The 56925-nt window shown below is 75.7% G+C and carries 55 protein-coding genes and 2 tRNA genes (1 of these 57 only partly in view); 44 read left to right on the top strand and 13 right to left on the bottom strand.

The window, feature by feature from the left end; all coding sequences use genetic code 11:
• The 3 genes from gatA to H7K62_RS06520 all read left to right on the top strand — a co-directional run.
• A protein-coding gene (gene gatA / locus H7K62_RS06530) for an Asp-tRNA(Asn)/Glu-tRNA(Gln) amidotransferase subunit GatA (RefSeq protein WP_186717151.1) crosses the window boundary here: on the top strand, nucleotides 1–151 show its 3' end. 1469 nt of this gene lie to the left of the window's left edge; only the last 151 of its 1620 coding nucleotides appear in the window; the start codon falls outside the window, past its left edge; its stop codon occupies nucleotides 149–151.
• A complete protein-coding gene (gene gatB, locus H7K62_RS06525) occupies nucleotides 148–1677 on the top strand; it encodes an Asp-tRNA(Asn)/Glu-tRNA(Gln) amidotransferase subunit GatB (RefSeq protein ID WP_186717150.1) in 1530 nt (509 codons plus the stop codon). Before gatA ends, gatB begins: the two co-directional genes overlap by 4 nt.
• 128 nt (nucleotides 1678–1805) lie before the next feature.
• A complete protein-coding gene (locus tag H7K62_RS06520) occupies nucleotides 1806–3692 on the top strand; it encodes a putative bifunctional diguanylate cyclase/phosphodiesterase (RefSeq protein WP_186717149.1) in 1887 nt (628 codons plus the stop codon).
• 18 nt (nucleotides 3693–3710) lie between these two features.
• Here the strand turns inward: H7K62_RS06520 and H7K62_RS06515 are convergent, their stop codons facing one another.
• Entirely contained in the window at nucleotides 3711–4955 is a 1245-nt protein-coding gene (locus tag H7K62_RS06515) for a PQQ-dependent sugar dehydrogenase (protein WP_186717148.1), read from the bottom strand.
• A 60-nt stretch (nucleotides 4956–5015) separates the two neighbouring features.
• Between H7K62_RS06515 and H7K62_RS06510 the strand changes: the two genes are divergently transcribed.
• The 6 genes from H7K62_RS06510 to H7K62_RS06485 all read left to right on the top strand — a co-directional run bounded on the left by H7K62_RS06510 (nucleotide 5016) and on the right by H7K62_RS06485 (nucleotide 12071).
• Nucleotides 5016–5960, top strand: a complete 945-nt coding sequence (locus H7K62_RS06510) for a 2-hydroxyacid dehydrogenase (protein ID WP_186717147.1) — start codon at nucleotides 5016–5018, stop codon at nucleotides 5958–5960.
• 66 nt (nucleotides 5961–6026) lie between these two features.
• Nucleotides 6027–7721 (top strand): dihydroxy-acid dehydratase, encoded by a 1695-nt coding sequence (gene ilvD, locus H7K62_RS06505; protein WP_186717146.1) that lies wholly within the window; start codon nucleotides 6027–6029, stop codon nucleotides 7719–7721.
• Nucleotides 7722–8001: 280 nt separating this feature from the next.
• Complete coding sequence (locus tag H7K62_RS06500) at nucleotides 8002–9864, top strand: acetolactate synthase large subunit (protein ID WP_186717145.1); 1863 nt, start codon at nucleotides 8002–8004, stop codon at nucleotides 9862–9864.
• A complete protein-coding gene (gene ilvN, locus H7K62_RS06495; RefSeq protein ID WP_186717144.1) occupies nucleotides 9861–10403 on the top strand; it encodes an acetolactate synthase small subunit in 543 nt (180 codons plus the stop codon). Before H7K62_RS06500 ends, ilvN begins: the two co-directional genes overlap by 4 nt.
• A gap of 81 nt (nucleotides 10404–10484) precedes the next feature.
• Nucleotides 10485–11504, top strand: a complete 1020-nt coding sequence (ilvC, locus tag H7K62_RS06490) for a ketol-acid reductoisomerase (RefSeq protein WP_186717500.1) — start codon at nucleotides 10485–10487, stop codon at nucleotides 11502–11504.
• Between the two features lie 138 nt (nucleotides 11505–11642).
• Nucleotides 11643–12071, top strand: coding sequence for a DUF3253 domain-containing protein (locus tag H7K62_RS06485; RefSeq protein WP_370591643.1), 429 nt, complete (start codon nucleotides 11643–11645; stop codon nucleotides 12069–12071).
• 12 nt (nucleotides 12072–12083) lie between these two features.
• Here H7K62_RS06485 and H7K62_RS06480 read toward each other — a convergent pair whose 3' ends face one another.
• Nucleotides 12084–13571 (bottom strand): DUF2252 domain-containing protein, encoded by a 1488-nt coding sequence (locus H7K62_RS06480; protein WP_222437199.1) that lies wholly within the window; start codon nucleotides 13569–13571, stop codon nucleotides 12084–12086.
• Nucleotides 13572–13647: 76 nt separating this feature from the next.
• Between H7K62_RS06480 and H7K62_RS06475 the strand changes: the two genes are divergently transcribed.
• The 4 genes from H7K62_RS06475 to H7K62_RS06460 all read left to right on the top strand — a co-directional run bounded on the left by H7K62_RS06475 (nucleotide 13648) and on the right by H7K62_RS06460 (nucleotide 18057).
• The gene (locus H7K62_RS06475; protein ID WP_222437198.1) at nucleotides 13648–15474 is read left to right on the top strand and encodes an ABC transporter ATP-binding protein; all 1827 of its coding nucleotides are present in this window, start codon (nucleotides 13648–13650) and stop codon (nucleotides 15472–15474) included.
• 88 nt (nucleotides 15475–15562) lie between these two features.
• Nucleotides 15563–16180, top strand: a complete 618-nt coding sequence (locus H7K62_RS06470; protein ID WP_222437197.1) for an RNA polymerase sigma factor — start codon at nucleotides 15563–15565, stop codon at nucleotides 16178–16180.
• A 1-nt stretch (nucleotide 16181) separates the two neighbouring features.
• Complete coding sequence (locus tag H7K62_RS06465; RefSeq protein ID WP_186717143.1) at nucleotides 16182–16874, top strand: hypothetical protein; 693 nt, start codon at nucleotides 16182–16184, stop codon at nucleotides 16872–16874.
• A 103-nt stretch (nucleotides 16875–16977) separates the two neighbouring features.
• Nucleotides 16978–18057 (top strand): 3-isopropylmalate dehydrogenase, encoded by a 1080-nt coding sequence (locus H7K62_RS06460; RefSeq protein ID WP_186717142.1) that lies wholly within the window; start codon nucleotides 16978–16980, stop codon nucleotides 18055–18057.
• A gap of 4 nt (nucleotides 18058–18061) precedes the next feature.
• On the opposite strand, the gene H7K62_RS06455 is transcribed toward H7K62_RS06460, so the two are convergent.
• Nucleotides 18062–19510 (bottom strand): GGDEF domain-containing protein, encoded by a 1449-nt coding sequence (locus H7K62_RS06455; protein ID WP_186717141.1) that lies wholly within the window; start codon nucleotides 19508–19510, stop codon nucleotides 18062–18064.
• A 146-nt stretch (nucleotides 19511–19656) separates the two neighbouring features.
• Here H7K62_RS06455 and H7K62_RS06450 point away from each other — a divergent pair, with 146 nt between their 5' ends.
• The 9 genes from H7K62_RS06450 (at nucleotide 19657) to H7K62_RS06410 (ending at nucleotide 27819) form a co-directional block, all read left to right on the top strand.
• Entirely contained in the window at nucleotides 19657–20775 is a 1119-nt protein-coding gene (locus H7K62_RS06450) for a branched-chain amino acid aminotransferase (RefSeq protein ID WP_186717140.1), read from the top strand.
• Nucleotides 20776–20786: 11 nt separating this feature from the next.
• Nucleotides 20787–22436, top strand: a complete 1650-nt coding sequence (gene cimA, locus H7K62_RS06445; RefSeq protein ID WP_186717139.1) for a citramalate synthase — start codon at nucleotides 20787–20789, stop codon at nucleotides 22434–22436.
• Between the two features lie 23 nt (nucleotides 22437–22459).
• On the top strand, nucleotides 22460–22891 hold the full coding sequence (gene rnhA, locus H7K62_RS06440) for a ribonuclease HI (RefSeq protein ID WP_186717495.1): 432 nt from the start codon (nucleotides 22460–22462) through the stop codon (nucleotides 22889–22891).
• 269 nt (nucleotides 22892–23160) lie between these two features.
• A complete protein-coding gene (locus H7K62_RS23605; protein ID WP_186717138.1) occupies nucleotides 23161–24153 on the top strand; it encodes a DUF559 domain-containing protein in 993 nt (330 codons plus the stop codon).
• A 187-nt stretch (nucleotides 24154–24340) separates the two neighbouring features.
• On the top strand, nucleotides 24341–25126 hold the full coding sequence (locus H7K62_RS06430) for a fumarylacetoacetate hydrolase family protein (protein ID WP_186717137.1): 786 nt from the start codon (nucleotides 24341–24343) through the stop codon (nucleotides 25124–25126).
• Nucleotides 25123–26640, top strand: a complete 1518-nt coding sequence (gene gltX / locus H7K62_RS06425; protein ID WP_186717136.1) for a glutamate--tRNA ligase — start codon at nucleotides 25123–25125, stop codon at nucleotides 26638–26640. The genes H7K62_RS06430 and gltX overlap by 4 nt, the downstream gene beginning before the upstream one ends.
• Complete coding sequence (locus tag H7K62_RS23600) at nucleotides 26637–27668, top strand: CPBP family glutamic-type intramembrane protease (protein ID WP_186717135.1); 1032 nt, start codon at nucleotides 26637–26639, stop codon at nucleotides 27666–27668. Before gltX ends, H7K62_RS23600 begins: the two co-directional genes overlap by 4 nt.
• A gap of 5 nt (nucleotides 27669–27673) precedes the next feature.
• Nucleotides 27674–27745: transfer RNA gene (locus H7K62_RS06415), tRNA-Gln, on the top strand.
• A 1-nt stretch (nucleotide 27746) separates the two neighbouring features.
• A tRNA-Glu gene (locus H7K62_RS06410) sits at nucleotides 27747–27819 on the top strand.
• Between the two features lie 93 nt (nucleotides 27820–27912).
• Here H7K62_RS06410 and H7K62_RS06405 read toward each other — a convergent pair.
• Nucleotides 27913–28632: an IclR family transcriptional regulator gene (locus H7K62_RS06405; protein WP_186717134.1), complete on the bottom strand. Its 720-nt coding sequence runs from the start codon at nucleotides 28630–28632 to the stop codon at nucleotides 27913–27915.
• A gap of 86 nt (nucleotides 28633–28718) precedes the next feature.
• On the opposite strand from H7K62_RS06405, the gene leuC reads away from it, so the two are divergent.
• From leuC to murA, 3 genes are all read left to right on the top strand, one after another.
• Nucleotides 28719–30146 carry a 3-isopropylmalate dehydratase large subunit gene (gene leuC, locus H7K62_RS06400; RefSeq protein WP_186717133.1) on the top strand — a complete coding sequence of 476 codons (1428 nt, stop codon included), beginning with the start codon at nucleotides 28719–28721 and terminating at the stop codon, nucleotides 30144–30146.
• Between the two features lie 39 nt (nucleotides 30147–30185).
• Nucleotides 30186–30785: a 3-isopropylmalate dehydratase small subunit gene (leuD, locus tag H7K62_RS06395; RefSeq protein WP_186717494.1), complete on the top strand. Its 600-nt coding sequence runs from the start codon at nucleotides 30186–30188 to the stop codon at nucleotides 30783–30785.
• Nucleotides 30786–30964: 179 nt separating this feature from the next.
• Nucleotides 30965–32299, top strand: a complete 1335-nt coding sequence (gene murA, locus H7K62_RS06390) for a UDP-N-acetylglucosamine 1-carboxyvinyltransferase (protein WP_186717132.1) — start codon at nucleotides 30965–30967, stop codon at nucleotides 32297–32299.
• A gap of 28 nt (nucleotides 32300–32327) precedes the next feature.
• Here the strand turns inward: murA and H7K62_RS06385 are convergent, their stop codons facing one another.
• Entirely contained in the window at nucleotides 32328–33071 is a 744-nt protein-coding gene (locus H7K62_RS06385) for a CofC family guanylyltransferase (RefSeq protein WP_222437193.1), read from the bottom strand.
• A 75-nt stretch (nucleotides 33072–33146) separates the two neighbouring features.
• On the opposite strand from H7K62_RS06385, the gene H7K62_RS06380 reads away from it, so the two are divergent.
• Both H7K62_RS06380 and H7K62_RS06375 read left to right on the top strand, forming a co-directional pair.
• Complete coding sequence (locus H7K62_RS06380) at nucleotides 33147–33917, top strand: lysophospholipid acyltransferase family protein (RefSeq protein ID WP_222437192.1); 771 nt, start codon at nucleotides 33147–33149, stop codon at nucleotides 33915–33917.
• Entirely contained in the window at nucleotides 33914–34954 is a 1041-nt protein-coding gene (locus H7K62_RS06375) for an NAD(P)H-dependent glycerol-3-phosphate dehydrogenase (RefSeq protein WP_186717131.1), read from the top strand. The genes H7K62_RS06380 and H7K62_RS06375 overlap by 4 nt, the downstream gene beginning before the upstream one ends.
• Before the next feature lie 27 nt (nucleotides 34955–34981).
• Here H7K62_RS06375 and H7K62_RS06370 read toward each other — a convergent pair whose 3' ends face one another.
• Nucleotides 34982–36415, bottom strand: a complete 1434-nt coding sequence (locus H7K62_RS06370; RefSeq protein WP_186717130.1) for a sensor histidine kinase — start codon at nucleotides 36413–36415, stop codon at nucleotides 34982–34984.
• A gap of 164 nt (nucleotides 36416–36579) precedes the next feature.
• On the opposite strand from H7K62_RS06370, the gene H7K62_RS06365 reads away from it, so the two are divergent.
• From H7K62_RS06365 to H7K62_RS06345, 5 genes are read left to right on the top strand one after another with little or no spacing between them, the layout of a single operon-like run.
• The gene (locus H7K62_RS06365; protein ID WP_186717129.1) at nucleotides 36580–37311 is read left to right on the top strand and encodes a response regulator transcription factor; all 732 of its coding nucleotides are present in this window, start codon (nucleotides 36580–36582) and stop codon (nucleotides 37309–37311) included.
• Nucleotides 37308–38117: a polysaccharide deacetylase family protein gene (locus H7K62_RS06360; RefSeq protein WP_222437191.1), complete on the top strand. Its 810-nt coding sequence runs from the start codon at nucleotides 37308–37310 to the stop codon at nucleotides 38115–38117. Before H7K62_RS06365 ends, H7K62_RS06360 begins: the two co-directional genes overlap by 4 nt.
• Entirely contained in the window at nucleotides 38114–39007 is an 894-nt protein-coding gene (locus tag H7K62_RS06355; RefSeq protein WP_186717128.1) for a DMT family transporter, read from the top strand. Before H7K62_RS06360 ends, H7K62_RS06355 begins: the two co-directional genes overlap by 4 nt.
• The gene (locus tag H7K62_RS06350) at nucleotides 39008–39916 is read left to right on the top strand and encodes a DMT family transporter (RefSeq protein WP_186717127.1); all 909 of its coding nucleotides are present in this window, start codon (nucleotides 39008–39010) and stop codon (nucleotides 39914–39916) included.
• On the top strand, nucleotides 39910–41181 hold the full coding sequence (locus H7K62_RS06345; RefSeq protein WP_186717126.1) for an MGDG synthase family glycosyltransferase: 1272 nt from the start codon (nucleotides 39910–39912) through the stop codon (nucleotides 41179–41181). The genes H7K62_RS06350 and H7K62_RS06345 overlap by 7 nt, the downstream gene beginning before the upstream one ends.
• On the opposite strand, the gene H7K62_RS06340 is transcribed toward H7K62_RS06345, so the two are convergent.
• On the bottom strand, nucleotides 41140–42342 hold the full coding sequence (locus tag H7K62_RS06340) for a trans-sulfuration enzyme family protein (RefSeq protein WP_186717125.1): 1203 nt from the start codon (nucleotides 42340–42342) through the stop codon (nucleotides 41140–41142). The genes H7K62_RS06345 and H7K62_RS06340 overlap by 42 nt on opposite strands.
• 60 nt (nucleotides 42343–42402) lie before the next feature.
• Here H7K62_RS06340 and H7K62_RS06335 point away from each other — a divergent pair, with 60 nt between their 5' ends.
• A complete protein-coding gene (locus H7K62_RS06335) occupies nucleotides 42403–43566 on the top strand; it encodes a D-alanine--D-alanine ligase family protein (RefSeq protein WP_186717124.1) in 1164 nt (387 codons plus the stop codon).
• A 28-nt stretch (nucleotides 43567–43594) separates the two neighbouring features.
• On the opposite strand, the gene H7K62_RS06330 is transcribed toward H7K62_RS06335, so the two are convergent.
• Together H7K62_RS06330 and H7K62_RS06325 are read right to left on the bottom strand one after the other, a co-directional pair.
• Complete coding sequence (locus tag H7K62_RS06330) at nucleotides 43595–44107, bottom strand: DUF3515 domain-containing protein (RefSeq protein WP_186717123.1); 513 nt, start codon at nucleotides 44105–44107, stop codon at nucleotides 43595–43597.
• Between the two features lie 4 nt (nucleotides 44108–44111).
• A complete protein-coding gene (locus H7K62_RS06325; RefSeq protein ID WP_186717490.1) occupies nucleotides 44112–44345 on the bottom strand; it encodes an Lrp/AsnC family transcriptional regulator in 234 nt (77 codons plus the stop codon).
• A 79-nt stretch (nucleotides 44346–44424) separates the two neighbouring features.
• On the opposite strand from H7K62_RS06325, the gene H7K62_RS06320 reads away from it, so the two are divergent.
• Complete coding sequence (locus H7K62_RS06320; RefSeq protein WP_370591642.1) at nucleotides 44425–45462, top strand: thiamine-phosphate kinase; 1038 nt, start codon at nucleotides 44425–44427, stop codon at nucleotides 45460–45462.
• 13 nt (nucleotides 45463–45475) lie between these two features.
• On the opposite strand, the gene H7K62_RS06315 is transcribed toward H7K62_RS06320, so the two are convergent.
• Together H7K62_RS06315 and rpmB are read right to left on the bottom strand one after the other, a co-directional pair.
• Nucleotides 45476–46168, bottom strand: a complete 693-nt coding sequence (locus tag H7K62_RS06315) for a nucleotidyltransferase domain-containing protein (RefSeq protein WP_186717122.1) — start codon at nucleotides 46166–46168, stop codon at nucleotides 45476–45478.
• Nucleotides 46169–46451: 283 nt separating this feature from the next.
• The gene (gene rpmB, locus H7K62_RS06310) at nucleotides 46452–46640 is read right to left on the bottom strand and encodes a 50S ribosomal protein L28 (protein ID WP_109772534.1); all 189 of its coding nucleotides are present in this window, start codon (nucleotides 46638–46640) and stop codon (nucleotides 46452–46454) included.
• Between the two features lie 202 nt (nucleotides 46641–46842).
• Between rpmB and H7K62_RS06305 the strand changes: the two genes are divergently transcribed.
• From H7K62_RS06305 to H7K62_RS06265, 9 genes are all read left to right on the top strand, one after another.
• Nucleotides 46843–49161: an ATP-dependent DNA helicase RecG gene (locus tag H7K62_RS06305; protein WP_222437190.1), complete on the top strand. Its 2319-nt coding sequence runs from the start codon at nucleotides 46843–46845 to the stop codon at nucleotides 49159–49161.
• A 107-nt stretch (nucleotides 49162–49268) separates the two neighbouring features.
• Nucleotides 49269–50537, top strand: a complete 1269-nt coding sequence (locus tag H7K62_RS23595; protein WP_186717120.1) for an MFS transporter — start codon at nucleotides 49269–49271, stop codon at nucleotides 50535–50537.
• Nucleotides 50534–51118 carry a 16S rRNA (guanine(966)-N(2))-methyltransferase RsmD gene (rsmD, locus tag H7K62_RS06295; protein WP_186717119.1) on the top strand — a complete coding sequence of 195 codons (585 nt, stop codon included), beginning with the start codon at nucleotides 50534–50536 and terminating at the stop codon, nucleotides 51116–51118. The genes H7K62_RS23595 and rsmD overlap by 4 nt, the downstream gene beginning before the upstream one ends.
• Nucleotides 51119–51127: 9 nt before the next feature.
• Nucleotides 51128–51625, top strand: coding sequence for a pantetheine-phosphate adenylyltransferase (coaD, locus tag H7K62_RS06290; RefSeq protein ID WP_186717118.1), 498 nt, complete (start codon nucleotides 51128–51130; stop codon nucleotides 51623–51625).
• Nucleotides 51626–51766: 141 nt separating this feature from the next.
• Nucleotides 51767–52357 (top strand): YceD family protein, encoded by a 591-nt coding sequence (locus tag H7K62_RS06285; protein ID WP_186717117.1) that lies wholly within the window; start codon nucleotides 51767–51769, stop codon nucleotides 52355–52357.
• Nucleotides 52358–52359: 2 nt separating this feature from the next.
• Complete coding sequence (rpmF, locus tag H7K62_RS06280; protein WP_186717116.1) at nucleotides 52360–52563, top strand: 50S ribosomal protein L32; 204 nt, start codon at nucleotides 52360–52362, stop codon at nucleotides 52561–52563.
• Nucleotides 52560–53345, top strand: coding sequence for a ribonuclease III (gene rnc / locus H7K62_RS06275; RefSeq protein ID WP_186717488.1), 786 nt, complete (start codon nucleotides 52560–52562; stop codon nucleotides 53343–53345). Before rpmF ends, rnc begins: the two co-directional genes overlap by 4 nt.
• Before the next feature lie 7 nt (nucleotides 53346–53352).
• Nucleotides 53353–54357, top strand: a complete 1005-nt coding sequence (locus H7K62_RS06270; RefSeq protein WP_186717115.1) for an Fpg/Nei family DNA glycosylase — start codon at nucleotides 53353–53355, stop codon at nucleotides 54355–54357.
• A complete protein-coding gene (locus H7K62_RS06265; protein WP_186717114.1) occupies nucleotides 54350–54589 on the top strand; it encodes an acylphosphatase in 240 nt (79 codons plus the stop codon). Before H7K62_RS06270 ends, H7K62_RS06265 begins: the two co-directional genes overlap by 8 nt.
• Nucleotides 54590–54627: 38 nt before the next feature.
• Here H7K62_RS06265 and H7K62_RS06260 read toward each other — a convergent pair whose 3' ends face one another.
• Nucleotides 54628–55149, bottom strand: coding sequence for a hypothetical protein (locus tag H7K62_RS06260; protein WP_186717113.1), 522 nt, complete (start codon nucleotides 55147–55149; stop codon nucleotides 54628–54630).
• A gap of 103 nt (nucleotides 55150–55252) precedes the next feature.
• Complete coding sequence (locus tag H7K62_RS06255; protein WP_186717112.1) at nucleotides 55253–55702, bottom strand: hypothetical protein; 450 nt, start codon at nucleotides 55700–55702, stop codon at nucleotides 55253–55255.
• A gap of 231 nt (nucleotides 55703–55933) precedes the next feature.
• Between H7K62_RS06255 and H7K62_RS06250 the strand changes: the two genes are divergently transcribed.
• Nucleotides 55934–56925: AAA family ATPase (locus H7K62_RS06250; protein ID WP_186717111.1), on the top strand; the 992-nt coding region annotated here is incomplete at its 3' end.

Here is a 56925-nt window from a genome sequence, read left to right as displayed (position 1 = left end):
GGCCCCCGTGCGCGAGGACGCCCGGCTGTACCGCGTGGGCGCCGCCCTGGAGGCGCGCCTGCACGCCGCGTGGGGCGGGAAGCTGCTCGACCGCATCCCCGCCTGGACGCCCGCCACCCCTGCTGCGACGACCGCCGGAGCCTCCGCATGAGCACCAGCGCCGACCTGGTCCCCTACGACGACGCCGTCGCCCGCTTCGACCCCGTGGTGGGCCTCGAGGTGCACGTCGAGCTGAACACCGCCACGAAGATGTTCAGCGGGGCGCCCACGGAGTTCGGCGCGGAGCCGAACACCCAGGTCGACCCGACGTCCCTGGGCCTGCCGGGCTCGATGCCGGTGCTCAACGCCAAGGCGGTGGAGTCCGCCGTCCGCATCGGCCTGGCGCTCAACTGCTCCATCGCCAGCGAGTGCCGGTTCGCGCGGAAGAACTACTTCTACCCGGACATGCCCAAGAACTTCCAGACCAGCCAGTACGACGAGCCGATCGCGTTCGACGGCTGGCTCGACGTCGAGGTGCCCGCCTCCGAGGACGGCTCGCTGCCGGCGTTCACGCACCGGGTGGAGATCGAGCGCGCCCACATGGAGGAGGACACGGGCAAGTCCTCCCACGTCGGCGGGGCCACCGGGCGCATCCACGGCGCCGAGTACTCGCTGGTGGACTACAACCGCGCCGGCATCCCGCTCATCGAGATCGTCACGCGCCCCATCACCGGCGCCGGCGCGCGCGTGGGGGAGGTCGCCCGCGCGTACGTCGCCACCCTGCGCGACCTGCTGCGCGGCCTGGACGTCTCCGACGTGAAGATGGAGCAGGGCTCCATGCGCTGCGACGTCAACCTCTCGCTGCGCGACTCGGCCGAGGCCCGCCTGGGCACCCGCACCGAGACGAAGAACGTCAACTCGCTGCGGTCGGTGGAGCGCGCGGTGCGCTACGAGGTGGGCCGCCAGGCGGCGGTGCTCCTCGCGGGCGGCGCGGTGCTGCAGGAGACCCGCCACTGGCACGAGGACACCGGCCTCACCACCTCCGGGCGCGTGAAGTCCGACGCCGAGGACTACCGGTACTTCCCCGAGCCCGACCTGGTGCCGGTGGCCCCGGACCCGGCCTGGGTGGAGGAGCTGCGCGCGTCGCTGCCCGAGCCGCCCGCCGCGCGCCGCCGCCGCCTGCAGACCGACTGGGGCCTGACCGACCTCGACATGCGCGACCTGCTCAACGCGGGGGCCCTCGACCTCGTCGAGGCCACGGTGGCGCACGGCGCGCCCGCCGCAGCGGCCCGCAAGTGGTGGACGGGCGAGCTCAGCCGCGCCGCCAACACCCGCGGCACCGCCCTGGAGGAGCTTCCCGTCACCCCGGCCCAGGTGGCGCAGCTGCAGGCGCTCGTGGACGGCGGCAAGCTCAACGACACGCTGGCCCGCCGGGTGCTCGAGCACGTGCTCGACGGCGAGGGCGACCCGCAGCAGGTGGTCGAGGCGCGCGGCCTGGCCGTGGTCTCCGACGACGGCGCTCTGCTCGCGGCGGTCGACGAGGCGCTGGCCGCCAACCCGGACGTCGCGGGCAAGATCCGCGACGGGAAGGTGCAGGCGGCGGGAGCGATCGTCGGTGCGGTCATGAAGGCGACCCGCGGGTCGGCCGACGCCGCCCGCGTGCGCGAGCTGGTGCTGGAGCGCGTCGCCGCGGGCTGAGCACGGTGCTGGAGCCGCGCCACCAGGGTCCCGAGCCGTCCGCTCGGGCTCGCCCGGACGCCCGTCGCGCGCTCAAGTCCCCCCGTCGGCGGACCGACCACACGAGGGTGCGAGCGGCTGGTGACCCGGTGAGCTGGCGGCGCCTGCCGCGGCTGTCCGGGCTGCTGCTCGCGGTCGCCGTCGTCGTCGTCCTCCTGGTCCGCTGGTGGGTCGTGCCGCCCGGTGCGCAGCCGTCCGTGGACGCCGTCGTCGTGCTCGCCGCGCCGCTCGCCGGCGCCTGCGTCCTGCGCGCGCTCGCGGCCGGCGAGCGCCGCACCGCCGCGCTGGACGCCCTCGTGACCGGTGCCTCGCTGGCCGCTGTCGCCTGGCTCGTCCACTACCAGGTCCGCGCGAGCACCACCAGCACCGCGGTCGCCGCGCTCGGCGCGCTCGCCCTCCTCGCGCTGTGCGCCCTCGCGTGCCTGGGCGTGCTCACCGCCCTGGCTCGCCCCCACCGGGGAACGGGTGGCTGCCCCGCCGAGGAGCGCGCCGCGCGCTCCGGCGCCCTCACCAGCGGCGTGCTCGTGGGCGGTGTCATCACCGTGGTGGCCCTGAGCGCCGGTCCGGGCGGCGCCTACCTGGACCTCGAGAGCGGCGTGCTGGTGTGCCTCGTGGTCGCGCTCGGTGCCCTCCGCGAGGCCCAGCTGCGCCGCCAGCGCGCGGGACTCGTGGGCGACCTGCGCCGGCAGGTGCTCACCGACGACCTCACCGGGCTGCCCAACCGCCGCGACCTCGTCGAGGTGCTCCAGCGCGACGGCGCCGCCGAGCGCACCGTGGTGGTCAAGCTGGGCCTGGACTCCTTCTACGAGTACAACGCCCAGTTCGGCTCCTCCTGCGGCGACGCGGCGCTGCGCTCGGTGGCCCGCGTCCTGCTGGAGACCACCCCTGCGGACTGGACCGTCCACCGCACCGGGGGCGACCAGTTCCTCCTGCGGGGCCCGGGCACCGCCGCCGACGGCCGCGCGCGGGCGGAGGTGGCCCTCGCCGCCGTCCGCCGGGCCTCGCTGTCCGACGACCGGCCCCTCAGCGCCAGCGCCGGCGTCGCCGAGGCCGTCCCCGGCGTCCTGGACCCCGCCGCCGTCCTGTCCGACGCCGCGGCCGCCCTGCGCGCCACCAAGGCCCGCTGCGACGGTGGCATCGGCGTCCACGACGCCGCCCTGGTCGAGCGCACCCGGCGCCAGCACCAGGTCACCGCTGCCCTGCGCGAGGCGCTCGCGGCCGACAGGCTCTCCGTGGGCCTGCAGCCGGTCGTCGACGTCGCCACCGGCACCACCACCGGCTTCGAGCTGCTCTCCCGCTGGGACGACCCGGTGCTCGGGGTGGTCTCGCCCGAGGAGTACGTGCCCGTGGCCGAGGCGGCCGGGCTGGTGCACCAGCTGGGCGAGAGCGTCCTGCGCCAGGGCCTGGCCGCCCACGTGGCGGCGGGCGGTGTCGAGCGCCACCTGCGGGTGGCCGTCAACGCCTCCGTGCACGAGCTGCGCCGGTACGGCTACGCCGACGGCGTGCGCGCCGCCGCGGCCCAGGCGGGGGTGCCGCTCGACCTGCTCACCGTGGAGGTCACCGAGTCGGTGTTCCTGGCCCGCGAGGACCCGGCCGCCCCCACGCTGCGCGAGCTGCGGGAGGCCGGTGTCCGCCTCGCCATCGACGACTTCGGCACCGGCTACTCCTCGTTGGGCTACCTCGACCGCCTGCCGGTCACGTACGTCAAGGTGGACCGGTCCCTGGTGGTGGCCGCGGCCGCGAGCGAGCGCTCACGAGCGCTGCTCGCCGCGGTGGTGGCCGTCTCCCGCTCGCTGGACCTGGAGGTGGTGGCGGAGGGCATCGAGGACGAGGCGCAGGCGCGGATGGTGCTCGACCTCGGCGTCCGCCTGGGCCAGGGGTGGCTGTGGTCGCGCGCCCTCGAGCCGTCGCAGCTGGCCGCGCACCTGGCGGCGCCCCCGCGCGCCCTGACCGCCGACCGAGAGCCCCTCGCCTGAGACGGCCCGGGGCGCAGGTCAGGCCAGCGGCACGCGCAGCAGCCTGTCGTCCCCGTCGCGGGGCGTCCCGCGGGAGGTGTTGTCGGTGAGCACCCACAGCGCCCCGTCCGGACCGGCCACCACGTCGCGCACCCGCCCGTGCTCGCCGTCGAAGACGCGCTCGGGCTGGCCGAGGCGGCCGTCGGCCAGCGGCACGCGCCACAGCTCCTGCCCCCGCAGCGCGGCCACGTACACGGCGTCCCCGGTGACCAGCAGCCCGCTGGGAGAGGCGTCCGACGTCCGCCAGGTGACCAGGGGGGCCGTGAAGGCCGGGTCGTCGACGCCGCTCGCCGAGCCCGACGGCCCGGCCACCGCCCCCTCCACCAGCGGCCACCCGTAGTCGCGCCCCGGCTCGAGCAGGTTGAGCTCGTCCTGGGCGTCCTGCCCGAACTCGGCCTGGAACATCCGCCCTGCGGAGTCCCAGCCGATGCCCTGCGGGTTGCGGTGGCCCCACGTCCACACCGGCGAGCCCTCCACGGGGTTGCCGGGGGCCGGGCGGCCCTCGGGGGTGAGGCGCAGCACCTTGCCGGTGAGCGCGTCCCGGTCCTGCGCGGTGGACGGCGCGCTGGCGTCCCCGGTGGTCACGTAGAGCATGCCGTCGGGGCCGAAGGCCAGCCGGCCGCCGTGGTGGACGGTGGCCGAGGTGATGCCCGTGAGCACGGGCTCCGGCGCTGACAGCGAGCCGGCGCCGTCCCCGCTGCCGGGGGTGTAGCGCATCCGCACCACGCGGTCGTCGGTGGCGGTGGTCGTGTAGGCGTAGAGCCACCCGTCCTCGGCGAAGGCGGGGGAGAGGGCCAGGCCCAGCAGCCCACCCTCCCCGCGCGGCTCGACGCCGGGCACGGAGCCGCCAGGTCCCGGGGCCGTGACCTGCTGGGCGGACCAGCCGCCGCCGTCGGAGGAGACCCGCTGGACGCGCGCGGTGTCGCGCTCGCTGACCAGGGCGCTGCCGTCGGGCAGCACGACCGTGCTCCACGGGACGTCGAGGCCGGTGACCACGTCCTGCGCGGGCTGCGGGGTCCCGCGCAGGGCCAGCCCCGCGGCCCAGACCCCTGTCGACGCGGACGACGACGCCGCCGACGAGGGGGACGACGACGGCGCGGGCAGCTGCTCGGTGGACACCGCGGCGGGGGCCGCGGCCTGCTGGCCCGAGCAGGCGGTCAGCGCGAGCGCGGCGGCGAGCAGGCAGGCGGGTGCGGCGCGTCCGGCGGTGGAGGGTCGGCCCATCCCCCAGCCTGACCCGCCGCAGGTCGCACGGCCAGTCGGGGCCTGACAGGGTGGTCGTCCGTGAGCGACGTGCTGACCATCACCCTGCCCGACGCCGATTGGCAGGAGGCCCTCGCGCCGCACCTGCCCCCGGGCGTGCGGAGCCTGGTCTGGGACGTCGACTCCGACCCGCGGGAGGCGCTCGGCGCGGACGCCGAGCAGGTCGGGTACGTCGTGCTGCCGTACATGCACCCCGCTGGCGCGCTGGAGTCCCTCGGGTCCCTGCCGGCGCTGCGGCTGGTCCAGACGACGTCGGCCGGGTACGACGACCTCCTCGAGCGCCTGCCCGGTGGCGTGCGCCTGGCGAACGGCGCGGGCATCCACGACGCCTCCACCTCCGAGCTGGCGCTGGCGCTGGCGCTGGCCAAGCTGCGCGGCCTCGACGACGCCGTCCGCGACGCCGAGGAGGGGGCCTGGCGCCCGGTGCAGCGCCGCGCGCTGGCCGACCGCCGCGTCCTCGTGCTCGGCACCGGTGGCATCGGCGGAGCCATCGCCGACCGCCTGGAGCCCTTCGAGGTCGACCTCGTGCGCGTGGCCACCACGGCCCGCACCGACGGGCGCGGGCAGGTCCACGGGATCGACGAGCTGCCGGAGCTGCTGCCGACCGCCGAGGTGGTCTTCATCGGCCTGCCGCTCACGGACAGCACGCGCGGACTGGTCGACGCGGCGTTCCTGGCCGCCCTGCCCGACCAGGCGCTCGTGGTCAACGTGGGCCGCGGCCCCATCGTCGACACCGGCGCGCTGCTGGCCGAGCTGCGCGCCGAGCGCCTGCACGCCGCCCTCGACGTGACCGACCCGGAGCCGCTCCCCGAGGACCACCCGCTGTGGGGCGCTCCGAACGTGCTCATCGCCCCGCACGTCGGCGGCAACACCACGGCCATGCGCCCGCGGGCCCTGCGGCTGCTCCGCGCCCAGGTCGAGCGCCTCGCGGCCGGGCAGGACCCGCTCAACGTCGTCGTCGGCTGAGGGCCGCGCCGAGAGCGGTCCCGGGGCTGGTGGGGGCGCAACCTACGCGGCCGTAGGATCGCGGGCATGACCCAGGCCGACATGAAGCCCCGCTCCCGCCAGGTCACCGACGGGCTCGAGGCCACCGCCAGCCGCGGCATGCTCCGTGCCGTCGGCCTCGGCGACGACGACTTCGCCAAGCCGCAGATCGGCGTGGCCTCGTCGTGGAACGAGATCACCCCCTGCAACCTGTCGCTCGACCGGCTGGCCAAGTCCGTGAAGGACGGCGTGCACGCCGCCCAGGGCTACCCGCTGGAGTTCGGCACCATCTCCGTCTCCGACGGCATCTCCATGGGCCACGAGGGCATGCACTTCTCCCTCGTGAGCCGCGAGGTCATCGCCGACTCCGTGGAGACCGTCATGCAGGCCGAGCGCCTGGACGGCTCGGTGCTGCTGGCCGGGTGCGACAAGTCGCTGCCGGGCATGCTCATGGCCGCCGCCCGCCTCGACCTCGCCAGCGTGTTCCTCTACGCCGGCTCGATCCTGCCCGGCTTCGCCAAGCTCTCCGACGGCACCGAGAAGCAGGTGACGATCATCGACGCCTTCGAGGCCGTCGGCGCCTGCGCGCGCGGGCTCATGAGCCGCGAGGACGTCACGGCCATTGAGAAGGCGATCTGCCCGGGCGAGGGCGCGTGCGGCGGCATGTACACGGCCAACACCATGGCCAGCGCCGCCGAGGCCCTCGGCATGAGCCTGCCCGGTTCAGCCGCCCCGCCGGCCACGGACCGCCGCCGCGACGGGTTCGCCCGGGCCTCGGGCGCCGCCGTCGTCAACCTGCTCTCCCGCGGCATCACCGCGCGCGACATCATGACCAAGGAGGCGTTCGAGAACGCCATCTCCGTGGTCATGGCCTTCGGCGGCTCCACCAACGCCGTGCTGCACCTGCTCGCGATCGCCCACGAGGCCGAGGTGGAGCTGACGCTGGCCGACTTCGACCGGGTGGGCTCCCGCGTCCCGCACCTGGCCGACGTCAAGCCGTTCGGCCAGCACGTCATGACCGACGTCGACAAGATCGGCGGCGTGCCGGTGGTGATGCGGGCCCTTCTCGACGCGGGCCTGCTGCACGGCGACGTCATGACCGTGACCGGGAAGACGATGGCCGAGAACCTCGCCGACATCGCCCCGCCGGACCCGGACGGCAAGGTGCTGCGGGCCCTGGCGGACCCGATCCACCCCACCGGCGGCATCACGATCCTGCACGGCTCGCTCGCCCCGGGCGGCGCCGTGGTGAAGTCGGCGGGCTTCGAGTCCGACGTCTTCGAGGGCACCGCCCGGGTCTTCGACCGCGAGCGCGCCGCGATGGACGCCCTGGAGGACGGCACCATCACCGCGGGCGACGTGGTGGTCATCCGCTACGAGGGGCCCAAGGGCGGACCCGGCATGCGCGAGATGCTCGCCATCACCGGCGCCATCAAGGGCGCCGGCCTCGGCAAGGACGTGCTGCTGCTCACCGACGGGCGCTTCTCCGGGGGGACCACGGGCCTGTGCGTGGGCCACGTGGCGCCGGAGGCCGTCGACGGCGGGCCGGTCGCGTTCGTGCGCGACGGTGACCGCATCCGCCTGGACGTGAAGAACAAGACCCTCGACGTGCTCGTGGAGGAGTCCGAGCTGGCGGCGCGCCGGGAGGGCTGGGAGCCGTTGCCCCCGCGCTACACCCGCGGCGTGCTCGCGAAGTACACCCGGCTCGTGGGGTCGGCCAGCGGCGGAGCCGTCTGCTCCTGACGTCCGGCCACCGGGACGGACCGTCTCACCAGGTGAGACGGTCCGTCCCGGTGGCTGACAGGGCGCTCCGGAGGGGGCTACTCTCCCGGCATGGGCATCCTCGTCGTCGTACTCGCGCAGCGCGCGAGCTGACGCCGTCGTCGACGTCCCGCCGCGCGCGACCCTCCGCAGACTCCGCTGACACCGGAGCCGGGGGGTCTTTCCATGCCCGGCGGAACGAGGGGCCGGGCTGCTCGCACAGCACGACCCCGCGACCAGCAGCACAGCAGCAGGAGGACCGATGAGCACCGCCAGCACCGAGGGCGCCGCCGCCCAGCCGGCCAGCGGCACACCGGAGCGCATGACGGGAGCGCAGAGCATCGTGCGCTCCCTCGAGAGCGCCGGGGTCGAGGTCGTCTTCGGCCTCCCGGGCGGAGCGATCCTGCCCACCTACGACCCGCTGCTCGACTCGACGAAGCTCCGCCACGTGCTCGTGCGCCACGAGCAGGGCGCCGGCCACGCCGCGCAGGGCTACGCCGCCGCCACCGGCCGCGTCGGGGTCTGCATGGCGACGTCGGGGCCGGGCGCCACCAACCTCGTCACCGCCATCGCCGACGCCCACATGGACTCGGTGCCCCTGGTCGCGGTCACCGGGCAGGTCTCCTCCACGGCGATCGGCACCGACGCCTTCCAGGAGGCGGACATCGTCGGCATCACCCAGCCGATCACCAAGCACAACTACCTCGTGACCGATCCCGCGGACATCCCGCGCGTCATCGCCGAGGCCTTCCACCTGGCCTCGACCGGCCGCCCCGGCCCGGTGCTCGTGGACGTCACGAAGGACGCCCAGCAGGCGATGACCACGTTCCAGTGGCCGACCTCGCTGGCCGAGCTGGACCTGCCCGGCTACCACCCGACCACGCGCCCGCACGCCAAGCAGGTCCGCGAGGCGGCCCGCATGATCGCCGAGGCGAAGCGCCCGGTGCTGTACGTGGGCGGCGGCGTCATCCGCTCCGGCGCCTCCGCGGAGCTGCGGCGCCTGGTCGACACCTCAGGCGCGCCCGTGGTCACCACGCTCATGGCCCGCGGCGCCCTGCCCGACTCCCACCCGGCCAACCTCGGCATGCCCGGCATGCACGGCACCGTGGCCGCGGTGACGGCGCTGCAGCGGGCCGACCTCATCGTCAGCCTGGGCGCGCGCTTCGACGACCGGGTCACCGGCCTGCTCTCGAGCTTCGCCCCCGGTGCCGCGATCGTCCATGCCGACATCGACCCCGCGGAGATCGGCAAGAACCGCCGCGCGGACGTCCCGATCGTCGGTGACGCCAAGGAGGTCATCGCCGACCTGGTCCCGGCCCTGGAGGCCGAGCACGCCGCCGGGCGGCGCGCCGACCTGGGCGGCTGGTGGCGCCAGCTGGACGACCTGCGCACCACCTACCCGCTCGGCTACGACGAGCCGCAGGACGGGTCCCTGAGCCCGCAGAAGGTCATCCAGCGCCTGGGGCAGATCAGCGGCCCGGACACGGTCTTCACCTCCGGCGTGGGCCAGCACCAGATGTGGGCCGCGCAGTTCATCTCCTACGAGAAGCCGAACACCTGGCTCAACTCCGGCGGCCTGGGCACCATGGGCTACTCGGTGCCCGCCGCCATGGGCGCCAAGGTCGGCCGCCCGGACACCACCGTGTGGGCCATCGACGGCGACGGCTGCTTCCAGATGACCAACCAGGAGCTCGCCACCTGCGCGATCGAGGGCATCCCGATCAAGGTGGCCGTCATCAACAACTCCAGCCTCGGCATGGTCCGCCAGTGGCAGACGCTGTTCTACGACGGCCGGTACTCCAACACCGACCTGCACACCGGGGTCGGCCGGGCCAAGGGCCAGCGCATCCCCGACTTCGTCACGCTGGCCGAGGCCTACGCGTGCGTGGGCCTGCGCTGCGAGGACCCGGCGGACCTGGACGCCGTCATCGAAAAGGCCATGAGCATCAACGACCGGCCCGTCGTCGTCGACTTCGTGGTGCACCGCGACGCGATGGTCTGGCCGATGGTCGCCGCCGGCGTCTCCAACGACGCCATCCAGTACGCCCGCGGCCTCTCGCCCGTGTGGGACCGCGAGGAGCAGGACCCGGAGACCGGCCTGGAGATGAACGGAACCGCCCGATGAGCGCGCTCACCCCCACCAGCAGCTCGAGCACCCGCCACACCCTGTCGGTGCTCGTCGAGGACAAGCCCGCCGTCCTGGCGCGCGTGGCCTCGCTGTTCGCGCGGCGCGCGTTCAACATCCACTCCCTCGCCGTCGGGCCCACCGAGCACCCGTCGCTGTCGCGCATCACCGTGGTGGTCGACGTCGAGGACTCCCCGCTGGAGCAGGTCGTCAAGCAGCTCAACAAGCTGGTGAACGTCCTCAAGGTGGTCGAGCTGGAGCCGGAGACCTCGGTCCAGCGCGAGGTGCTCCTGGTCAAGGTCCGCGCCGACGCCACCACCCGCGGCCAGGTGCTGGACGTGGTCAACGTCTTCCGGGCCGCCGTCGTCGACGTCGCCCCCGAGGCCATGACCATCGAGGCGATCGGCGCGCCGGAGAAGAACGCCGCGCTGCTCAAGGTGCTCGAGCCGTTCGGGGTGCGCGAGATCGTGCAGTCCGGGGTCGTGGCCGTGGGCCGCGGCTCGCGCTCCATCACCGACCGGGCGCTGCGCAGCGCCTAGGGCACCGGGCACCGCCTGACGCCCGTCCGCCAGACTTCCCGACACATCCCTACTGAAGGAGTGACAGCCACCGTGGCTGAGATGTTCTACGACGACGACGCCGACCTGTCGATCATCCAGGGCCGCAAGGTCGCGGTCATCGGCTACGGCAGCCAGGGCCACGCCCACTCGCTGTCGCTGCGCGACTCCGGCGTCGAGGTGAAGGTCGGTCTGGCCGAGGGCTCCAAGAGCCGCGCCAAGGCCGAGGCCGAGGGCCTGACCGTCACCACCGCCGCCGAGGCGGCCGAGTGGGCCGACGTCATCATGCTGCTGGTGCCCGACCACGTGGCCCGCCACGTCTACGCCGAGTCCGTCGAGCCGCACCTGACCGCCGGCAAGGCCCTCTTCTTCGGCCACGGCTTCAACATCCGCTTCGGCTACATCAAGCCCCCGGCCGACGTCGACGTCGCCATGGTCGCCCCCAAGGGCCCGGGCCACCTCGTGCGCCGCGAGTACGCCGAGGGCCGCGGCGTCCCGGTGATCGTGGCCGTGGAGCAGGACGCGACCGGGAAGGCCTGGCCGCTCGCGCTGTCCTACGCCAAGGGCATCGGCGGCCTGCGCGCCGGCGGCATCAAGACCACCTTCACCGAGGAGACCGAGACCGACCTGTTCGGCGAGCAGGCCGTGCTGTGCGGCGGCGCGTCCGCGCTGGTGCAGGCCGGCTTCGAGACCCTCGTCGAGGCGGGCTACCAGCCCGAGGTCGCCTACTTCGAGTGCCTCCACGAGCTGAAGCTCATCGTCGACCTCATGTACGAGGGCGGCCTGGCCAAGCAGCGCTGGTCGGTGTCCGACACCGCCGAGTACGGCGACTACGTCTCCGGCCCGCGCGTCATCGACGCCTCGGTGAAGGCCCGCATGAAGGACGTCCTCACCGACGTCCAGAACGGCACCTTCGCCAAGCGGTTCATCGAGGACCAGGACGCCGGCGCGCCCGAGTTCAAGAAGTTCCGCTCCGAGCAGCAGGGCTCGCAGCTGGAGAAGACCGGCGCCGAGCTGCGCAAGCTCATGAGCTGGGTCGAGACCAAGGACGACGACTACGTCGAGGGCTCTGCCGCCCGCTGACGCCCCCGCGTCCCGCACCAGGGCCACCCCGCGCCGCTCCCCGAGTGGCTCAGGGTGGCCCTGGTCCGTTCCTGCTGGACCGGGGCCACCCTGAGCCAGAGCGGGAGTGGTGCGCAGCCCCCCAGCGTTGCAGCACGTGTGAGCAGAGGGTCCCGCACCAGCGCGAAGAGCGAGCTGCCCACCAAGCCGTGCGCGGTGTGCGGCCGCACCATCACGTGGCGCAAGAAGTGGGAGCGTGACTGGGAGGGCGTCCGCTACTGCTCCGACGCCTGCCGGCGCCGCGCCCGCTCCGGGGCCGCTCACGACGTCGACGCCGCGCTCGAGGCGTCGCTGGAGCGCCTCCTGGACGCCCGTGCGCCGTCGTCCTCGGTCTGCCCGTCGGAGGCCGCCCGCGCCGTCGCGGGCGAGCGGGGTCTGGAGGGGGAGGGCTGGCGAGACCTCATGGAGCCGGCCCGTGCGGCGGCGCGCCGGCTCGTGGTGGCGGGGCGGGCGCAGATCACGCAGGGCGGCGCCGTCGTCGACCCCGACACGGCCAAGGGCCCGATCCGGGTGCGCCGCCCCCGCTGAGGGGCCGCGCGCTCAGACGCCGCGCTCGACCGGCAGGACCCCGCGGGAGACCGCGTCGACCAGCTCCGCGTGGTCGGCCTCGGTCTGGTCGGCGTAGCGCCGGGCGAAGGTGGCCAGCGCGGTGTCGGCCTTGTCCGACGAACCCAGGTAGCCGGCGATCATCGAGGCGCCCGAGGTCCGCGCGTGCCCCTTGGCGAGCAGCTGGGCGCACACGCCCGCGTAGTCGCGCAGCGCGTTGGCGCCGATCCCGTCGAGCACCACCGAGCCCTTCATGTTCCGGAACTGGCGCACGTAGTACTGGCGCTCGCCGACCGTCGTCCACCCCAGCAGCGGGTCGGAGGTGGTCTGCAGCGCCTGCTGGTACTCCACCACCCGCTGGCCCTGGTGCTTGTGCCAGGCGTTGTCGCCGTGCACCCACGGGGCGACGACGGAGCGGCGGGCCTGCTTGAGCTGCAGGAAGACGACGTCGTCGCTGTCGGAGCCCTCCAGCAGCGCCACGTACGCCCGCAGCCCGACGCTGCCGACGCCCACCACCTTGTGCGCGATGTCCACCAGCGTGTAGCCGCCCAGCAGGCGCGCCCAGTGCGGTGCCAGCGTGCCGAGGTAGGCGTCCAGCGCCTCGGCCAGCAGCGGTGCGTCGTCCGGCTCGGGACGGGTGATCAGCGGCGGCTCCACCACGATCCGCCGCTCGAACACCGCCCCTCCGGACCCGTCGGCGCCTCCGGAGCGGTCCTCGCGGGCCACCACCTCGGTGAAGCGCGGCAGCGCGCGGTCGCTGGTGCGGTGGCGGGCCCGCTTGGCCGCGCGCTCCACCTCGTGACGCAGCCCGGGGTCCTTGGTGGCGCTGGCGAGGCGGTCCACCCCGAAGCTGGTCCAGCTGCGCTCCAGCAGCGGCTGCTCCGCCAGCTCGTGCAGGTGCTCCCGGTAGGCGCGCACGGCCGAGCGCACCGCCCGCTCGCAGGAGTCCTCCGCGAGGCCCGCCTGCCGCCCCGCCACCCACGCGCTGGCCACCAGGCGCCGCAGGTCCCACTCCCACGGGCCCGGGTGGGCCTCGTCGAAGTCGTTGAGGTCCAGCACCAGCTCCCGCGACGGCGAGCCGTACAGGCCGACGTTGCCGATGTGGGAGTCACCGCAGATCACCGGGGTGATGCCGGTGGCGGGCAGCGTGGCGAGGTCGGCGGCCATGAGACCGGCCGTGCCGCGCAGGAAGCCGTAGGGGCTCGCGGCCATGCGGCCCACCCGCACGGGCACCAGGCGCTCCAGCCGGCCCTCGTGGGCCTCCCGGATCTGGTCGACCACGCTGCGGCGGTCCGCGGCGGGCCGCCAGTCCGCCAGGGCCGAGCGCGGGACCTCCTGGCGCAGCGACCTGCCGAGCGCGTACCGCTCCGCGCGGGGCAGCGGGCGCGAGCGCAGCGAGCCGTACGGGGCGGAGTCCGCCTGCGCCAGCACCACGTGGCCCGGCCGGCCCGGCTCGCGGAGGTGTCCCGTCTCGATGCCCACGACCGCGCAGCGTGGCACCCCGGGGTCCCGCTCGCGGAGTTAGGTGATCCTTACCCGCCCCCTAGGCTGGGGCTTCGTGACCGCTGCCGCCACGGCGCCCCTGGGGGCGACCCCACCGCTGCGCGCCCTGTGGCGCCACCACCGCCGCCACCGCCCCCGATTCGCGCTCGCGGTGCTCATGACCACCCTCAACACGGCCGCCGACGTGGCGCCGGAGCTGCTGCTGGGTGTGGCCATCGACATCGTGGTCCGCGGCAGCGACTCGTTCGTGGGCACGGTCCTCGGCGTCGAGGGGCGCTTCGAGCAGCTCGTCGTCGTCGCAGTCGTCAACGCCCTCGTGTGGGTGGTGGAGTCGCTGACCGACTACGCCGCCTCCGTGTTGTGGCGCGGCCTCGCGCAGTCGGTGCAGGACGAGCTGCGCACCGAGGCGTACACGGCCGTGCAGGCCATGGACGTCGGGTGGCACGAGCGCACGCCGTCCGGGCAGGTGCTGTCGGTGCTCTCCGACGACGTCAACCAGCTGGAGCGCTTCCTCGACGTCGGCGCGCGCACGGTGCTCCACACCCTCCTCACCGTGGTGTTCGTGGGCATCGTCTTCGGGGTGACCTCGTGGCAGGTGGCGGTGCTGGCGTTCCTGCCGGTCCCGGTCATCGCCTGGGGCTCCATCCGGTTCCAGCGCCGCCTGGAGCCTCTGTACGCCGACGTGCGCTCGACCGCCGGGGAGGTGGCGGCGGTGGTGGCCGGCAACCTCGGCGGCGTCGCCACCATCCGCGCCTTCACGGCCGAGCAGCGCGAGAGCGCCCGGGTGGCCCGCGCGTCCCGCGACTACCGGCTGGCCAACGCCCGCGCCATCCGCTCCAGCTCGGCGTTCGTCCCGCTGATCAGGATGGCCATCCTCGCCGGGTTCTCGGCCACGCTGCTGCTGGGCGGCTGGTACACGCTCCAGGGCCGCCTCGAGGTGGGCCTGTTCACGGTGCTCGTCTTCATGACGCAGCGCCTGCTCTGGCCGCTCACCGACCTCGGCCAGACGCTCGACCTCTACCAGCGGGCCATGGCGTCCACCCGCCGCATCTTCGGGCTGCTCGAGCTGCGTCCGTCCGCCGTGGAGGGCGCCGTCGCGCTGTCGTCCCCGCCGCGCGGCGCACTGGAGCTGCGCGGTGTGCGGTTCGGGTACGACGACGGGCCCGACGTCCTGGGCGGGCCCGGCGGTGACCTCGACCTGGTGGTCCCCGCCGGGCAGACCCACGCCGTGGTGGGCACGACCGGCGCGGGCAAGTCCTCGCTGCTGCGCCTGGTGCTGCGCTTCGCGGACCCGCGCGCGGGCGCGGTGCTGCTGGACGGCCACGACGTGCGCGACCTCACGTGGGACTCCCTGCGCGGCGCGATCGGCTACGTGAGCCAGGACGCCTTCCTCTTCCACGGCACCGTGCGGGAGAACATCGCCTACGGCCGTCCCGACGCGACCGACGCCCAGGTCGAGGAGGCCGCGCGCGCCGCGGAGGCCCACGAGTTCGTGGCCGCGCTGCCCGACGGCTACGCCACCGTGGTGGGGGAGCGGGGCCAGACCCTGTCGGGCGGGCAGCGGCAGCGGCTCGCGCTGGCCCGGGCGCTCCTGCGCGACCCGGCGCTGCTCGTGCTCGACGAGGCGACCTCCGCCGTCGACACCGAGACCGAGGCCGCCATCCAGCGGTCCCTGGCGCGGGTCACGGCCACGCGGACGGCGCTCGTGGTCGCCCACCGCCTGTCGACGGTCCGCGACGCGGACCGCATCTGGGTGCTCGCCGCTGGGCGGGTCGCGGAGTCCGGCACCCACGACGAGCTGGTGGCCCTCGGCGGCGCCTACGCCGGCCTGTGGGCCGTGCAGACCGGCGAGCACGCTCCCGCCCCCGCCCCCCGTCCGTGATCATGGGCCTCCCGAGCACTTTCCCACCGTGATCATGGACTTCCCGAACATGCTGTAACGCTTCTGCGGTGCGGCAGCAAGGAGGGGTGTGAGCACGCCTCCAGCGACCAGCGTCCGCGCCGAGCTGGCGGATCGCTGCGCCCGCATGGGTGCCGACCCCGACGCGCTCGAGGCCGTGTACCGCGCGTGCGTGCGCGACGTCGAGCGGTTCGTGGCGCGCCGCGTGCGCGATCCCCACGACGTCGCCGACCTCACCGCTGACGTCTTCGTGCGCGCGATCGGATCGGCGGGCGGCTACGACGCTGCCCGCGCCAGCCCTGTCGCGTGGTTGCTGGGCATCGCCCGCCACGTGGTGGCCGGCCACCACGAGACCACCGCGCGCCGCCGGCGCGTCGAGCGCCGCGTCGACGCACGGGCCCTCGTCGACGACGACGCCTACGAGCGGCTCGCCGAGCAGGTCGACGCCGCCGCGAGCGCCCGGCGGCTGCACGGCGAGCTGGCCGCCCTGCCCGGTCCGCTGCGCGACGTGCTGGAGCTCGTCGTCGTCGACGACCTCCCGCTGGTCGACGTGGCCCAGGTGCTCGGCATCAGCGCTGGTGCCGCGCGCGTGCGCCTCCACCGCGCCCGGGGGCGACTGCGCCGCGCGGTCCCGCCCCTCGCCGACCCCGCCCAGCCCGCCCCCACCGACCGCTCCCAGGAGGCCTGACGTGGACCCCGAGACCGACCAGCGCGACCACCCCGAGCGCGACGAGCGCATGGACGCCTACGACGCACGTCTGCTCACCGCGCTGCGCGAGGTCGTCGAGGAGCGTCGGACCCCGGCCGCGGGCGCTGCGGAGGAGCGCGCCCGGCGGCGCTGGACGCGCAGGCCGCTCCTCGTGGCGGCAGCGGCCGTCGCCGTGGTGGCCGGCGGGCTCGTGGTCATCCCGACGCTCCAGGCAGAGCCGGCCTGGGCGGTGAGCCGCGACACCGCGGGCGACGTCGACGTGCAGGTCAACCGCCTCGACGACGCGCTCGGCCTCGAACGGGCGCTCGAGGCAGAAGGGATCAGCGCCGACGTGACGTTCCTGCCCGACGGCACCTGGTGCCAGCCCGGTCGCTCCACGAGCGCCGACGTGGACGTGTCGGGGCTGACCGTCTCGACGGGCGAGCGCAGCTTCGGTGCGCGCGTGCCCGCTGGGTCAGTCCCGCGGGGGACGACGCTCGTCATCATGGCGTCCGCGCGGACGCTCACCGAGACGGAGCTGAAGGCGGCTGACGAGGACCCCGACGACGACGTCCGCCCCGTCAGCGGCGTGACTGTGCGCGTGGCGTTCGACGTCGCGAGCGGCCCGGTCGCTGCGTGCACCCCGGTGCGGGTGCCCCCGCTCGGGACCGACTGGATGCCCTCAGGCGGGTGATGGTGTTCGGGAACTCCATGATCACGGCTGAAAGTGCACGGGAGGTCCATGATCACGGTTGGGGAGCGGGGAGGGCACCGCGGCGTCGGTAGCCTCTGCGGTCATGACCAGCACCGCAGCAGCGCCCTCCACCGCGTCGTCGACGCCGCCCTCGAGCATCCAGCTCGCCGTCATCGCCGGTGACGGCATCGGCCCGGAGGTCGTGGCCGAGGGCCTCAAGGTGCTGCGCGCCGCGGTGCCCGCCGGCACCGCCGTCGACACCACCGAGTACGACCTGGGCGCCAAGCGCTGGCACGCCACCGGCGAGACGCTGCCCGACAGCGTGCTCGAGGAGGTCCGCGGCGCGGACGCGATCCTGCTCGGCGCCGTCGGCGACCCCGGCGTCCCCTCCGGCGTGCTGGAGCGCGGTCTGCTCCTCAAGCTGCGCTTCGAGCTGGACCACTACGTCAACCTGCGCCCCGGCAAGCTCTTCCCGGGCGTGCGCGGCCCGCTGGCGGACCCGGGCGACGTCGACTTCGTCGTCGTCCGCGAGGGCACCGAGGGCCCGTACACCGGCAACGGCGGTGCGCTGCGCGTGGGCACCCCGGCCGAGATCGCCACCGAGGTCAGCGTCAACACCGCCTTCGGGGTGGAGCGCGTGGTCCGCGACGCCTTCGCCCGTGCGCAGGCCCGCCCGCGCAAGAAGCTGACGCTGCTGCACAAGCACAACGTGCTGACGTTCGCGGGGCACCTGTGGCGCCGCACCGTCGAGCGCGTGAACGCCGACTTCCCTGACGTCACCGCCGACTACGCCCACGTCGACGCCGCGATGATCTACCTCGTCCAGGACCCGAGCCGGTTCGACGTCATCGTCACCGACAACCTCTTCGGCGACATCGTCACCGACCTCGCCGCGGCCGTCTGCGGCGGCATCGGCCTGGCGGCCAGCGGCAACATCAACCCCGACCGCACGGCGCCGTCGATGTTCGAGCCCGTCCACGGCTCCGCGCCCGACATCGCCGGGCAGGGGATCGCCGACCCCACGGCCACGGCGCTGTCGGTCGGCATGCTGCTGGCGCACCTCGGCCACGCCGACGCGGCCGCCCGCGTGGAGGCCGCCGTCGCGGCGGACCTGCTCGAGCGCGGCACCGCGAAGCGCTCTACGTCGCAGGTTGGCGACGCCCTGGTGGCGCGCCTGTCCTGACCGCTCAGGACGACGACGCGGGCGTACCCGGCCGGGGTGCGCCCGCGTCGTCGTCGGCGGGGGCCGGGGCCGGGGCCGGGGACGCGTCGGTGCAGACGCGGTCGCGCCCACCCTCCTTGGCGAGGTAGAGCAGCGCGTCGGCCCGGGCGAGCAGCGAGGCGGCGTCCTCGCCGGGCCGGCGCGCCACCAGCCCGGCCGAGACGGTGTGAGGGGCCGGTGTGGCCAGCCGCAGGTCCTGGACCAGCACCTCGGCGCGCTCGGCCGCCGCCCCGCCGAGCAGCAGCACGAACTCCTCCCCGCCCCACCGGTGCAGGTCCGCGCCCGCCGGCAGCACGGCCGACCACGCGCGCGCCGCGGCGCGCAGCAGCGCGTCACCGCCCGCGTGGCCGAGGGAGTCGTTGACGGCCTTGAACCTGTCGAGGTCCAGCAGCGCCAGGGCCACGGGGGTCTCGTCCGCGCCGGCCAGGCGCTCAGCGGCGGCGCTGCAGGCGCGGCGGTTGGGCAGGCCCGTGAGGTCGTCGACGTGGGCCAGCCGCTCCAGCTCGCGCGCCTGGTCACCCGCCACGCGCAGCGCGCCGTGCAGCCGCAGGGTGCTCAGCACGGCCGCCAGCAGGGCGCCCGTGCCGAGCACCTGCCAGTCGACACCGGCCCCCACCACCCCCTGCAGCACGAGCACCGCCGCGGGCAGGCACGCCGAGGCCGGCAGCAGCGCCAGCACCAGCCGGGAGCCGCTGGGGGAGGTCCGCGGCGCAGGGCGGGTGGGAGCGGGCGCGCTCGCGGCGAGCGCCGCCAGCGAGAACGCCAGCCCGAACGGCGCGCCCAGCCAGGGCCGCAGCAGGCCGGGCGCGAGGTCGACCAGCACCAGGTAGCCGGCGTTGCCGACCAGCAGCAGCACGACGGCGGTCTGGAGCGCCGCGGCCTGCGGGCGGGTGAGCGCCCCCACCACCGAGGCGCGCACCACCAGGACCAGCAGCGCCAGGTCGAACAGCGGCGCGACCAGCGCCTGGGCGGTCTGCAGCGGCGTGCCGGTGACGGCGAGCGCCGCCAGCGGCCCGTGGACGGCCGCCGCGACCACCGCCGCGGGGCCGGCGACGACGATGAGGGCGTCGAGCGTCGCACCACTGCGCCCTGGGCCCGCGGCCAGGTGCGCGGCGCGCAGCAGCGCCAGGTACCCCAGCACGAAGGCGACGTCGGCGACCGAGGGTACGACCGGTGTGCCCTGCGCCCACCACAGGAGCCGGAAGACGACGTCGCCGGCCGCCATGAGGGCCGCGCCGGCCGCGGTCCAGACCAGGCGGCGCCGCAGGGCCACGACCAGGAGCAGGAGCACCGGTGCGAGGACGGCGGCGGCGCTGGCCAGCGGGTGGTGGGGGAGCAGCGGGACGGTGGTCGCGCCGGCGACGCACACCAGCGCGGCCACGACCTCCGCGCGCCGGGAGGGTCGAGGGCGCACCACGCCGTCTGCATCGGCACGCGGCGGTCCGCCCCTGAGGGCCCAGCGGGTCCGGAGGGTCCGGAGAGCCCGCCCCCGCACCTCGGCGCACCCGCCCGTGCGGAGGCGCTCCGACCAGCCCGGCGCGGAGGCTACGCTTCCGTAGCATGTCCGCTGACAGCCTGCAGGCCACCGCGCCGCTGTCCTTCGAGCGCCAGCCGCACCCCGCACCCGTCTCGGACGCCGACCGCGCGGCCGTGCTGGCCTCCCCGGGGTTCGGCAAGCACTTCACCGACCACATGGCGCACGCCGTCTGGACCGCCGAGGGCGGCTGGGGCCAGGCCCGCGTCGAGCCCTACGGGCCGCTCCTCATGGACCCCTCCGCCGCCGTCCTGCACTACGCGCAGGAGGTCTTCGAGGGCATGAAGGCCTACCGCTGGGCCGACGGCTCGGTGTGGACGTTCCGCCCGCGGGCCAACGCGGCGCGCTTCGCCCGCTCCGCCCGACGCCTGGCGCTGCCGGAGCTGCCCGAAGAGGACTTCCTCGCCTCGCTGGAGGCGCTGGTCTCCGCCGACGAGGCGTGGGTGCCCACCGGCGGCGAGACCAGCCTGTACCTGCGCCCGTTCATGTTCGCCTCCGAGGCGTTCCTCGGCGTGCGCCCCGCTGCGAAGGTCGACTACCTCGTCATCGCCTCCCCGGCCGGCTCGTACTTCACCAGCGGCCCCCGACCGGTGAAGCTGCTGGTCAGCCGCACCTACTCGCGCGCTGCCGCGGGCGGTACCGGTGCCGCCAAGTGCGGCGGCAACTACGCCGCGAGCCTGCTGGCCCAGCAGGAGGCGTACGCCGCCGGCTGCGACCAGGTGGTCTTCCTCGACGCCACCGAGCAGCGGTGGGTGGAGGAGCTGGGCGGCATGAACGTCTTCCTCGTCACCGCCGACGGACGCCTCCTCACCCCGGAGCTGACCGGCTCGATCCTCGAGGGCGTCACGCGCGACTCCATCCTCGACCTCGCCCGCGACATGGGCCTGGAGCCCGTCGAGCAGCGCATCGCCCTGGACGACTGGCTCTCCATGGCCGCCAGCGGCGAGGTCACCGAGGCCTTCGCGTGCGGCACCGCCGCCGTCGTCACCCCGATCGGCAGCTTCGTGGACGGCGCGGACACCAAGCCCGCCTCCGCTGACACGGAGGTGGCCGGGAAGGTCACCGAGGCCGTCCGCGCCTCCCTGCTCGACGTCCAGTACGGCCGCGCCGAAGACCGCCGCGGCTGGATGCACCGCCTGGTCTGAGGAGACCCACGATGAGCTCGACGACGACCAGCCCGACGGCGAACCCCGTCCAGGTCTACGACACGACCCTGCGTGACGGCGCGCAGCAGGAGGGGCTCAACCTCTCCGTGGCCGACAAGCTGGCCATCGCCGCGCACCTCGACGAGCTGGGCGTCGGCTTCATCGAGGGCGGCTGGCCCGGGGCCAACCCCCGCGACACCGAGTTCTTCGCCCGCGCCCGCACCGAGCTGCAGCTGCGCCACGCCGTGCTCGCGGCGTTCGGGGCCACCCGCCGCGCCGGCGGGTCGGCGGCCACCGACCCGCAGGTCCAGGCGCTGCTCGACGCGCAGACGCCGGTGGTGACGGTCGTCGCCAAGAGCCACGTCGGGCACGTGAAGCTGGCGCTGCGCACCACCGAGGAGGAGAACCTCGCCATGGTGCGCGACACCGTCGAGCACCTCGTGGCGAACGGCCGGCGCGTCTTCCTCGACGCCGAGCACTACTTCGACGGGTACGAGCTCGACCGCGACCACGCCCTCGCCGTCGTCCGCGCCGCCGTGGAGGCGGGCGCCGAGGCCGTCGTCCTCTGCGACACCAACGGGGGCCGGCTGCCGCACGAGGTCGAGGAGGTCGTCGCCGCCACCCTCGCCGCCTCGCCCGCCGGGACCCGGGTCGGGATGCACGCCCACAACGACTCCGGCTGCGCCGTCGCCAACTCCGTGGCCGCCGTGCGCGCGGGTGCCACTCACGTCCAGGGCTGCGTGAACGGGTACGGCGAGCGGACGGGCAACGCCGACCTCGTCGTCGTCGCGGCCGACCTGGTGCTGAAGCTCGGCCTGCCGGTGGTGCCCGCGGAGTGCCTGCGCGAGGCGACCCGGATCGCCCACGCGGTCGCGGAGATCACCAACGTGGCGATGTACGCGCGCTCGCCGTACGTGGGCGCCTCGGCGTTCGCGCACAAGGCGGGCCTGCACGCCAGCGCCATCCGCGTGGACCCCGACCTCTACCAGCACACCGACCCGACCGCCGTCGGCAACGACATGCGGATGCTCGTCTCCGACATGGCCGGGCGCGCCTCCATCGAGCTGAAGGGCCGCGAGCTCGGCCACGACCTCGCCGGTGACCAGGACGTGCTCTCCCGCGCCGTCGCCCGGGTCAAGGAGCTCGAGCTGGCCGGGTGGACCTTCGAGGCCGCCGACGCCAGCTTCGACCTGCTGCTGCGCGAGGTCCGCGACGGTGCCCGCCCCAGCTACTTCGAGGTGGAGAGCTGGCGCGCGTTCATCGAGCACGGCAAGGGCACCGGCCCCACGTCGGAGGCCACCGTGAAGCTGCACGCCGGCGGGCGGCGGCTCGTCGCCACCGGCGAGGGCAACGGCCCCGTCAACGCCCTCGACGCCGCGCTGCGGCAGGCGCTCATCCCCGTCTACCCGCAGATCGCCGGGCTCGACCTGACCGACTTCCGGGTGCGCATCCTCGACGCCGACGCGGGCACCGACGCCACCACGCGCGTGCTCATCGACACCACCGACGGGCGGGCCACCTGGACGACGGTGGGCGTGGCGCCCAACCTCGTCGAGGCCTCCTGGCAGGCCCTGGTGGACGGCATCACGTACGGGCTCCTCAAGTCCGGCGCCCCGGTGCCCGGCGCCTCCCCGGCGACGTCCACCGCGTCACCGGCGTGAGCGAGGAGCAGCCCGTCGTCGAGATGTGGACCGACGGCGCCTGCAAGGGCAACCCGGGCGTGGGCGGCTGGGGCGTGCTCATGCGCTCCGGGGAGCACACCAAGGAGCTCTTCGGCGGCGAGGCGGCCACGACGAACAACCGCATGGAGCTCACGGCGGTCATCGAGGGGCTCGGCGCGCTGAAGCGGCGCTCGACGGTGCTGCTGCACGTCGACTCGACCTACGTCATGCAGGGCATCCAGAGCTGGATCGCCGGGTGGAAGCGCAACGGGTGGCGCACCGCGTCCAAGCAGCCGGTGAAGAACGCCGAGCTGTGGCGGGCCCTCGACGACGCCGTCGCCCGCCACGACGTGCAGTGGCGCTGGGTCAAGGGCCACGCCGGCGACCCCGGCAACGAGGCCGCCGACGCGCTGGCCAACAAGGGCGTCGACCAGGTCCGCGCCACCGCCCGCTGACCCGGTTGCTGACCCCGGACCTCGAGCCGGCGCTGACTGGGCAGGCTCACGTCCGGTGGGCAGGCTGAGTTCCGCTTCCAGGCCCGGAACCGGTACTCAGCCTGCCCACCGGAACTCAGCCTGCCCAGCCCGGAGCCCGTCAGCCGCCCACAGCTCCGGTGTGGCGCCTTCGGGTGGCGTCGTCGTCCACAGGTGGCCCGCCGACATCACCGGGTCAGCACGTCAGCGGAGACGCTGGCGCGGTGCCGCCCGCATCTCGCGTCCCCGCTGTGCTCGAGCGCCTCGGCGGCACAGCACCGTGGGCGCAGCTGGCGGCGGCGTGCAGCACCGGCGCCGTCGCTCGAGCGGTGGCGTCCGGAGCTGTGGTCAGGGTCCTGCCGGGCGTCCTCGCCCTCCCAGAGCGGGTGGACGCGCCACGAGACCGTGCCCGGTCGGCGCTGATCTTCGCCGGGGCGCCGAGCGCCCTGTCCCACACCAGCGCGCTCGAGCTGCACGGGCTGCCCGTGCCCGAGGACGTGGCATCGGCTGCGGTCCACGTCACCGTCCCGCACCCGCGACGCCGCACGGTCCCCGCAACAGGCGCCTGGCGGCTGGAGCTCCACCGCAGCCGGGCCGAGCCCGGCCGCGTGGTGCGCGAGGGTCTCGAGGTGGTCTCCGCCCAGCGCGCGGTCGTGGAGAGCTGGCCGCTGCTGAGCGGCAGCGACCAGCGGGCACCGGCGCTGGTCGGCGTGAGGAAGCAGCTGCTGACGGCCGCTGACCTGGAGGACGAGCTCACCGCGCGCCGGCAGGTGGCGGGGGCCGGCGAGCTGCGCCAGCTCGTGGGGAAGATCGTGGCCGGCTGCCGCAGCGAGCTGGAGCTGTGGGGCTACGACCACGTCTTCACCGGACCCGCCTTCGAGCACCTGCACCGCCAGGTGGAGGTGCTCGCTGCTGGCCAGCTGTCCGTCCTCGACTGCTACGACGAGACAGCAGCGCTCGCCATCGAGCTCGACGGCCGCGCCTACCACGACTCGCCGTGGCAGCGGGAGCGGGACATCACCCGCGACGCGCGCGTGGCCGGCGTCGGCATCCAGACCGTCCGCTTCTCCCACCGGCGCCTGACCAGTGAGCCGGAGGCGTGCCGGCGCGAGGTGCTCGAGGTGGCCGCGGTCCGGAGGGCGCAGCTGGCGGGCGCGGAGCTGCCGGTCGTCGTCGACGTGCCGGGTCGGCGCGGGGGCGCCCCCAGGCTGTGGCTGCGGGCCCCAGCCCGTTCGCCGCGCTGAGCCGGGCAGGTTCACGTCCGGTGGGCAGGCTGAGTTCCGCTTCCAGGCCCGGAAGCGGAACTCAACCTGCCCACCGGAACTCAGCCTGCCCAGCCCGGAGCCCGCCGAGGGAGCGACGGATGCCCAACGCCTGTGATCACGCCCGGGGGGAGGGAGCGCGGACTCGCGTCCGATCTAGGCTTGACGGGTGCGCATCACCAGGTTCACCACCGGAGACGACCCGAGGTTCGGCCTCGTCGAGGGGGAGGCCGGTGAGGAGGTGATCCACGTCGTCGTCGGCGACCCGCTCTACGCCCCGCTGCAGCCGACCGGCGAGCGCGTGCCGCTGGCCGACGCCCGCCTGCTCGCGCCGGTCATCCCGCGCAGCAAGGTCGTGGGCATCGGCCGCAACTACGCCGACCACGCCCGCGAGATGGGCAACGAGCTGCCCGAGAAGCCCCTGATGTTCCTCGTGCCCAACACCGCCGTCATCGGCCCCGGAGACCCGATCGTCATGCCGGAGGGCTCGGAGCGCGTGGACTACGAGGGCGAGCTCGCCGTCGTCATCGGGCGCGTCTGCAAGGACGTCCCCGAGGACCGGGTGGCCGAGGTGGTCTTCGGCTACACCGTCGCCAACGACGTCACCGCGCGCGACTGGCAGAAGGGCGACGGGCAGTGGGCACGCGCCAAGGGCTTCGACTCCTCCAAGCCGCTCGGCCCGTACATCGTCCCGGACCTCACCCTCGAGGACGTCGAGGACCTGCGCCTGACCACCCGCCTCGACGGGAGGACCGTGCAGGACGGCACCACCGGGGACATGGTCTTCGGCGTCGCCGAGCTCGTCGCCACCGCCAGCCGCGCCTTCACGCTGCTGCCCGGCGACGTCATCCTCACCGGCACCCCCGCCGGCGTCGGGCAGCTGCGCGAGGGCCAGCGGGTCGAGGTCGAGGTCGAGGGCATCGGCACCCTCAGCAACCCGGTGGTGCGGCGATGAGCGAGACCCCCACGACCCCGACGACGACGGCGGGCGCGGGCCCGGTCAGGGTGCGCATCGCGCCGTCCCCGACCGGCGTGCCCCACGTGGGCTTCCTGCGCACGGCCCTGTTCAACTGGGCCTACGCCCGGCACACCGGCGGCACGTTCGTCCTGCGCATCGAGGACACCGACCTCGCCCGCCACAGCGAGGAGAGCTACCACCAGATGGTGGAGGCGCTGCGCTGGCTGGGCCTGGACTGGGACGAGGGCGTGGAGGTCGGCGGCCCGCACGAGCCGTACCGGCAGTCCCAGCGCAGCGCGCTCTACGCCGACGTCCTCGCCAAGCTCGTCGAGGGCGGGTACGTCTACGAGTCGTTCTCCACCCCGGAGGAGGCCGCCGAGCGCCGCCGGGCCGCGGGGGAGGACCCCCAGCGCGGCTACGACAACGCCGACCGCGACACCACCGAGGCCGAGAAGGAGCAGTTCCGGGCGGCCGGTCGCCAGCACGTGTGGCGCCTGCGGATGCCCGACGGAGACCACTCCTTCCACGACCTCGTGCGCGGCGAGGTGCGCTTCCCCGCCGGATCGGTGCCCGACTACGTGGTGGCCCGCGCCGACGGCACGCCGCTGTACACGCTGGTCAACCCCGTCGACGACGCGCTCATGGGCATCACCCACGTGCTGCGCGGTGAGGACCTGCTCTCCTCCACGCCCCGGCAGCTGGCGCTCTTCGACGCGCTCAAGGCCATCGGGACGGCGCACGTCACGCCCCTGTACGGGCACCTGCCGTACGTCATGGGGGAGGGCAACCGCAAGCTGTCCAAGCGGGACCCGGAGTCCAACCTCTTCGTCCACCGCGACCGCGGGTTCCTTCCCGAGGGGCTGCTCAACTACCTCGCGCTGCTGGGCTGGTCGATCGGGCCCGACCGCGACGTCTTCACGCCCGCCGAGATGGTCGGGGCGTTCGACATCGCCGACGTCGTCGCGAGCCCGTCGCGGTTCGACCTCAAGAAGGCCGAGGCCATCAACGCGGCCCACATGCGGCTGCTGCCCGCCGACGACTTCCGCGACCGGGTGCTCGCCCGGCTGCAGTCCGACGGCGTGCTCCCGGCCGAGCCGTCGCAGCGCCAGCTCGAGGTGCTGACGGCGGCCGCTCCGCTGGTGCAGGAGCGCATGGTGCTGCTCGGCGAGGCCGCGCCGATGCTCGGCTTCCTCTTCGTCGACGACGACGCGCTCGTGGTCGAGGAGGACGCCCGGGCGTCGCTGCGGCCCGAGGCCGCCGACGTGCTCGACGCGAGCACCGCGGCCCTGGAGCGGCTCGACGACGACGCCTGGACGGCCGTCGCGCTGGAGGCCGCGCTGCGCGAGGCGCTCGTGGACGGGCTGGGCGTCAAGCCCAAGTTCGCCTTCGGGCCGCTGCGCGTGGCCGTCACCGGCCGGCGCGTCTCGCCGCCGCTGTTCGAGTCGATGGAGCTGCTGGGCCGTGGGAGCTCCCTGGAGCGCCTGCGCGCGCTGAGGGCCTCCCTGGGGTGACCCCCGACGAGCGCGACGAGCAGGTGCGCTGGGGCCCGCGCCCCTACCCGCAGCTGCTGCGCGGGCCCCGGCACCGCTGGTGGCGCCCCCTGGTGGGGGCCGCCGTGGTGCTGGGCGGCCTCGTGGTGCTCGTCGGGCTGGGGCTCGCGGCCGCGACCGTCGCCAGCGCGGTGCTGGGGCGTCCGCCCACTGAGTCCGAGCTGCTCTCCAGCCCGGTGGCCTTCCTCGCCAACAACCTCGTCCTGGCGGCGCTCATCCCGCTCAGCTGGGCGGCCGTGCGCGTCGGGCACGGCATCGCGCCGCGCTGGCAGGCCTCCGTGGTCGGCCGCACGCGCTGGAGGTGGCTGCTGCTGTCCGCGCTGGTGCCCGCCGCGGTGGTGGGCACCAGCGTGCTCGGGCTGGGGATGCTGGCGCTGGCCGCCGGCGAGCAGCCGTTCGGCTCGGGCGACCAGCGCAGCGCCGCCTCGACGGCCGTGCTCGTCGTCGTCGTCCTCCTCACCACGCCGCTGCAGGCGGCGGGGGAGGAGCACCTCTTCCGCGGGTGGATGAGCCAGGCCGTCGGCTCGTGGTTCCGCCGGCCCGTGGTGGGGGCGGTGGTGGCGGCGCTGGTGTCCGCGGCGGCGTTCGCCTTCGCCCACGGCGACCAGGACCCGTGGCTCTACGCCGACAGGTTCCTCTTCGGCCTCACCGCGTCGTACCTCGCGTGGCGCACGGGTGGGCTCGAGGCGGGCATCGCCTTCCACGCCGTCAACAACGTCGTCGTGTTCGTGCCGACGGTGCTCGCCGGCGGGCTGGGGGAGTCGTTGGCGAGCACGTCGGCGTCTCCCCAGCTGGTGCTCCTGGACGTCCTGGGCTTCGTGCTGGTCGTGCTCGGGACGGCGTGGCTCGCCCGTCGGAGGGGGCTGGTTCGGCTCTCGGTCCCACCTCGGGTAGAGTCTTCCCTCGGCGCGGTCACGCGGGACGGTCTGCAGGCCGGACTTCGAGGCAGTGCCAGTGCTTCGGTCACCGAGGGTGAGAACCCCAGGTGACCGGGTGGGGTATGGTGTAATTGGCAGCACAAGGGATTCTGATTCCCTTAGTCTAGGTTCGAGTCCTGGTACCCCAGCGGCCCCGTTGTGTAGTGGCCTAGCACGCCGCCCTCTCAAGGCGGTAGCGCGGGTTCGAATCCCGTCGGGGCTACACCTGAGGCCCGGTGCGCAGATGCGCACCGGGCCTCTTCTTTCGTGTTCACGCCTGCCGCAGCCGGGCTTTCGGCTGCGGCGCGAGGCGCGGTCAGGCGGAGCGGGCCAGGGCGTCCGAGAGGCGGGAGGCCGCCGCGAGCACGGCCTCGGCGTGCAGGCGGCCCGGCTGGCGACCCAGGCGCTGTAGCGGCCCGGAGACCGACACCGCGGCCACCACCCGCCCGGCGGGGGAGCGCACCGGCGCCGAGACGGACGCCACGCCGTCCTCGCGCTCGGCGGCGGAGCTGGCCCAGCCCCGCCGCCGCACCGCCGCGAGCCCGGCGGCCGTGAAGGCCGCGCCGGACAGGCCGCGGTGCAGGCGCTCCGGGTCCTCCCAGGCGAGCAGCACCTGCGCGGCCGATCCCGCGTGCATGGACAGGGACGCGCCCACGGGCACGGAGTCGCGCAGGCCCGGTCCGGGCCTGTCGACGGCGGCGACGCACACCCGCACGTCGCCCTGGCGCCGGTAGAGCTGCGCGCTCTCGTGCGCGGAGTCGCGCAGGGCCACGAGCACCGGGCCCGCGCTGGCCAGCAGGCGGTCCTCCCCGGCGGCCGCGGCGAGCTCGCCGAGGCGCGCGCCCAGCACGAAGCGGCCCTGGAGGTCCCGCGCCACGAGGCGGTGGTGCTCGAGGGCGACGGCGAGGCGGTGGGCGGTCGGCCGGGACAGCTGCGTGGCGCTGACGAGCTGCGCGAGGGACAGCGGGCCGGCCTCGAGCGCGGTGAGCACGCCGACGGCCTTGTCCAGGACGCCGACTCCGCTAGACTTGTCCACGGCTCGATACTCCCGTCTCAAATGCTGAGAGCGCAAGCCAGCTGGCGACACGCCGTGACGGGCAGCACCGGATGTGGGAGGACGCAGTGGGACGCACGCTGGCCGAGAAGGTCTGGGACGCGCACGTGGTGCGCAAGGGAGCGGCGGGCGAGCCCGACCTGCTCTACATCGACCTGCACCTCATCCACGAGGTCACCAGCCCGCAGGCGTTCGACGGCCTGCGCGAGGCCGGCCGCCCCGTGCGCCGCCCCGACCTGACGATCGCCACCGAGGACCACAACATCCCCACGGTGGACATCGACAAGCCGATCGCGGACCTCGTCAGCCGCACCCAGGTCGACACCCTGCGCCGCAACGCGAAGGAGTTCGGCGTCCGCATCCACTCCCTGGGCGACGTCGACCAGGGCATCGTCCACGTCGTCGGCCCGCAGACCGGCCTGACCCAGCCGGGCATGACCATCGTCTGCGGCGACTCCCACACCTCCACGCACGGCGCGTTCGGCGCGCTGGCCTTCGGCATCGGCACCTCCGAGGTCGAGCACGTGCTCGCCACCCAGACGCTGCCGCTGGCCCCGTTCAAGACCATGGCCATCACGGTCGACGGCGAGCTGCCCGAGGGCACCACCAGCAAGGACATCATCCTCGCGGTGATCGCCAAGATCGGCACCGGTGGCGGGCAGGGCTACGTGCTCGAGTACCGCGGCGAGGCCATCCGGGCGCTGTCCATGGAGTCGCGCCTGACCATCTGCAACATGTCGATCGAGGCCGGCGCCCGCGCCGGCATGATCGCGCCGGACGAGAAGACCTTCGCCTACATCCAGGACAAGCCCCACGCGCCGAAGGGCGCCGACTGGGACGCGGCGGTGGAGAGCTGGCGCGAGCTGGTCACCGACGACGACGCCGTCTTCGACGCCGAGGTGGTCATCTCCGCGGCCGACCTGGAGCCGTTCGTCACCTGGGGCACCAACCCCGGCCAGGGCGTGCCGCTGAGCGGCTCGGTCCCCGACCCCGCGCAGATGACCGACGAGGGCCAGCGCGCCGCCGCCGAGCGCTCCCTGGAGTACATGGGCCTGGCCGCGGGCACGCCGATGCGCGAGATCGCCGTCGACACCGTCTTCATCGGCTCCTGCACCAACGGCCGCATCGAGGACCTGCGCGTCGCCGCCGACGTGCTCAAGGGCCGCAAGGTCGCCGAGGGCGTGCGCCTCATGGTGGTGCCCGGCTCCGTGCGGGTGCGCCTGCAGGCCATGGAGGAGGGCCTGGACCAGGTCTTCCTCGACGCCGGCGGTGAGTGGCGCGGCGCGGGCTGCTCCATGTGCCTGGGCATGAACCCCGACCAGCTCGCCGTCGGCGAGCGCGCGGCCAGCACGTCCAACCGCAACTTCGAGGGCCGCCAGGGCAAGGGCGGGCGCACGCACCTCGTCTCCGTCCCCGTGGCCGCCGCCACCGCCGTCCGCGGCACCCTGTCCAGCCCCGCCGACCTCGCCCCGGCCGCCCAGCCGGCCCTGGTCTGAGCGCCACCCCGCTGACGAGCCCGAGGAACTGACATGGCCCTGGAGCCCTTCACCACCCACACCGGCGTCGGCGTGCCGCTGCGCCGCAGCAACGTCGACACCGACCAGATCATCCCGGCGGTCTACCTCAAGCGGGTCACCAAGACCGGCTTCGAGGACGGCCTGTTCGCCGCGTGGCGCAACGACCCGACCTTCGTGCTCAACCAGGACGCCTTCCGGAACGGGTCGGTGCTGGTCGCCGGTCCCGACTTCGGCACCGGCTCCTCCCGCGAGCACGCCGTCTGGGCCCTCAAGGACTACGGCTTCCGCGTGGTGCTCAGCTCCCGGTTCGCCGACATCTTCCGCGGCAACTCCGGCAAGCAGGGGCTGCTGGCCGGGCAGATGACGCAGGAGGACGTCGAGCAGCTGTGGAAGCTGCTGGACAACGACCCCGGCGCCACGGTCACGGTGGACCTGGCCGAGAAGACCGCCACCTGCGGCACCTCGGTCTTCACCTTCCAGGTGGACGACTACACCCGCTGGCGCCTCATGGAGGGCCTGGACGACATCGGCCTCACCCTGCGCCACGAGGCCGACATCGACGCCTTCGAGGCGGCCCGCCCGAGCTGGAAGCCGGCCACGCTGCCCGTGCTCTCCTGACCTCGCCCCGGTCGACGCCGTCGACCCCGGTCGGCCCGTGAGCGGGCGGTGACCACCTGGTGACGCACCGGGTGGTCACCGCCCGTTCTGCCCCGGTGCAGACCTGGTGCAGACTTGTTGGACGCCCCAGCGGCCGGCCGCGCGTCCCGCGCGCTCGAGGGGCGAACACGAGGGGACCCATGAGCAGCACTCTGACCGTCACCGGTGGCGCGCCCCTGAAGGGCAGCGTCGCCGTGCGAGGCGCCAAGAACTTCGTGACCAAGGCGATGGTGGCCTCCCTGCTGGGCGAGACCACCTCCCGCCTGCGCAACGTGCCGGACATCAGCGACGTCGCGGTGGTCCGCGGCCTGCTGGAGCTGCACGGCGTGCGCGTCTCCGAGGGCGCCGAGGACGGCGAGCTCGTCCTCGACCCGGCCGACGTCGAGGTGGCGGCCGTGGCCGACATCGACGCCCACGCCGGATCCAGCCGCATCCCGGTGCTTTTCTGCGGCCCGCTGGTGCACCGCCTGGGCGAGGCCTTCATCCCCGACCTCGGCGGCTGCCGCATCGGGGACCGCCCCATCAACTACCACCTCGACGTGCTGCGCCAGTTCGGCGCCGTGGTGGACAAGCGCCCCTCCGGCATCGCGCTGTCCGCCCCGCGCCGCCTGCGCGGCACGCGCATCGCCCTGCCCTACCCCAGCGTCGGGACGACGGAGCAGGTGCTGCTGACGGCCGTGCGCGCCGAGGGCGTCACCGAGCTGCGCAACGCCGCCGTCGAGCCCGAGGTGCTCGACCTCATCGCGGTGCTGCAGAAGATGGGCGCGATCATCAGCGTCGACACCGACCGCGTCATCCGCATCGAGGGCGTCGACTCCCTCACCGGGTACGAGCACCGCGCCCTGCCCGACCGCATCGAGGCCGCCAGCTGGGCCTCCGCGGCGCTGGCCACCGGCGGTGACGTCTACGTGGAGGGCGCGCGCCAGCCCGACATGATGACCTTCCTCAACACCTTCCGGAAGATCGGCGGCGCCTTCGACGTCGACGACTCCGGCATCCGCTTCACCCACCCCGGCGGCCCGCTGCGCTCCATCGCGCTCGAGACCGACGTGCACCCCGGCTTCATGACCGACTGGCAGCAGCCGCTCGTCGTCGCCCTCACCCAGGCGCAGGGCCTGTCGATCCTGCACGAGACGGTCTACGAGAACCGGCTCGGCTTCACCGACGCCCTCGTGCGGATGGGCGCGACCATCCAGGTGTACCGCGAGTGCCTGGGGTCCACCCCGTGCCGCTTCGGCGCGCAGGACTTCCGCCACTCCGCCGTGGTCTCCGGCCCCACGCGCCTGCAGGGGACCGACATCACCGTGCCGGACCTGCGCGGCGGGTTCAGCCACCTCATCGCGGCCCTCGCCGCTGACGGCACCTCCCGCGTGCACGGCATCGACCTCATCGACCGCGGCTACGAGCACTTCGCGGACAAGCTCGCGGCCCTGGGCGCGCAGGCCGTGCGCGACGAGGAGCCCGCCCGGGTCTGAGCCCCGCTCGGGCTCCGGTCGTCAGGGGTCAGGCGCAGGCCTCGCGCCGCGGGCAGCCCTCCAGGGCGCGCGCGGTGCGGGGCCCGAGCCCGAGGGCCCTCGCCTCGTCCAGCTCGGCGGGGGTGTCCACGTCGCGGCGCAGCCGCGCCAGCCCCAGGCCGACCGGCACCGCGCCGTCGCGGCGGTGCGCGAGCGCCGACCCCGGCCCGAAGCGGGGCCTCAGCAGACCGCCCGCCGGGCCGCGCAGGCGCCCGGCGAGCAGCACCGTCCCCGTCCCGTCGGCGTCCGGCACGGCGGCGGTGCCCCCGGCCGCGACCACGGCGAGGGCCTCGTCGAGGGCCGCCGCCAGGTCGGCCGGGCGCAGGCTCGGCACGTCGGCGAGCAGGACGGCGACGGCGTCGTCGTCCCTTCCCGGCCCGTCCGGCCCGTCGGGCGCGCCGGCGCGCAGCGCGGCCAGGCCCTCGTCGAGGGCCGCGAGCAGGCCGCTGCCCGGGGCGGACTCGCGCACCACCCGGGCGCCGAGCGCGGCGAGGCGCTCACCGCGCCCCACGTCGGCGCAGACCACGTGCACGGACGCCACGCGCGGGCAGGCCAGCGCCGCCTCCACCGAGTCCAGCGCGACGGCCTCGGCAAGCCCCGGCACGCGGCGGACGACGTCGGCCAGGCGGCTCTTGGCCGTCGGTCCGCCCTTGACGGGCATGAGGAGGCGCCACACCGGGCCGCTCGAGCCGCTCGAGCCGCTCGAGCCGTCCCGACAGGTGTCCTGGAGCACCCGACGATCCTGCCAGCCCGGGCGGCGGGTGCCCGCGCAGCCGGGGGCGGGCGCCTCCGGCTAGCCTCGGCAGCCGTGTCCCTCGTGCAGCCCGGCCTGGGCGTCCCCCTCGGAGCTGCAGCGCTGCTGGTCCGCAGCGTGCTGCGCACCGTCTCGCGCCACGAGTGGCGGGGGCTGGAGAACCTCCCCGACGGCGGCTGCGTCATCGCTGCCAACCACGTCTCCTGGCTCGACCCGGTGACGCTGGCGGACGTGCTCGTGGCCGCCGGCCCCGTGCCGCGGATCCTGGCCAAGGAGAGCCTCTTCGGGGTGCCGGTGCTGGGCGGGGTGCTGCGCACCATGCGCGGGGTCCCGGTCAGCCGCGGCACCGGGGACGCCGCCGTGGCCCTGCAGCACGCCGTGGACGCGGTCCGCGGCGGTGACCGGGTGGTGATCTTCCCCGACGGGACCCTCACCAAGGACCCGGACGGCTGGCCCATGGTCGGCAAGACCGGCGCGGCGCGCCTGGCGCTGACCACGGGGGCCCCGCTCGTGCCGCTGGCCCAGTGGGGGCCCCAGCAGCTCCTGCCGCGCCAGGGCCGGCCCCGCCTCTTCCCCCGGCCCACCATGCGGGCGCTCGTGGGGGAGCCGCTGGACCTGTCCGCCTACCAGGGCCGCCCCCTGACCCAGGCAGTGCTGCGGGAGGTCACCGAGCTGGTGGTGGACGCCGTCGCCGAGCTGCTCTCGCAGCTGCGCGGCGAGCCCGTCCCGCCCCGCTGGGACCCGCGCACCGGCACCCGGCGGCCGGCCGTCGGCGGTGGGCCGGTCCCGCCCGCCGCGCGCCCCGAGGTCGAGGGACCCGCATGAGCGCGCTCAGCGGCAGCGGGGACGGCCGCCGCGTCGTCGTCCTCGGGGCCGGCAGCTGGGGGACGACGTTCGCGCAGCTGGTGGCCGACGCCGACCCCGGCGCCCGCGTGGTCGTGTGGGGGCGCGACGCCGCGGTCACCGACGAGATCACCCGCGAGCACGCCAACTCGCGCTACCTGCGCGGGCTGCGCCTGCCCAGCGGGGTCAGCGGCACCACCGACCTCGCCGCGGCGCTCGAGGGCGCCGACGACGTCGTCCTCGCCGTGCCGGTCCAGCGGCTGCGCGGCGTGCTGGGGGCCGCGGCGCCCCACCTGGGCGCCGGCCGGCCCGCCGTGGTGAGCCTGCTCAAGGGTCTGGAGCTGGAGACGCACCTGCGCGTCAGCGAGCTGGTGGCGGAGGTCCTCGGCGACCTGCCCTACGCGGTGGTGTCCGGGCCCAACCTCGCCCGGGAGATCGCCGAGCGCCGTCCCTGCGCCACCGTGGTGGCGTCGGCGCACGAGCAGGTGGCCGACCGGGTCGCGGCGCTGTGCGCCACCGACTACTTCCGGCCGTTCACTGCTCGCGACGTGGTGGGCGTGGAGGTGGCCGGGGCCGCGAAGAACCTCCTCGCGGTGGGCGTGGGGCTGGCCGAGGGGCTGGGCCTGGGGGACAACGCCAAGGCGTCGGTGATCGCCCTCGGGCTGGCCGAGGTGACGCGGCTCGTGGTGGCCCTGGGCGGCTCCGCCGCGACCGTGGCCGGGCTGGCCGGTGCCGGCGACGCCTTCGCCACCTGCGCCTCCACGCTGTCGCGCAACCACCGCCTCGGGGTGGGCCTGTCACAGGGCCGCCCGCTGCAGGAGGTGCTCGACGGCCTGGGCGGCACCGCGGAGGCGGTGGGCACGGCCCGGTCCATCACGGCGCTCGCCGAGGGCGCCGGGGTGGCGATGGGCGTGGTCGAGCAGGTCGCCGCGGTGCTCGTCGAGGGGCGGGACCCCCGCGACGCCGCGCTCCACCTGCTGTCCCAGCCGCTGCGCGACGAGCGGCTGCCCTGGCGGTAGCGGTCAGCCGGACGGCGAGGGGGCGGGTCAGCCCCGGCGCGCCCGGGGCAGCCGCACCACCACGGCCGCCCCGCCCAGCTCGTCGTCGTGACCGAGCTCCAGCTCGCCGCCGTGGTCGCTGACCACCGCCGCCACGATCGCCAGGCCCAGCCCGGCGCCGCTGGAGGAGCGGGTGCGCGCGGCGTCCCCGCGGGTGAACCGCTCGGTGGCCGTGGCCACCAGCTCGGGCGGGAACCCCCGGCCGTCGTCGGCCACCACCAGCTGCACCGGCCCGTCGCCGTCGGCCAGCGCCGTGCGCACCCGCACCCGGGCGGCGCCCGCGGACTCGGCGTTGGCCACGAGGTTGGCCAGCAGCCGCCCCAGCGCCCGCTCGTCACCCTCGACCACCGCGGCGGGACCGCTGACCTGCACGTCCACCGGGTGCGCGGCGGCCAGGCGCGGCGCCTCGCGCTGCGCCAGGGCCGCCAGGTCCACGGCCGCGCGGGCGCTCGCGCCGCGCTCGGCCGAGGCGAGCACCAGCAGGTCCTGCGCGAGGTGCTCGAGCCGCTCCGCCTCGCCGAGCGCCGCCGCCAGCGACTCCGCGGCGTCCTCGGGCAGGTCCCGGCCCAGCCGCAGCGCCAGCTCCAGCTCCCCCCGCAGGACGGCGATGGGCGTGCGCAGCTCGTGGGCGGCGTCGTCGACGAACTCCCGCTCGCGCCGCACCGCCTGCTCCAGCCGGTCGAGCATGCCGTTGAGGGTCCGCGCCAGCACCGCCACCTCGTCGGCCCCCGGCGGCTGGGGGAGGCGCTGGTCGAGCTCGGCGGCGGACAGGCGCGCCGCGCGGCGCGTGAGGTCGGCGACGGGGCGCAGGGCCGCGCCGGCCAGCACCCAGCCCGCCAGCCCCAGGCTCGCCACCAGCAGCGGCGCTCCCGCGAGGAACAGCAGCACCAGGCGCGTCTCGGCCTCGTCCAGCTCGCGCATCCGGGTGCCCACCACCAGCACCGAGCCCGCCTCGGGCACCGACACCGGCGTCGCCGTGAAGCGCACCCGCCCCTGGCGGGGCAGCTCGAGGCTGTCGCTGACGGCCCCGTTCGCACGCACCTCCGCCAGCACCTTCGCCGGCAGGAACGACGCGCCGCTGGCCCGGCCGCCGCGGGACTCCAGCACCCCCGCGGCGGGGGAGGTCTCCACCAGCGACCCGTCGGGCGCCACCAGCTCGGCGAGAGAGTCCTGCCGGACCACCCTCACGTCCCCGCGATCCAGGGCCTGCTGCAGCGCCGACGTGCGGGTGTCGAGACCGGTGTCGACGGCGGCGTCGAACTGGCGGTCGGTGGCGAAGGCCAGCAGCGCCACCGCGGCGGCGATGACCACGGCCACCGCCGCGGCGAACAGCACCGCCAGCCGGGACCGCAGCGCCGCCGGCAGCAGCCGGCCCAGGCCCAGGCGGCGCAGGCCGCCGCCGACGCGCCGGGGCGGGTTCACCGCTCCGTCATCCTGCACCGGGCACCCTCTCACTCGACCCTGCATGACGTGGCGTCCAGCGCGCTCCCAGAGCGCTGCTGCGTCCGCCGCCCAGCACCAGCCCGACGAGAGGACAGCATGACCGCCCGCCGCGTCGCGCGACGCCTCCCGCAGGGGTTGTCGTCATGAGGATCCTCGTCGTCGAAGATGACGCGGCGATGGCGAGGCTGCTGCGCAGGGCCCTCGCCTCGGAGGGCTACGCGGTGGACCTGGCCGGCACCGGCCCGGACGGGCTGTGGGCGGCCACCGAGAACGACTACGACGTCGTGGTGCTGGACGCGATGATCCCGGCGCCGAACGGCTTCGAGGTGGCCCGGCAGCTGCGCGAGCGCAGCCGGTGGGCCCCGATCCTCATGCTGACCGCCCGGGCCGACGTCGCCGATCGCGTCCGGGGCCTCGACAGCGGCGCCGACGACTACCTCACCAAGCCGTTCGCCCTGGACGAGCTCTTCGCCCGCGTGCGCGCCCTGGTGCGCCGCGGCGCCGTCCCGCGCCCCGCGGTGATGCGCGTGGGTGACCTCGAGCTGGACCCGGGCAGCCGCCGCGTCGAGCGCGACGGGACGCCGGTGGAGCTGACCAGCAAGGAGTTCGCCCTGCTCGCCGAGCTCATGCGCCACCCGGGCCAGGTGCTGTCGCGCAGCCACCTCATCGACCACGTGTGGGACTCCGCCTACGACGGCGCGTCCAACGTGGTGGAGGTCCACGTGCGGCGCCTGCGCGAGAAGGTCGACCGGCCCTTCGGCCGGGAGAGCATCCGCACCTCCCGCGGCGCCGGCTACCTCGTGGTCGACGACGCCGCCGACGCCGACTCCGCCGGTGACGCCACCGCCGCGGGCAGCGACGGGAGCGCCCGGTGAGGCCCGTCGCGCTGGCCGCCGTCCTCGCCGGTGCCGCCGTGGTCGGGCACGCCGGCCCCTCGGTGCTCGGCCGCGGCCGCTGGCGCGAGCGCGTGGTCCCCGGTCTGCTCGGCCGCGGAGCGCCCGGCGGCGTGGCCCTCACCTTCGACGACGGACCGCACCCCGAGGGGACCCCGGCGGTGCGGCGGGCCCTGGACGCGCTCGGCGTGCGCGCCACGTTCTTCCTGCTGGGCAGCCAGGTGGAGCGCCACCCCGGCGCGGTCGCGGCGCTCCTGGCCGACGGGCACGAGGTGGCCCTGCACGGCCACGCCCACCGCAACCACCTGGCCCGCACCGCACCCGCCCTCGTGGCCGACCTCGAGGGCGCCCGCGCGGCGGTGGTCCGCGACGCGGTGGCGAGCGGCCTGGACGCGGTGGACGTCGAGGCGGGTCTGCGCTTCACGCGGCCGCCCTACGGCGCCGTCTCGGGCGGCACCCTGCTCGCGGCGCGCGCGGCGCGCCTGCGCCCGGTCCTGTGGACGGCCTGGGGTCGGGACTGGCTGGGCCACGGCCACGAGCGCGTCACCGCCACGGTGCTGGCCGGCCTGGACCGCGACGCCCCCGGTCCCGCCGGCGGCGGCGGCACGGTGCTCCTGCACGACTCCGACTGCACCTCCGCGCCCGGCTCCTGGCGCGACGCGGTCGCCGCGCTCCCGGGCGTCGTGGCCGCCGTCCGCGACCGCGGCTGGGAGCTGCGCCCGCTGTCCGAGCACCTCGGGATCCCCACGACGACGACGGCGGGTCGCGCGTCGGTGGTGGCGCCGTGAGGGCCGACGTCTGGCTGGCCCTGGCCTCGGCGGCGTGCTTCGCGCTGTCCACCGTCGCCCAGCACCGCGCCGCGGTGGACAGCTCCGACGAGGCGGCGGGCACCTCCCCGCTGCGGCTGGTGGTGCGACTGGCGCGCAGCCCCCTGTGGCTGGTGGGCCTCGTGGCCGCCGTCGCCGCGCTGGTGCTGCAGGCCCTGGCGCTGAGCCGCGGCGCGCTGGTGGTCGTCCAGCCGATCCTCCTGCTGGGGCTGCTGCTGGCGCTGCCCCTGTCGGACGCGCTGGCCCGGCGGATGCCCGGCCGCGGTGAGGTGCTGGCGGCGCTGGCCGTGCTCGCGGGCCTGACGCTGTTCGTCGTGGCGGCCGACCCCGACCGCGGGGTCCCGGTGGCGCGCCAGGGGCACCTCCTCGTCACCGCCGGCGGCTGGACCGCGCTGGCGCTGCTGGCCGCGCTGCTGGGGGAGACGGTGCTGCGCCAGCGCAAGGCGCTGCTGCTCGGCCTGTCCGGAGGGGCCCTCATCGGCGTCTCCAGCGCGCTGCTCAAGCAGGTTGTCGGGCTCCTGGGCCGCGGACCGCTGGAGGCGCTGCTCGACCCGGCCTTCGCCGGGGTGGTGCTCACGGGCGTCGCCGGGCTGATCGCCACGCAGGCCGGGTACGCCGCCGGGCACCTGTCGGCCTCCCAGCCGGCGCACTCCATCGCCGAGCCCGCGGTGGCCTCCGCCATCGGCGCCACCGCGTTCGCCGAGCACCTCGCCGTGGGGGCGCTGCCCCTGGCCGGTCAGGTGGCCGGGGCCCTGCTCATGGTGGCCGGGGTCATCGCCATCGCGGCGGTGGTGCCCGACCTGCACCCCGACGAGCGCACCCGCTCCGGTGCGCAGCGGGGGGCGGTCTGAGTGCTGCCCGTCGTCCTCGCACTGGCGGCCGCCACGTGCTTCGCCAGCTCCACGGTGACCCAGCACCGGGCCGCCTCCAGCGCACCCGAGGGCAGCGGCACCGGGGTGCGCCTGGTGCTGGCCCTGCTGCGCCAGCCGCTGTGGCTGCTCGGGCTGGTCTTCGGGCTGGCCGGCGCGGCGCTGCAGACGGTGGCCCTGTCCGAGGGGGCGCTGCTGGTGGTGCAGCCGCTGCTGGTCACCGGCCTGCTGCTGGCGCTGCCGCTGTCGGTGCTGGTGGAGGGGCGGCGGCCTCCGCTGCTGGAGTGGCTGTGGGCCGTGGCGGTCGTCGTCGGCCTGGCCGTGTTCCTGGTCTCCGCGCGGCCCGGCGGGGGCAGCGAGGTGGCCCAGCCGGACGCGCTGCGCACCTGCGCGGTCGTCGGTGCGGGCGTGGTGCTGGTGGCGGCGGCGCTGTCCCGCGCCGGCAGCGGTCGGTACCGGGCGCTGCTGCTCGGCCTGGGCGGAGGCACCGCGCTGGGCCTGGCGGGGGCGCTGCTCAAGGAGGCCACCGGCCGCTACGAGGCCGACGGGCTGCTCAGCGTGCTCGGCACGTGGCCGCTGTGGGCGCTCGTGCTGGCCGGTGCCACCGGCGTCGTCCTCAACCAGTCCAGCTACCGCGTCGGCGTGCTCACCGCCTCCCAGCCGGCCATCACCATCGCCGAGCCGGTCGCCGCCGCCGTGGTGGGAGCCGCCGCCTTCGGCGAGCGGCTCTCCGCGGGTGACGGCGCCCGCGTCGTGCAGCTGCTCGGCATGCTGGTCATGATCTCCGCCGTCGTCATGCTGGCGCGCCTCACGGCCGGGGAGGCCCCCGGGGCCGACCCTTCGAAGACCACCCGAGTGACACCCCACTCCCCTGAGGAGGAGCTGTGCTGAAGCCCCCGGTCGATCCCCCGGTCGAGCCCCTGGGCGGCCCGCAGGTCGAGCCCGAGCCGTGGGCCAGCGTCCTCGTCGTCTCCGGCAGCGTCGGAGCGGGCCACGACGGCGCCGCGAACGAGCTGGCGCAGCGCCTGCGCGCGCTCGGCGTGCACGTCGACGTGGAGGACCACCTGCGCGCCCTCGTGCCGGGCGCGGCGCTGTTCCTGCGCCAGGGCTACACGCAGAGCGTGGGCCGCGTCCCCGCCCTCTTCGAGTGGCTGTTCGGCGTGCTGGAGGACTCCCGCTTCTGGCGCTTCCTGCTGATGCTGCTGTGCCGCACCAGCTGCTGGCGCCTGCAGCGCTGGTCCCGGCGCCGGCCGTACTCCCTGGTCGTCTCGACCTACCCCCTGGCCAGCCAGGCGCTGGGCAGCCTGCGCGAGCGCGGCCGCCTGCGCGTGCCGGTGGTCACCTACCTGTGCGACCCCGCCGCGCACCGCTCGTGGATCCACTCCGGCGTCGACCACCACTGGACCGTCACCGAGGCCACCGCCCGCCAGGGCCGCCGCGACTACGGCGTGGCCATGACCGCGGTGGGTCCGCTGGTGCCCGAGAGGTTCACCCGGGTCCCCGCTGAGCGCGGTGCGCAGCTGCGCGAGGAGCTGGGCATCGACCCCTCGCGCCGGGTGGCGCTGCTGGTGGCCGGCTCCCTCGGGCTCGGCGACGTCGCGGAGAGCGCGGCCCGCGTGGGCGAGGCCGGTCTGGTGCCGATGGTGCTGTGCGGTCGCAACGAGGAGCTGCGCGCCAGCGTGGCCCAGGTGCCCGGTGCGGTGGCGCTGGGCTGGCGCAGCGACGTGCACGAGCTGCTGAGCGTGGCCGACGTGCTGGTGCAGAACGCCGGTGGCCTGTCCTACACCGAGGCGCTCGTGGCCGGCCTGCCCGCCGTGAGCTACCGGTGCATCCCCGGTCACGGGCGGGCCAACGCCGCCGTGCTCGAGGGCGCCCGGCTCGCGCCGTGGGCCCGCACCGACGCCGAGCTCGCTCCGGCGCTGCGCTCGGCGCTGGCCCGCGGCCGCCGCGTCCCGCAGCTCGGCGACCCGGCCGAGGCCGTGCTCGCGCTGCTCGTGCCCGCCGACACCAGCGGGGTGGAGCTCGTCGACCTCACCGCGGCGCGGGCCGGACGCCGCTCGGCGCGGGTGCCCAGGCCGCTGCGCCCGGGGCGCATGGCCACCGCCGCGCTGGTCTCAGCGCTGCTCGCCCCGGTCCTCGCCCGCCGCAGCGGCTGAGGGCACGGCGTCGAGGGCCTGCAGCAGGTCCGCCCACAGGTCCTCGACGTCCTCCACGCCCACCGACAGGCGCAGCAGCTCCTCCGGCACCACCACGGGCTCCAGGGGGTGGCGGCGGCGGCGCTCGATGAGCGACTCCACCCCGCCCAGGCTCGTGGCGGGCAGCCACAGCCGGGTCGCCTCCTGCACGGCCTGCGCGGCGGCCGCGCCGCCGCGCACCTCGATGCTCAGCACCGACCCGAAGCCGCGCATCTGCGACCTCGCGCGCTCGTGCCCGGGGTCGGTGGGCAGCGAGGGGTGCCGCACCCGCGTGACCGCCGGGTGGTCGACGAGCCGGCGCGCCAGCTCGGCGGCGCTCGCCTGGGAGCGCTCCACGCGCAGGTGCAGCGTGCGGACGCCGCGCAGCGCCAGCCACGCCTCGAAGGGGCCGGGGATCGCCCCGACCACCGTCCGGTGCTTGGTGACCGCCGCCAGGACCTCCGGGTCGCGCGTGACCACCGCGCCCATCACCACGTCGGAGTGGCCGGCCAGGTACTTCGTCACCGAGTGGACGACGACGTCGGCGCCCACCGCGAGCGGCTGCTGCACCAGGGGCGTCGCGAAGGTGTTGTCCACCGCCGTCCGCACGCCGGCCTCCCGCGCGGCAGCGCACAGCGCCGGCAGGTCCGCCACCTCGAGCATCGGGTTGGTGGGCGACTCCAGCCAGAGCAGGTCACCGGGGGCGGTGCCGGACAGGGCCGCGACGACGGCGCCGGTGTCGGCGACCGGCACGCGCAGCTGGCGCAGCCGCCCGGTGGCCTCCAGGTGGTCCAGCAGGCCCAGCGTCGTGTTGTAGGCGCTCGACGGGGCGATGACCAGCCCGCCCACCGGAACCTGCTCGACCACCGCGCTGATGGCGGCCATGCCCGAGGCGAACGCCCGCGCGCCGCCGCCACCCGCCGGGTGCGCGTCCTCCAGCAGGGCGAGGACCTCCTCCAGCGCCTCCCACGTGGGGTTGGCGAACCGGGCGTACCCGCGGGCCCCGGGCTCGGTGCTGGCCACGAACGTGGACGTCAGCTCGACGGGGGCGTTGACGGGCGCGTCGGGGGTCCGCTGCGGGCGGCCGGCGGCCACGGCGAGGGTCTCGGGGGACCAGGCGGAGCCGGCGGGGGAGTCGTGCACGGCGCCAGGCTAGGCGGCGGCCGGTCGGGTCCGTGCCGGCGGCGGCTAGGGTCGCTGGCCATGGCCGAGACGCAGACCGAGCCGCAGCGCGAGCGTCCCCGGGTGGCCGTCGTCTTCGGGGGGCGGTCGAGCGAGCACGCCATCAGCTGCGCCACCGCCGCGGGCGTGCTCGCGGCGCTCGACAGGTCCCAGTGGGACGTGGTCCCCGTGGGCGTCACCCCCAGCGGCCACTGGGTGCTCGTCGCCGACGACCCGGCGCGCTGGTCCATCCGCGAGGGCGCTCCGCTGCCCGAGGTGACCGCCGGGGACGGCCCGGGCGTGCTGGTGCCGGTGGCCACGGACGACCGCGCGCTGCGCGTCAGCGAGCCGGGCGCGCCCCCGCGCGAGCTGGGCGACGTCGACGTCGTGCTCCCGCTCCTGCACGGTCCCTACGGGGAGGACGGCACCCTCCAGGGCCTGCTGGAGCTCGGGGACGTGCGCTACGCCGGGTCCGGGGTGCTCGCCTCCGCGCTGTCGATGGACAAGGGCTTCACGCGCACCGTGCTCGCTGCCGCGGGCCTGCCCGTCGGGCCGTGGGTGACGCTGCTGCCCGGGCAGTGGGAGGCCGACCGCGCCGCCTGCGAGCAGCGCGTCGCCGGGCTCGGCTGGCCGGTCTTCGTCAAGCCCGCCCGGGCCGGCTCGAGCATGGGCGTCTCCAAGGTGTCCCGCCCCGAGGACCTCGCCGCCGCCGTCGACCTGGCCACCTCCCACGACCCGAAGGTCGTGGTCGAGGCGGCCGTCGCCTCCCCGCGGGAGGTGGAGGTCGGCGTGCTCGCCGAGCTCGTGCAGACCCCCGTCGGCGGGGTGCGCGCGGTGCCCCGCGCCTCCGTGGTCGGGGAGGTGGTGGTCGGCGAGGGCCGCGACTTCTACGACTTCGAGGCCAAGTACCTCGACGACGGCGCCGTCCGCCTCGACAGCCCCGCCGACCTGCCGGCCGAGGTCTCCGAGCGCGCCCGCGCGCTGGCCCTGGACGTCTTCACCGCGGTGGGCGCCGAGGGCCTGGCCCGGGTGGACCTCTTCCTCACCGCGGACGGCGAGCTGCTGGTCAACGAGGTGAACACCATGCCGGGCTTCACCGCCTCGTCGATGTTCCCGCGGCTGTGGGACGCCTCCGGGCTGCCCTACCCGCAGCTGCTCGACAGGGTGCTGCGCCTGGCGCTGGCCCGCCCCACCGGCCTGCGCTGAGCCCCCGCGCTGAGCCCCCGCCGGGGGTTCAGGAGCAGGCCGCGGTCTTCTTCGCCAGCGAGACCGCCTTGGCCACCGACTGCGGCACGGCGCTCGTGAGGTCGGCGTCCGCGGGCATCTGCAGCGACACGGCGGGCACCCGGCCGTAGGTGGTCCAGGTGGTGCGCCCGTCGCCGTCGTCCACCGGGATCCAGTCGACCGTCGCGCCGTCCCCCTCCACCTGCTGGCACCCGCCGGCGGTCTCCAGCGCGGTGAGCTGGGCCACGCCGCAGCGCAGCACCACGGTGACCTGCTGCCCGTCGGCGCTGCCGCTGGGGACGCCGCTCCAGGCGGCCGCACCCTGCGCGGTGGTCGGACGGCGCTGCAGGCCGGCGACGCTGTCCGGCAGCGCCGTGTACACCTGCGCGCACATCGGCGCGGCACCGTCAGGGGCCGGCTCCACGCCCACGGACCCGGAGCAGCCCGCCAGCCCCGCCACCACGAGCGGGACGACGACGAGGGGCGCGGCGGTCAGGCGGAGCGAGCGGAGACGGGAGCGCACCCCGTCATTCACGCATGACGGTGCACGTGACCGTCCTCACGATCCCCGGGACCACGGCGATCTGCCCCAGCACCAGGGCGCCGAGGTCGTCGACGGGGCGCGCCCCGACGTGCACCACCACGTCGTAGGGGCCGGTCACGGCGTCGGCGGCGAGGACGCCGTCGAGCTGGGCGAGCGCCGACGCGACCCGGTCGGCCCGGCCGACCTCGGTCTGCACCAGGACGTACGCCTCGACCACGACCGCAGCTCCTCCCACGCCCGCGCCCCCGGCACCCTCGCCGGCGGTGGTCACGGAACGGTCACGGTACCGTCCACACGTGGTGCACAGGGGACCGGACCGCGCACCCGGAACGGTCGGTGCGGCGGGTGAGGCCGAGGTGCTCGGGCGCCTGCTCGCGGCGCTCGCGGTCCCGAGCCCCCCGGCGCAGCTGCTGGGCCCCGGGGACGACGCCGCCGTGGTCTCCGCCCCGGACGCCCGGGTGGTCGCCACCACCGACCTGCTCGTCGAGGGCCGCGACTTCCGCACCGACTGGTCCTCCGGCGCCGACGTCGGTGCCAAGGCCGCGGCGCAGAACCTCGCCGACCTGGCCGCCATGGGCGCGGTGCCCACCGGGCTGCTGCTGACGGTGGGGGCACCGCCGGCGACCCCGGTGGCGTGGCTGGAGGACCTGGGGCGCGGCATCGCGGTCGCGTGCTCGCGGTGGGGGACGGCGGTGGTCGGAGGCGACCTGTCGGGCGCGGCGCAGCTGCTGGTGTCGATCACGGCGCTCGGTGACCTCCAGGGGCGCGCCCCCGTCCTGCGCAGCGGCGCCCGGCCCGGAGACGTGCTGGCGCTCGCGGGGGCGGTCGGCCGGTCGGGAGCCGGGCTGGCGCTGCTGCTGGCTGGGGGGCCGCAGCTGGCGCAGGAGGTGGCGCCCGCGCTGCTGGCGGCCCACCGCCGCCCGCTGCCGCCCGTCGAGGCGGGCCCGGCGGCCGCGAGGGCCGGTGCGACGGCCATGCTCGACGTCAGCGACGGCCTGGGCGTCGACGGCGCGCGCCTCGCGGCGGCATCGGGCGTCCACCTGGACGTCGACCCGTCGTGGGAGGAGCAGCACGTCGTCGACCTGCTGGTCGCGGCCCGCCGCCTGGCGCGCGGGGACGACGACCTCGATGCCCACGTGCTCGCGCGCAGCTGGGTCCGCGGGGGAGGCGAGGACCACGCCCTCCTGGCCACCTTCCCGCCGGACGTCGCCGAGCGCGGGCTGCCGGAGCCCTTCGTGCGCATCGGCGAGGTGCTGCCCGCGCGCGAGGGGCGGCCCGCGGTCACCGCGGGCGGTGACGTCGAGGTGGTCGGCGGCTGGGACGTCTACGCCTGAGCAACCGCCGCCATCAGCGGACGTGACCGGCCTGCAGCCGGCCGCCCAGGGGTGCCAGCTCGGCCTCGACCGCTGCGACGAGGCGCTCCGGCTCCCCGCTGAGGAACGCGCCGACCAGCACCTCGGCGCGCGCGGCGTTCCACCGCCGCAGCGCTCGCGGCAGGTGCTTGCCGGACGCGAGCCACCGGCCGTGGCTCAGGAGCACGAGGGCGGCCGTCCTCTCGAAGAGCAGGCCCTGCAGGTAGCGGTGCTCGGCGGGGTCCTGGGCGTCGCCGACGTCGTCGAGGAGGTCCGTCACCACGTAGCGGAGGGCGTCCAGCTCACGGGCGCTCGCGCGGGGCCCCGCCTCCAGCACCGGGCGCCACCGTGACCTGAGGTCCGACAGCAGAGGGCTGCTCCTGAGCGGGCGGCCCTCCAGGAGCATCGTGATGATGACAGGACGGTGCGCTCGCACCTCGAGGGCTGCCCAGTGCTCGAAGCCCTCCTCGGTGTAGGCGAAGAGCTCGACGACGCCACCGCTCACCGCATGGGTGGACGCCTCGTCGGTCCGCCCCTCGCCGAGGAGCCCCGGCGGACCGAGGACGAGCAGGTCGACGTCGCTCGTCGCCGTGCGGGTTCCGGCTGCGGTGCTCCCGCCGAGCACGACGTCGGACGTGGCTGGCCAGCGCTCCTCCACGAAGCGCAGCGCGGCCGGCACCGGGTCCACGTCGACGACGGTAGCGGCGCGGCCCCCCGCCGACGCGCCCCGGGAGCGCCGCCGATCTTGACGGTCATTCCCGGTCTGCGCCAGGTCAGCCTCCGGCGACCGTGGACGCTGTGTCCCGGTACGGAGCCCCACACCGGGACACAGCGTCCACGGTCGAGGTCCCGACCGCTGCGCACTCGGCGAGGACTCGCTTGATCGCCGCAGGCGGCTGCCGCCTCCGGCCCAGGACGCAGCAGCGCCCGCCGGGCCGGAGCCGGGCGGGCGCTGCTGGTGCGTCAGGGGGTCAGCGGGTGACCTTGCCGGCCTTGAGGCAGGAGGTGCACACGTTGACGCGCTTGGGGGTCACGCCGTTCTCCAGGGTGCGCACGCGCTGGATGTTCGGGTCGAAGCGGCGCTTCGTGCGGCGGTGCGAGTGGGAGATGGCGTGGCCGAACCCAGGGCCCTTGCCGCAGACGTCGCAGGTGGCAGCCACAGCTCTACTCCAGTGATCTCGAAGGCGTCTTCCTCGGCCGGGGGGCAGCTGGCGCCGGATGACCGACGGCAGGGCTGCGCGCGCCCAGCGGACGGTCAAGAGTAGCCGAACCCGCGGGGTGCTCTCGACCCCGGACCCGCGACCGCGTGCCGCCGGCCACGCCCGGCGCGGGCTGTCGGAGGGCGCTGGCAGTCTGGCACCCGTGTCCCGGCTGTCGTCGCCGCTGAAGAAGGAGCTGGGTGACAAGAACGCCCAGGTCCTCGAGAAGACCCACGGGGTCACCACCGCGGGCGAGCTCGTCCTCGTGCTCCCGCGCCGCTACTACCGGCGGGGGGAGCTGACACCGCTGGCGCAGCTCGTCGAGGGGGAGGACGCCACCGTCGTCGCCGAGGTGGTGCGCACCAGCACCCGCCCGCTGCGCCAGCGCGGCGGGATGATGGTCGAGGTGGTGGTGACCGACGGCCGCGACGAGCTCTCGCTGGCCTTCTTCGGGCGCACCAACCAGGTCGGCTACCACCAGAGCCGCCTCAAGTGGGGCCGCGCGGCGATGTTCTCCGGCAAGGTGCAGAGCTACCGCGGCCGCCTGCAGCTGGTGCACCCCGAGTACGAGCTGCTCCCCGGTGACCTCGACACCGTCATGGCCACGGACGCCGAGGTGCTCCGCGCCCGCGCCGACGAGGTGATCCCGGTCTACCCCGCCTTCAAGGCGCTCCCGAGCTGGAAGACGGCCAAGGCCGTCGCCACCGTGCTGGACACCCTCACCGCCGAGGACGTGCCCGACGTCCTGCCCTCGGGCGTGCGGGACCTGGAGCAGGTGCCCAGCAAGCTCGACGCCCTCCTCTACCTGCACCGCCCCACCGACCTCGAGCAGCCGCCCCGCGGCCTGCGGCACTTCGAGCTGGAGGAGGCCTACGTCACGCAGGTGGCGCTCGCCAGGCGGCGCGCGGCCCTCGCCGTCCTCCCCGCCACTCCCTACCCGCCGCGCGAGGGGGGCCTGCTGGCCGCCTTCGACGCCTCCCTGCCCTTCGACCTCACGGCCGGGCAGCAGGAGGTGGGCGGTGCCCTGGCGGCCGACCTGTCCCGCACCTCCCCGATGAACCGGCTGCTGCAGGGCGAGGTCGGCTCCGGCAAGACGGTGGTGGCCCTGCGGGCCATGCTGCAGGTGGTCGACGCGGGCGCCCAGTGCGCGCTGCTCGCCCCCACGGAGGTGCTCGCCCAGCAGCACGTGCGGTCCCTGACCCGGATGCTCGGGCCGCTGGCCGCTCACGGCCTGCTGGGAGGAGCTGTGAGCGACGGCCCGCAGGTGCAGGTGCGCCTGCTCACCGGCTCGCAGTCCACGGCGGACCGGCGCGCAGCGCTGCTCGACGTCGCCAGCGGGGACGCGGGGATCGTCATCGGCACCCACGCGCTCCTGCAGGACGCCGTCGACTTCTACGACCTCGGCCTCGTCGTCGTCGACGAGCAGCACCGGTTCGGGGTGGAGCAGCGCGACGCGCTGCGGGCCAAGTCCGGCGTCCCGCCCCACGTGCTCGTCATGACCGCCACCCCCATCCCGCGCACCGTGGCCATGACGGTCTTCGGAGACCTGGAGGTGTCCACCCTCACCGAGCTGCCCGCCGGGCGACAGGGCATCACCACCGCCGTGGTGCCCGACTGGCGCGACAACTACGTCGACAGGTGCTGGCAGCGCGTCCGGGAGGCCGCCGACGCCGGCCACCAGGTGTACGTGGTCTGCCCCCGGATCGGGGAGGAGGGGGAGGACGACGACGGCGAGGGCGTCCTGGCCGCACCCGACCCCGGCGAGCGCCCCACCCGCTCGGGGCGGCCCCGTCCCGGCGGCGACCACGCGAGCGAGGAGGGCCAGCTCTTCGACGGCCCCCCGGACGAGGGGGAGGGCGAGGGCCGCCGTCCTCCGCGCGGCCTGTACGAGGTGCTCGCCGAGCTGCGGGCCCGGCCCGAGCTGGCCGGGCTGCGCCTGGGCACCCTGCACGGCCGGATGCGCCCTGACGACAAGGACGCCGCCATGCGCGCCTTCGCCGCCGGTGAGCTCGACGTGCTCGTGGCCACCACCGTGGTGGAGGTCGGCGTCGACGTCCCCGGCGCCACCGTGATGGTCGTCGTCGACGCCGAGCGGTTCGGCCTGTCGCAGCTGCACCAGCTGCGCGGCCGCGTCGGGCGCGGTGACCAGCCGGGCCTGTGCCTGCTCATGACCGGCGCCCAGGAGGACGAGGCCGGCCTGGGGCGGCTGAAGAGCTTCGCGGAGACCTCCGACGGCTTCGCCGTGGCCGACCTCGACCTCGCCTCCCGCCGCGAGGGCGACGTGCTGGGCGCCGCCCAGTCCGGGCGCAACAACTCCTCGCTGCGCTACCTCAGGGTGCTCGGCAACGAAGACCTCATCACCCGCGCCCGCCGCTACGCCAGCGACCTCGTGGCCTTCGACCCCGAGCTGGTCGACGCCCCGCGCGTGCGCGAGGCGCTGGAGCGGCTGGAGGAGCGGGAGGCGTTCGTCGAGCGGGGCTGAACCTGCTGGCCGCGGCACCCGGTCCCGCCTACCATGACCGTGACAGAAGCTCAGGGATCCGTGCGACCTGTGGTGGGGAGGCGCACACGTCCCTTGGAGCACGTCCCGTGAGCCTCACCGCCTCCTTCGCCCCCTACGCAGAGCTGCAGCGGGCGGCGGGCACGCCCTACCTCGTCACCACCTTCGCCGCCCGGCTGCCGATCACCCTCGTGCCCGTGTCCGTGCTCGCCGCGGTCACCGCCGGCACCGGGTCCGTGGCCGTCGGGGGCCTCGCCGCGGCCGCCACGTCGGTCGGGGAGGCCGTCGGCGGCCCCACGCTCGGCGCGCTCGCCGACCGGCTCGCCCGCCGCGGCGGGCAGCGCCCGGTGCTCCTGGCCGCCGCCACCGTCAACGTGCTCGCCCTGCTCGTGGTCGCCACCGGCGCCGCCGCGCTGCCGGTGCCGCTGCTCCTGCTGGCCACCCTCGTGGCCGGGTTCGCGATGCCGCCCATCGGCTCCTTCTCCCGCGCCCGGTGGATGCGCCGCACCCCGGCGCTGGTGCCCACGGCGATGGCGGGGGAGAGCGCCGCCGACGAGGTCGCCTACGTGCTCGGCCCGGCGCTCGCGGGCCTCGTGGCCCTCGCCGGCTCCCCGGCCACGTCGCTGCTCGTGGCCGCCGCGCTCGTGGCGGTCGCCGTGCCGGCCTTCGCGCTGCACCCCAGCGCCACCGCGCCCTCGTCCGCCACGGGCGCGGACCAGCACGAGGACGACGGCGCGCCGCGCGCCAGCGGCGACCTGCTGCGCCGCCTCGCCGTCGTCATCGTCGCCGCGGTGGGCATGGGCCTGTTCTTCGGCGGTGGGCAGACCACGCTGACGGCCGCCGCCCGGGAGGCCGGCAGCATCGGGGCCGGCGGCCTGCTCGTGGCGGCCATGGGCGTCGGGTCGGCGTTCACCGCCCTGGCCATGGTGGCCGTGCCGGCGCGGGTCTCCCTGGCGCTGCGGCTGGCCGCCGCGGCCGCGGTGCTCCTCGTGGGCGTGGGCACCATGGCGGCCTCCCTCGCCCTGACCCCGTCCCTGCTCGCGCTCGCGGTGGCCACGGCGCTGGCCGGCCTCGCCGTCGGTCCGGCCATGGTGACGATCACGTCGATGGCCGCCGAGCGCAGCCCCGCCGGGAGCGGCGCCACGGCCATGACCCTGGTGGGCAGCGGCATCGTGGTGGGCGTGGGCAGCGGGGCGGCGGTGGCCGGCTGGCTGGCCGAGCACCACGGAGCGCTCCACGCGACGGGCGTGCTCGCCGTGGCCGCCCTGGTCCTGCTCGGCGCCGCAGCGGTCGCCGCCCGCACCGGCCGCGCCCCCATCGCCCCCAGTGCCCCCAGCGCCCCGGCGGGTGCGGCGTGACGCGGATCGTGTCCGGCGTCGCGGGCGGACGCCGCCTGGAGGTGCCGAAGGGCGCCACCCGGCCCACGTCGGACCGGGTGCGCGAGGCGCTCTTCTCGCGCCTGGAGCACGAGCGGGACCTGGCCGGCGCGGCAGTGCTGGACCTGTTCGCCGGCTCCGGGGCGCTCGGCCTGGAGGCGGCGAGCCGCGGCGCCGACCGCGTGCTCCTCGTGGACTCCGCCCCCGCGGCCGCCGCCACGTGCCGCCGCAACGCTGCGGCCCTGGTCCTGCCGGGGGTGGAGGTGCGCGCGGCCACCGCGCTGTCGGTGCTGGCCGGTGGCGCCGCGGCGGCGGGCTTCGCCGGGGGCGCCGACGTCGTCCTGGTCGACCCTCCCTACGACCTGCCCGAGGACGCCCTCGCCGCCCTCCTGCTCGCCCTCGTCGAGCACGGCTGGCTGGCGCCCCTGGCGCACCTCGTGGTCGAGCGCTCCACCCGCAGCCCCGAGCCGGGGTGGCCGGCCGGCGTGCTGGGCCTGGGGCAGAAGAAGTACGGCGAGACGGCGCTGTGGTGGGCCGAGCCCACCGGTGGCGACCAGCCGTAGGGTCGCCGCGTGCACACCCCGACGCGGTGCGTCTGCCCCGGCTCCTTCGACCCGCCGACGCTCGGGCACGTCGACGTCGTCACGCGGGCCGCCGCGCTGTTCGACGAGGTGGTCGTGGCGGTGCACGTCAACCCGTCCAAGACCCCGCACTGGGACGCCGCCCAGCGGGTCGAGGCGCTGCGGGAGTGCCTGGACGAGGCGCTGCCCCCGCACACCGCCGCCCGGGTGCGCGTGGAGGCCGTCGAGGGCGGGCTCCTGGTCGACCACGTGCGCTCGGTGGGGGCCACCGCCGTCGTCAAGGGCCTCCGGTCGGCCACCGACGTCGAGCACGAGCAGCCGATGGCGCTGGTGAACCGAGACCTCGCCGGCGTGGAGACGGTGCTGCTCGTGGCCGACCCGCGCTGGGGCCACGTGTCCAGCTCCCTCGTCAGGCAGGTGCACGCGCTGGGGGGCTCGGTGGCGCCCTACGTGCCCTCCGCGGTGCTCCGCCGGCTGCTCGACCGCTGAGCTCCGGCTGGTCTCCGGCTGAGCCGGTTGGGGCCACGGCCCACCACCGGGTAGTCTCGTCCCTCGGTCTGTCGGTCGTTCGCGCGCGCCCAGCGCGGCGAGCAGACCCGGCCGTGGTCGTACAGCGAAGGCAGAAGGACGATGGAACAGCTCGACGTGCGCTCCCCGTACGTCGTCGACACCCGTGAGCTGGGTCGGCGACCCGGGCTCTCGCACCCCCTCACCCGCACCGTCCCGGCGCCGGCGGACCTCGGCACCGAGGTCATCGCCGTGGCCGAGGGCAGCGACCTCCAGCTCGACCTGCTGCTGGAGTCGGTGGTGGAGGGCGTCCTGGTCTCCGGGACCGTGCACGGCGAGGCGACCGGCGAGTGCGTCCGCTGCCTCGACCCGGTCGAGCGCTCGGTCGACGTGCGCCTCCAGGAGCTGTTCGCGTACCCGGACAAGTCCTCCGCCGAGGACGAGGACGTGCTGGAGCTGCAGGGAGACCTGCTCGACCTCGAGCCCGCCCTGCGCGACGCCGTCGTGCCCTCGCTGCCGTTCCAGCCGGTGTGCACCGTCGACTGCCCGGGCCTGTGCTCGCAGTGCGGGGCGCGCCTCGCGGACGACCCGCTGCACGGCCACGACGACACAGACCCCCGCTGGGCGGCGCTGCGACAGCTCGCCGCGTCCGCGGACGACACCACCCCAACGACCGACGAGCGCCCCGCTCGACCGGAGAACCCGAGGAGCTGACCGTGGCGGTCCCCAAGCGCAAGATGTCCCGTTCCAACACCCGTCACCGCCGTTCGCAGTGGAAGGCGGCGCCCCTGACGCTGGTCGCCACCACCCGCGGCAGCGGCACCGAGTACTCCCTGCCCCACACCGCGCGCGTCGTCACCGACGCGGCCGGCACCCCCCTGTACCTCGAGTACAAGGGCCGCAAGGTCAAGGACCTCTGACGGCCCGTCGCCGTCGGCCCGTCGAGCCGCCGCGCGACCAGGTCCACGCGCGCCTGCTGGAGCAGCTCGGCCTCGAGGTCGAGGTCGAGCTGCTCGAGCGCGCCCTCGTCCACCGGTCGTGGTCGTACGAGAACGGCGGTGTGCCGACCAACGAGCGCCTGGAGTTCCTCGGCGACGCCGTCCTGGGTCTCGTCGTCACCGACGAGCTGTTCCACCGCCACCCCGACCTGCCCGAGGGCCGTCTGGCCAAGCTGCGATCGGCGGTGGTCAATATGCGCGCCCTCGCCAGCGTGGCGCGCAGGCTCGACCTGGGCGCCGCCGTGCGCCTCGGCCGCGGCGAGGAGACCACGGGCGGTCGCGACAAGGACTCGATCCTCGCGGACACCACCGAGGCCGTGATCGGCGCCGCCTACCTCTCCTGCGGCCCCGACGCCGCCCGGGAGCTCGTGCTGCGCCTCGTCGGCCCGCTGCTCGAGGTGTCCGCGGAGCTCGGCGCGGGCCTGGACTGGAAGACCTCGCTGCAGGAGCTGGGCGCTGCCCACGGTCTGGGGCCGGTGGAGTACCTCGTCACCGAGGAGGGCCCCGACCACGCCAAGACCTTCGCCGCCGAGGCCACGTTCCCCGAGGCGCCCGCTGACGGCGCCGGGCCGGCGCCGCGCGGCCGGGGTGCGGGGCGCAGCAAGAAGGAGGCCGAGCAGGAGGCCGCCGCGTCCGCGTGGCGCGCCCTGCACGCCGAGCGGGGAGCCACCCCCGCGGTCCAGCCGCTCCCGCAGGGCGCCTGAGCCGGCCGTGCCCGAGCTGCCCGAGGTGGAGGTCGTCCGGCGCGGCCTCGCCCGCTGGACCACCGGCGCCGTGGTCGACGCCGTCGAGGTGCTCCACCCCCGCCCGGTCCGCCGCCACACCGCCGGCCCGGACGACCTCGTCGCCCGGCTCGTGGGGTCCCGCGTGGACGACGTGGTCCGCCGGGGCAAGTTCCTCTGGTTCGAGCTGGACACCGGCGAGGCCCTGCTGGCGCACCTGGGCATGAGCGGCCAGCTGCTGCTCGAGCCGCCGCAGGCCCCCGACGAGAAGCACCTGCGGGTGCGGCTGCGCCTGTCCGACGCCGACAGCGGCGGCGCCCTGGAGGGCCGCGAGCTGCGCTTCGTCGACCAGCGCATGTTCGGCGGCCTCGCCGTCGTCGACCTGCTCCCCACCCCCGACGGCCTGCCCGGCGGCACCGGTGGTCCCGCCCCAGCAGCCGCTGCCACCAGCGGGCAGGACGACGACGCGGTGCTGCGGCTGGGCAGGCCCTCCAGCCCGCGCGTGCCCGAGGGCGTGGCGCACATCGCGCGGGACCCCTTCGACCCGCACCTGGACGAGCGCGCCCTGGTCGACAGGCTCCGCAGCCGGCGGACCGGTGTGAAGCGGGCCCTGCTCGACCAGGACCTGCTCTCCGGCGTCGGCAACATCTACGCCGACGAGGCCCTGTGGCGCTCGCGCCTGCACGGCGAGCGCCCCGCCTCGGGGCTGACCCGTCCGGCGGCGCGGCGGCTGCTCGCCGACGTCCGGGACGTCATGGCCGAGGCCCTGGCCCAGGGCGGCACGAGCTTCGACAGCCTCTACGTGGACGTGAACGGCGCCTCGGGCTACTTCGAGAGAGGGCTGGCCGTGTACGGCCGCGAGGGCCGGCCGTGCCCGCGCTGCGGGGCCCCGGTGCGGCGCGAGGCCTTCGCCAACCGCTCCTCGCACTCGTGCCCGGTGTGCCAGCCTCGCCCGCGCTCGGCCGGGGCCGCGTCCGGGAAGGGCCGTGGCTGAGCTGCGCGCCGTGGTGAGCGGCGTCGTCCAGGGGGTTGGGTTCCGCTGGTGGACCGCGCGCCGCTGCGAGCAGCTCGGGCTCGACGGGGGAGGCGTGAACCAGGCCGACGGCACGGTGCTCGTGCGCGCCACCGGCGACGCGGACGCCGTGGAGCAGCTGCTGCGCGACCTGCGCGAGGGCACCGCAGGTCGTCCGGGCCGTGTGGACGACGTCGACGTGGCGCGCCCCTGAGAGAGGGCCCGCCCCCGACGCCGGGACCCGGTGACTGCTCAGGCGCGGGCGTCGAAGAGCGACCGGTTCCAGTCGCCCCCGGGGAGCTGGTGGTCGTCGAGGTGCTCGCCGAGCCAGTCCATGGCGTTCGCCAGCGTGGCCCGGCGCTGGGAGGGCGTCTGGTCCGGCCCGTAGGTGACGGTCAGCCCCTTGACGGCGTGGGGCGGAGTCCCGGTGGAGAAGTACGTGACGACCGACCCGTCGGTGCTCGACGAGCTGGTCTGGTTCGCGCCTCCCGCGAACCGGGGTGTCACGTCGGGTCCGGTCCGCACCGCGACCACGTCCGGAACCTGCTGGAAGGTCCACCCGCTGAGCGCTGACAGTGCCGTGAGGGACACCGACCCGCCGGGCGTCCGCAGGCCCGCCAGGAGAGCCTCCTCGGCGGGCGTCCGCGCCACCCGCAGGTCGGTCGAGCGCGAGCTCTGCGCGGTGGGCCGTAAGGCCACTCCGGCAGCGGCCGCGGCCCAGGTCGGGCTCTGCGCCGGTGGGGACGTCCGCGGCAGGGCGGAGAGGCTGCTCACCCCACGGTGATCGGCACCTGGGGACCCGACCTGGACCGGCTGCTGATCCTCACGTGCGTCGCGCCCGTGCGGCTGCGGTCCCTGGCCGACGCCTCCGTGCCGGTCAGGTGTGCGCCGGCTCCGGCTGGACCGCGCGGGCCCGGGCGGCGAGCCAGCGCTCGCGCAGGCGCTCGGCCACCTCGGGGCCGTGGCGCAGCTCGACGTGCTTGAGCACGTGGCAGGCGTGCGCCGTCCGCAGCACCAGGCAGCCCGTGGGGCCGTGCCGGGTCCACTCCACGGCCGTGACGTCGCTCAGCCGCAGGTCCGCGACGTGCGCCGGTGCGGAGCCGCGCGGCTCCGCCGCGAGCACCGCGCGGCTGTCGGTGACCGCCAGCACGGCGCGGGCGTCGCCCACGGCGCCCATCAGCAGCTCGTGGACCTGCTCGTCGGCGGGCAGGTGCCCGTCGAGGATCCGGTGGAGGGTCCGTCCGGTCACCCACAGGTGCTCCCGGTTGCGCACGTCCAGCAGCTCCGGGTGGTCCTGCTCGGCGCGCCGGTCCAGGCTCCAGCTCATCGTCCCCGCCTCTCGAGGTGTCTTCTCGTCCAGCGGCCCGGGCACCACCCGGGTCGCGAAGATCGTGCTCCCCGGCGACCGCTGGCACCACCCCCACGGGCACCCACGGCGCTGGGAGGTCTCTGGGAGTCCGCTCGGAGCGCTCTCAGGCTCGGCGCAGACGGCGGCCGGCGTCCCGCGGCGGCGCCCGAACCCGCCTCGGACGTCCGACCCGCCCGCTAACTTCGAGGGGTGCACCTCAAGACGCTGAGCCTGAAGGGCTTCAAGTCCTTCGCCTCCGCGACCACGCTGCACCTCGAGCCGGGCATCACGTGCGTCGTCGGCCCCAACGGGTCGGGCAAGTCCAACGTCGTCGACGCCCTCGCCTGGGTCATGGGGGAGCAGGGCGCCAGGTCCCTGCGCGGCGCCTCCATGCAGGACGTCATCTTCGCCGGCACCGCCGCCACGCCCACCGGCCCCGGCCGCCCTCCGCTGGGACGCGCCGAGGTCTCCCTCACCATCGACAACGCCGACGGCGCGCTGCCCTTCGCCGCCCCCGAGGTGACCATCACCCGCACGATGTTCCGCGCCGGCGGCAGCGAGTACGCGATCAACGGCACCCCCGCTCGCCTGCTCGACGTCACCGAGCTGCTGTCCGACACCGGCATCGGCCGGGAGATGCACGTCATCGTGGGCCAGGGCCAGCTCGACGCCGTCCTGCACGCCACCCCCGAGGAGCGCCGCGGCTTCGTCGAAGAGGCCGCGGGCGTCCTCAAGCACCGCAAGCGCAAGGAGAAGGCCCTCCGCAAGCTCGACGCCATGCAGGCCGGGCTGGTGCGCCTCACCGACCTGGCCGCCGAGGTGCGCCGCCAGCTCGGCCCCCTGGCCCGCCAGGCGGACGCCGCCCGCCGCGCCCAGACCGTGCAGGCGGAGGTGCGCGAGGCCCGCTCCCTCCTGCTCGCCCACGACGTCGCCCAGGCGCAGGCCGCACTCGCGGCCGACCTCGCCGACGAGGCCGTGGCGGTCGCCCTGCGCGAGGAGCTGGAGCAGCGGCTGGCCGCCGCGCGCACCGAGCTGGCCGCCGCCGAGCTCACCGAGCGCGCGGCCGCCGCGCGCCTGGCGCCCGCGGCCGAGGCCTGCCACGACCTCGTGGCCCAGCGCGAGGGCCTGCGCGGCACGGCGGCGCTGGCCGCCGAGCGCGAGCGCACGCTGGGCGCCGCGGCCCAGGCCTCGGCGACGGCGTC

Origin of the sequence: Quadrisphaera sp. RL12-1S (assembly GCF_014270065.1) — a bacterium.
Taxonomy (GTDB): Bacteria; Actinomycetota; Actinomycetes; order Actinomycetales; family Quadrisphaeraceae; genus Quadrisphaera.
This window is presented reverse-complemented; position numbering and strand designations above follow the sequence as displayed.

Excerpts from the sequence above, each read along its gene's own strand:
- gatB (WP_186717150.1), top strand. The coding sequence starts at position 148 with ATGAGCACCAGCGCCGACCTGGTCCCCTACGACGACGCCGTCGCCCGC.
- H7K62_RS06515 (WP_186717148.1), bottom strand. The coding sequence starts at position 4,955 with ATGGGCCGACCCTCCACCGCCGGACGCGCCGCACCCGCCTGCCTGCTC.
- ilvD (WP_186717146.1), top strand. The coding sequence starts at position 6,027 with ATGACCCAGGCCGACATGAAGCCCCGCTCCCGCCAGGTCACCGACGGG.
- H7K62_RS06500 (WP_186717145.1), top strand. The coding sequence starts at position 8,002 with ATGAGCACCGCCAGCACCGAGGGCGCCGCCGCCCAGCCGGCCAGCGGC.
- ilvN (WP_186717144.1), top strand. The coding sequence starts at position 9,861 with ATGAGCGCGCTCACCCCCACCAGCAGCTCGAGCACCCGCCACACCCTG.
- ilvC (WP_186717500.1), top strand. The coding sequence starts at position 10,485 with ATGTTCTACGACGACGACGCCGACCTGTCGATCATCCAGGGCCGCAAG.
- H7K62_RS06460 (WP_186717142.1), top strand. The coding sequence starts at position 16,978 with ATGACCAGCACCGCAGCAGCGCCCTCCACCGCGTCGTCGACGCCGCCC.
- H7K62_RS06450 (WP_186717140.1), top strand. The coding sequence starts at position 19,657 with ATGTCCGCTGACAGCCTGCAGGCCACCGCGCCGCTGTCCTTCGAGCGC.
- cimA (WP_186717139.1), top strand. The coding sequence starts at position 20,787 with ATGAGCTCGACGACGACCAGCCCGACGGCGAACCCCGTCCAGGTCTAC.
- rnhA (WP_186717495.1), top strand. The coding sequence starts at position 22,460 with ATGTGGACCGACGGCGCCTGCAAGGGCAACCCGGGCGTGGGCGGCTGG.
- gltX (WP_186717136.1), top strand. The coding sequence starts at position 25,123 with ATGAGCGAGACCCCCACGACCCCGACGACGACGGCGGGCGCGGGCCCG.
- murA (WP_186717132.1), top strand. The coding sequence starts at position 30,965 with ATGAGCAGCACTCTGACCGTCACCGGTGGCGCGCCCCTGAAGGGCAGC.
- H7K62_RS06375 (WP_186717131.1), top strand. The coding sequence starts at position 33,914 with ATGAGCGCGCTCAGCGGCAGCGGGGACGGCCGCCGCGTCGTCGTCCTC.
- H7K62_RS06365 (WP_186717129.1), top strand. The coding sequence starts at position 36,580 with ATGAGGATCCTCGTCGTCGAAGATGACGCGGCGATGGCGAGGCTGCTG.
- H7K62_RS06335 (WP_186717124.1), top strand. The coding sequence starts at position 42,403 with ATGGCCGAGACGCAGACCGAGCCGCAGCGCGAGCGTCCCCGGGTGGCC.
- H7K62_RS06285 (WP_186717117.1), top strand. The coding sequence starts at position 51,767 with ATGGAACAGCTCGACGTGCGCTCCCCGTACGTCGTCGACACCCGTGAG.
- H7K62_RS06255 (WP_186717112.1), bottom strand. The coding sequence starts at position 55,702 with ATGAGCTGGAGCCTGGACCGGCGCGCCGAGCAGGACCACCCGGAGCTG.